This is a genomic window from Alteromonas sp. ABV2_168, from assembly GCF_056161165.1.
The window spans coordinates 519043-576713 of record NZ_JBSWYQ010000002.1; the positions used below are offsets into that span (position 1 = coordinate 519043).

The window sequence follows — 57671 nt, forward strand, 5'->3', positions numbered from 1 at the left end:
GCAGGCAGGGTTTGCGGCTTTTACAAAAAAATAAGACCCGAATAAAACGAACAAGAGAGGAATCTGGGATGACAATCAACCGGCAAATACGCCTGAAAAAACACATAAAGCAAGGTGAAGCCGTCAGTATGGATTTATTTGAGGTGACGGAGTCTGAAGTGCCCGCACTGAAAGACGGTGAGTTTCTGGTAAAAACCGATGCTCTTGGCTTTTCACCTGCCCAGCGAGCTTATCTTATGGGTGAAGCCAGCCGTTTCCACGAGCCAATTGAAATTGGTGATGTAATGCGTGGCCGTGGTGTAGGTACGGTTATCGCTTCCAGACATGAAGATTTTAAAGAAGGGGAAGTCGTTGCCTGCTCAACCGGCTGGCAGGACTACTCTGTTCAGAGTGGCGACACTGAAGGCCTGCTGGTGAAAACACTGCAAAAGGTCACGAATCCGCAAACGCCTTTATATCTGCACCTTGGCATTCTGGGCTCTTCCGGCTTTTCAGCTTACTTCGGCTTCCTCGATATCGGTAAGCCGGTTGCCGGTGATACCGTAGTCGTCTCTGCTGCTGCCGGCGGTGTAGGCTCGATTGTGGCGCAAATCGCCAAAATTAAAGGCTGTAACGTCATTGGCATTGCCGGAGGCCCGGAAAAATGTCAGTGGCTAAAAGACGTAGTGGGTGTCGACCAGACCATTGATTATAAATCTGAAGATTTATACGAGCGTTTTGAAACCTTGTGCCCCGACGGTATCGACGTGTATTTCGATAATGTGGGCGGTGACACGCTGGATGCGGCAATGAAGAATATTGCTCTGCGCGGCCGCGCGGTTATCTGCGGACAGATTGCCACTGAATATACCGATCCACCGTTACCCGGTCCGCGCTACTACTACAACGTGATTTACAAACGCGCACGCATGGAAGGCTTTTTCGTGTGGGATTACCACGAGTCATTCGCGGGTGCAGAACAGGAACTGATCGACTGGTATCACAGCGGACAGATGAAATCCACGGAAGTAGTTTACGACGGCTTACTGTCTGCCCCCGCCGCCCTTGAGAGTCTGTTTAACGGCGCCGATTGCGGCATCCGCGTTGTACAATTATAGGAGCTGACATGGAAAGAGATATATTAGGTTACCGCGCCCGCTTTGGCGTACTGGGTCCTTCAACCAACACAATTGTAGAACCTGAATTTTCAGAAATGCGTCCGGCAGGCGTAACGAATCACTACAGCCGCATTGTGATTAAAAATGCCAGTGCCATTTCTAATGAAACCTTTATGCAGGGAACACTGGAAATCGACCGTAAAACCTACGAAGCAGTAGAAGGTGTGCTCACCATGGGCCCTGACTACCTGGTGATGGGTATGTCTGCGGTTACCTTTTACGGTGGTGCTGAAGGCGCACAGAAGTGGAAAGACAATATCCAGTCTAAATCCGGTCTGAAAATTTCTCTGGGTTCTGAAGCTGTTGCCGCAGCTTTGAAAGCTCACGGCAACATTAAAAAAATCGCCTTCCTGTCACCATACTATCCGGTGGCGAATGCCGAAGTGGCAAACTACCTCAGCGACCACGGCTATGAAACAGTGCGGGATAAACCTCTTCAATGCCCTAGCTGGCACGATATTGCCCGGGTAACGCCCTCAACGGTTCGCGAAACCGTTAACGCGCTGAACGGAGATGACGTTGACGCCATCGTGCAGGTAGGTACGAACCTGTGTATGGCCAGACAGGCTGAACGTCTGGAGATGGAGCTGAACAAGCCAGTTATCGCTATTAACACTGCCACATACTGGCATGCTCTGCGTGCCAACGGTATTGAAGATAAAATTTCCGGCTTTGGCCGTTTGCTGTCTGAGTTTTAAATAAAAACGCAGGTGGGTTGTAAGCTCACCTGCCTTATCTAAACACGTTGCCCGCCAAAAATATCGGCTACTCCGGTGTAAATGCCTGTCTGAAGTCACTGATAAAATCTCTTGCGCCTCTTGCAGGACGACCAAGCAAATCTGAAACAACAGACGTGGTATATCCGTGTTGCGCGTTAGCCAGAAAATTAATTTCCTCACAAACCGCATTCACCCGCCATTTGTCTTCAACAACCTTATCCAGCCTGGCCCTGAAGTCTTCCAATGGTGTGCTTGTATAGGTTATCTCTCTACCGAGCTCTTTACTGAGAATTGCGGCGACAGTTTCAAAAGAAACCAGCTCCGGCCCTGTAATATCGTAACTTTTCCCGCTGTGTCCCGATGTGGTCAGCACATGAGCAGCTACCTCCGCAACATCTCTTGCATCTGTCATTGCGACAACGCCGTTTGACATGGGGAATGCGAGCTTATCAGCTTTTACGATGCCCTCTGCACAGAGAAATAGCATCTGAGAGAAAAAGGTTGGCCTGAGCATCACCCAGTTAAGCCTCGAACGCTTTAAATACTGCTCACTTTCAACATGCAGTTTCGGGATAGGTTTATCTGAATCCGGCAGTGCTTCCAGCGAGGATTGCTTCACCACCAGACTGACGCCTTTCTCCAGCGCCATATTGATAATTAATTTTTCCAGAAAAAGCTGATGTTCGCTGTTGCCCAGCAACATATACACTTTATCCACCCGCTCAAACGCCTGACTGAGAATATGGTAATTATCGATTTCTCCCTCAACAACATCCACACCCTGCAACCGCAGCTCTCTGACCTTTTTGGCGTTACGCACCATGATCCTCAATTTTTCGCCTTTTTTAAGGAGCTGCGAAATCAATGCTCTTCCTGTTCTGCCTGTCGATCCAAATACCAGTATCATTTTTCCCGTGCCTCTGATTATTGTTATTTTATTAGCTGGCTGCTGCCAGTTGGTTTCGTGCAGTGAAATCAGCAACCTGACTGCCCACCAGCGCCAGTTGAGCGGCAATATCAGCATCGGTGACCTGCGTGCCGTCGAACAGCCCGCTGCTGACTTTAATACCGGCACCGAAAGGCGTCGGCCAGCCGCGCAAGGCATGCACTATCGAACGCATGGTGGTTAATGTCGGCCCGATGGCTTGCCAGCCGTAGGCATTGACGATCAGCCCGACCGGTACACCGTCCAGATACACTCTGCTGTCTTTTGCCGTCTCCTCGACATAGTCGAGGGCATTTTTCATTAACCCTGACACGGAGCCGTGATAGCAGGGTGTCGCCAGGATCAAGCCATCTGCCTGCCTGATTTTCGCGACAAATTCTGCGGCCTCTGTTGATTGCTCTACAACGCCATAAGCATAGTGAGGCAGTGCCGCCAGCGTATTGCTGCCGATAAGCTCTACATCAGCGCCTCTTTCTTTCGCTGAAGCCAGGGCAACAGCGAGTGCTTTTTCAGTTGATGAGTTTTCAGAGGTCGTGCCTCCGATCCCCACAATTTTCATTGGTCTGGTCATGTTGTTCTCTGTTTGCAGTGTGAATATGAAGGCAAGTTCAGCGCGCATCTTCGGCGCTGACTTTTTGTTTAATCATGGGTATCAAATCCCGTCCGAACAGTCTGACGTCCTGAATGGTGTCAAAGCCGTTGATCAGAAACCGGTCTACGCCGGCGCGGTAATATTCAAGCAGAGCATCAGAGACTTCTTCAGCCGTCCCCACCAGCGCCATTGCCTGTAAGCGCCCTTCAGTGGCCTTTGCAACGCCGGTCCACAAACAGGTGTCCAAACATTCCCCCTGCGAGGCCAGTGCCATTAAATGGCTGGCTGCGAGATCATCCTTTCCCTTATCCCGCCCAATCTTTGTGCCGTCCTGCTGAATTTGCGTCACCCGCTCCAGAACATTTTCTGCCTTCTTCCAGGCTTCTTCTGTGGTGTCGCCGACAATGATCCGCACTGACATTGAGCTCCCCGGGTTACGGCCAAACTCAGCCGCTCTGGCTTTAAACTTTGCGATTAAGGCGCGGGTTTGTTCAAGTGTACCTGGGCCAATGGCATACACATCTGCGCATTCCGCACCCAGCTTTACAGCAAGGTCTGAGGCACCGCCCCAGAAGACAGGCAGAACGGCTTGTACCGGTTTGATTTTGGAAAACGCCTGATTGAAGCGGTACCAGTCACCTTTGAAATCTGCCGGCGAGTGACTTCCCCATATCATTCGTAATACATCGATGTATTCCCGGCTGCGATAGTAGCGCTCTTCTTTACTGGTAAAATCGCCGTCGCATTCCAGTTCTTTGTCGCTGGCGCCGGTAATGATGTGTACCCCCGCTCTGCCACCGGAAAGCTGGTCCAGCGTGGCGAACATGCGGGCAGCCATAGTAGGTGCGATGAATCCCGGACGGTGTGCTACCATGAACTTCAGTTTGCTGGTGACCGCAGCGATATGACTGGCGATGGCAAAGCCGTCCGGCCAGGTAGCTGTCTGACCGATTAACACGCGGTCAAATCCGGCCTCTTCGTGGGCAATGGCGTAATCAACAGCAAATTGTGTATCAAAAACTGTGTCCACCGGACGCAGCTCCGAAGAATCGGCGTAAAAGTGCAATCCTACGATTTCACAAGGCATGATCAGTTCTCCCTCACTAATGGGTGTTTATCTTCTGCTGACAGAAACCGCTGCCAGGCATCCTGTTCAACCTTCAGCAGTGCACAAGCGTCTGCAGCAGGCGCCTGTGCGAACACATCCGAAGGCCACAGTGGATACTGCTGAACCGGGCTGTGTATAGCGGGTTGAAGTTGCGCAAGAAAATTGGTGGCTGGTTTTTTTCGCGCCTCTCGCAACGCGGTAATGTCTATTTCAGCGATGACCAGGTCTTCATCGCCGGCGGCTTTAACAGCGATACTCTTACCGTTGTAATCAAAACAGGCAGATGCTGCCGCTAACTCCCCCTGCACATTCGCCATGGCGAAATACAGTTGATTCTCGAATGCTCTTACGCCTCTTACACTGGCAGCGCCCTCCCGCTGCATATAATCCACACCGGTCAGGGAAGCCACAGAATTAACAATGAGTTCAGCGCCGTTTAAGGCAAGACTGCGGACAGCTTCCGGCCAGTGAGGCTCAGCGCCTATCAGCATGCCGATGTTTCCGAGTTCACAGGCGTATACAGGAAAGAAACCGCTTTCCCCGAATACCCGCGTGTATTGAGTGAATACATCATTCGGACTGGTGCGCAGGGAAATGGCGTAATTTTTCCGGTACACCATGCCAACTTCACCGGAAGGTGTAAGTAATGCGGACGATAAAAAGTATCTGTCGGGAATATCTGGGTGGGTTTCAGCAGCCTGGATAACAACATAAGTGCCGGTGGCAGCAGCCACCTCAGCAAATGCCTCTGTTTCGGGACCGGGCATAGTGACTGATGCCTTCAGCCAGCCCTCATAGTCCATTTGCTGATAGCCGGTAAAGGTGAATTCAGGAAACACGACCACCTTAGCGTTGTAGCACTCTGCCGCATGCTTTATCCGTGCGCAGCACAGCGCGATATTAGCTTGCAGTGTCTTGTTGCATAGCGTGCCATCTGCATTGAAAGCAGGCCTGACAGGCGCATTACACATTGCGATGTTGTACCGCTCAATAGCTGGCATAACGGGTTCCCTGATCTGTTCCGGATTAAGCTACCTTAGAGACAGGGGTATAATATTTCTATATGAAAATACGCATTGATTATAGAGTTATTCTATAGCAGGATAAGTCATACACTTATATCAAATGCAGCGAGCAAGAATATGGATATCCGCCAGTTACGCAGATTTGTCACCGTGGCCGACTTAGGGAGTTTTAATAAGGCATCTGAAGCGCTGGCTATATCGCAACCGTCTTTGTCACGCAGTATCCAGATGCTCGAAGATGCGCTGGATATAAAGCTGTTTGAAAGAAGTTCCAGAGGAATATATCTGACTGCCCAGGGAGAAGAACTGCTGCCCCATGCAAGGATCATCATGACTGAGCGGGACCGGGCACTGGCAACCATCAATTCTTTGCGTAACAGGCGCGAAGAAAAACTCACCCTCGGGACAGAAAGCATGTTCACGGTAAACCGCCTGCCCGTGGCTATTTCAATGCTGGCAATCAGCGATCCGAATGTTCAGGTGATTGTCAAAGAAGGTAGTTTTCATGAACTGCTGGAACGGGTACGGGAAGGACGATTGCAAATGGCGCTGGGTTCTAAAGCACCGGACCTGGATATGAACGGACTCACCTTTGAAGAGTTGTCTGTAGAAGGCGCCAGCATTCTGCTCAGGGCTAATCATCCGCTGTTGAAAAACGGCAAGCCTTCCCTGAAAAATTTAACCAGAGCACGGTGGATAGTGCCGGATAACCCTGTGATGTATAAACGCTGGGAACAACTTTTTAATATGCACAACCTTCCCCGCCCGCAAATCGGCCTGCGCACCTCGTCCTTTCTGCTGATGAAAGGCTGCCTGCTGAACTGCGACCTGGTTTCAATGGGCAATCACAGAGAATATGCCGATGAAATCAATGCGGGAGAGCTCATCAAAATTGATTTCGGCGAGACCGCTTACATGCGTCCCGTCGGCCTGTTCTGGCGCGCTGAGGCACTGCTCTCCCGTAGTGAAAAAACCTTTATTGCGGCACTGAAGAAAATCAGTCAGTCCTGACCTTTTCTCTGATATACCCCGTCGAGCCATTTTTTCAGATCTTCACCGGTTTTACCGGGCAGTTCCAACATGGGGTAATGACCCACATCGTCGTAGTGGATCACATCGACTTGTGTACTCTGAAAGTCAGCCACGGCTTTTTCCACCAGATATTCCGGCAGTACGGCGTCCCTGTCGCCCCATTGCAATAAGATCGGCGCGGTAACCTGTGAAGCTTCCTCTTTCGCACCTTTCGACCACACCGCAGCCAGATTCGCTTCATAATAGGCCTTCACCAGCGCGAACTTACCCGGGATATTATTGGTTTCGTAATACCAGCGTACGGTTTCCGGTGTCAGCCTGGAAGGCTCACCATACAACCAGCCGAGGAATGCCGAAAAATAGGCTTCCGGTAAGTAACCCGGCGTCCAGTTCTGATGAATATACTGAAAGATATCCACCAGAAAAGGAGGCTCAGAGGTGGGCGGTGCAGACAATGGCAATGTAGAGAGTGCCAGTGCTTTTACCTGTTCAGGATGTTTCGCAGCATATAACACTGAAATCGTTGAACCGCTGGAACTGCCCACCAGAGTAAACTCAGAAATGTTTTGCTGCTGAACAAACTGTTCCAGCAGCGTAACCACACCGGGCATGCCCTTTGAAGGTTCAGGATCATCAGATAATCCGTAAGGTGGCCAGTCTATCCGGATGACACGGTAACCGGTTTTCAGCGCCTCCGCCCAGCCATCGTAAATACGCAGGTTAGTCATTGAACTGTGAAGCATAATGACAGCCGGCCCTTCCCCTTCATCACGAACATGCAGGGTAACATCACCTGTTTTAATAAATTCTGACGGTGCAGCGGCATGCTTTGCCTTTACCTCTTCAAGGGAGGGATTCCACCATCCGGCACGCATAGAGCCAATGATGGCCGCTGCAGAAATAAACAACACTGCCAGAACGGCTAAAAACCATTTCAGTAAATAATGCATTTTTTATCCTTTTCCCGGCTTCGCCATATCAGCCACAGACGCTTCCATGCCGTCATACTTTTTCACGATTTCTTTTTTGATGGTGAATGCAAAGAAAGCCGCGAGCGCCATAGCAGGACCCACTACAAGCCCAAGAGAAACACCGACCATATCGTCAGTTTTAAACACATGCTGGGTCAGCATGGCCACCAGTACCGGACCAATGGATGCGCCAATCAGGCTGGCAAAAAGATGGTTCACTGATGTCGCTACCCCGCGCATATTAGAAGGAACAATATCCTGCAGAATAACCAGAGACATTACCCCCGCCATGGCAAGCAGCACCGATGGAATAGCAATGAGAAACACAGTGGTATAAAGCGCAGGGTTAAACGCAATCAATCCGTAACTGATGCAAATACAATACGTGAAGATAATCACGTTGCACCGGTTCACCGGGCTTTTGCCGGTTTTCTTTGCCGCAAATCCGCCGGCAAGCGAGCCCGCCGCACCGGCTGCAAAAGACATGATGCCCATGATCAGACCCACTTGCTGTGGCCCGATATCGAACCGGCGAAGCATAAGCGGCACATTCCAGGCGAATCCGGAATACTGCACAACAGCAACCACCATTGTCAGTAAGTAAAGAGAACCCACCGATTTCCAGTTGGCCCTGAAGAAATCATAAAAAACACGAAGACCACTGAAAGGGTTCTTTGACGCTGCTTCAGACACTATTTCCCTTGGTGGTTCCTTACCGGTAAGCAGCAGTAAAATAGCCAGGGTACCGAAGCTGCCATACAAGATAAACAGAAAGCGCCAGCCCTCAAAGGAACCAATTACAGGTAAATGTGTGAGACTGCCGGCGGTAACCGACTCCAGCACCTGCCCGCCAACAATGAGTGAAAAGCTGCCTCCGAACAATTGCCCGACAATCAACCCGCCTATGAGCATGCCGCGATAGGCTTTCGGGGCCAAATCACCAATCAAAGATATGGCCACAGGCCAGAGTGCTGCTTCGCCCGCTCCCACCAGCATTCTGAACACAAATAGAGACTCGAAACTGTTTGCCAGGCCACAGGCCAGTGTGCCAACACTCCAGGTTAACACTGCAAAGGCCAGTAGTTTGTTCCTTGCAAGGCGATCTGCCATTAATCCCAGAGGGATGCCGCAAACAGCGAAAAGCAAAGAAAAAGAAAAGCCCTGTAATACGCCGATTTGGGTTTCTGTGAGGCCTAAGTCAGCCCGTAACGGATCAACCACCATTGATAACACCATTCTGTCCATGGTACAGAGTGCAGCGGTAATGATCAGGGCGGCGATAGTTAACCGTCCACCGGTTGAATAGAACGTTTTATATTGGATGCGATCGGGTTTTACAGCTGAACCGTCAGCTCCCGGACTTTCTGCTTGCGCATTTGCCATGTTGTTCCCCTTTATTATTCTGTTCTTGCCTATATTTGAGGAGGGCCGGCAACAACATTTATACAAGCCCTCCTGTGATTTCTCAGAACTTGTAGCCTACCTCGACACCGAATTCTGCAGGACGTGGCGCAGCAATACTCAGGCACAACTGGTTATTGCCGTACAAAGCAGTGTTGTTTTCATTGAACACGCAAGGCGCAGAACCGCCCGCCAGTCCTGTTCCGATAGCACGGTCCTGGTTGAAAATATTCCGGCCATAAAGTGAGATATCGAGAATATCGTCCGCCAGAGTGATGCGGCTGTTGAAGGTCCATGCACTTTCAACCGTGACAAGGTTTGATAAATCCGCGTAAAACTCACCGCGATAATTACCGTCAACACGGACTGACAAACTCATGTTGTTGTAAACATCCGGTACAAAGTATTCACCTGCCAGTCTGCCGTTCCAGCGCGGCACGTTAGTCTGAGTTTTACCGTTCAGAGAAACCGGGTCGCCGCTCTCTCCTTCAAAGCCCCATGCAGATGTAGCAGACATAACGAAGGGATCGCTGTCTACAAATTCATGGTGCGCATAGCCCACTGAGGCAGATAAAGACAAGTTGTCTGTGACAGCAATCTTGCTCTCTGCTTCAAAACCGTAAACTTCAGAGTTACCCACGTTATCAACGTAAGTCAGCGGCACTATCTGATCGCCCACTTCCAGGTTATTAGAACTGGTAAGTTGCTGATCAGACACATCCTGATAGAAGGCCGCCAGATTCAGCATCATTTTGCCGTCCAGAAACTGGTTTTTAGAACCAAGCTCGAAGTTATCCAGCTCTTCCGGTTTTGCCGCAATGGCCTGCGGTACGCCATCAATCACAACTCGGCTCAACCTCGCACTTTTTATGCCTGATGAATACAAACCGTAAATCATGTTGTCTTCTGACAGCTTGTAAGTCAGTGTCAGCCGCGGAGAAAAGTTAGTGGAACTGTTGCTGCCCTCTTCAGGCATCGGCGTGGTGCATTGCGGGCAGGCGTTGTAGATGACTTTTTCTGTGGCAATCCTGCCTTCAGCACTGAACATCAGTTGCTCAGTGATATCGTAATCGAGACCACCAAACGCAGCATAGTTCTGCATTTCATCCACCCGCGCAGTACCAGAAGGGTTCACGTCACTCGCCAGAGACGTAAACTGGGTTTCGTCTTCTTCCCAAAAGTAATAAAGACCGGCGCGCCAGCGTAAATCCTGTGCATCGGGTGAAAGTAACAGTAACTGATGGCTGGTATTCTTAAATATTTCCCGTGACGGGTAAGTAAAACCTGCATAGAACGTCAGGCTGACTTCGTCGGTGCCCACCACATCGCCGAATACCGGATCCTGCCCCGGCAGATACGCACGGGTTGAGAATGCGGCATCCCTGTCGTCTTCGCTTTTGTAATAACCCCCGCTGTAAACCAGACGGTAATCAGCAATATCTTTGGTGACAATCAGAGAAGAAAAATAACGGTCTCTGGCCGTTCCCGCCGCGCCGAAGCTGGCGATTGTGCCGGTATCAGGGTCTGGCACCACTGACGGATAAAAGGAACCGCTTGCCCGGGGCAGAGTGATAAGGTCAGCACCATTTTCAACCCAGTCTCTGGGGTGCTGAATAACCGCCAGCTGACCGGTATCTTCGTCATGGGAATACATGGTTCTGAACTTCACAGATAATGTATCTGACGGTGCATAATATAACTGCGCGGTGACAATTTCCGATCGCTCACGACCAATAGATGTACCGTCGTCGGTAGCCTCTGCCACACCACCGTTCTGGAATTTGGTCGCCCCCACATTCAGCCACAGCTTGTCTTCAATTAAAGGGGTTTCAATTGAGCCTGCCACAGAATAACTGTTGTCAGCACCGCCGGAAACAGTTCCGGCAGACGCACGGAACTCACCTTCGGTTTCATTAGCATCAGGCGTTGCGGTAACAAAATTTATGGCGCCGCTGTATGTTGCGCGGCCAAAGCTGGCTGCTTGCGGCCCCTTTATGACTTCGATACGGTCAATGCCGATAAAGCCGAAAGATGCCAGCTGACCACTTAACGGAATGCCGTCAAGAAAGAACGATACGCCCTGATAACGCTCATCAGAGGTGTTTGGCGTCAGACCCCGCATACCCACTGCGGTGGGATCATTCCGGTTGCCGCCGGCCAGATAGAGATTCGGGGTAATGTCCTGCAGATCGCGGACTTCATTAATCTGGTTATTGCGTAATTCTTCTTCTGAGAATGCATTGATCGCCAGCGGCACTTCCTGTAGCGGCTCGGCACGGTTTTTAGCGGTAACGACGATACGTTCCACGCCTGAAGACTGAGAAGCAGCCTCTTCCGACCAGACCTGACCGCTAACGGCTAATGTGGCCAGACTGAGGATCCCTTTTGTGATGCTATTGAGTTTCGCGTTTGCCTTGTTTTCCATGATTTAACCTTGTTGTTGTAGTTTTATAATCCACCGGTTAAAACACATCTTTGTGTGCTGGTAATGGAGCGGACCGGCGGTGGTCAAGATACTGCTTTGACTGTGTGGTTAAGAGCTGTCTGAACCACCATAGGCAAACCTCATTTGTTATCTTATTAGGTATGGCAGTGTCAGAAATTGATAAATGTCGGGTCTCAAACCGAATTAGTTTTCGTTTGCAGCAACGGATTGCATTGTTTCTGCAATGGTTTGTTTGAGAAGCGGAATCACCTTTTCACCAATGAAGCCGGCATCGTTATCCTGATCAGGACCACGCAGCAGAAAGCGGTCTACACCCAGGCGGCGATACTCCATCAGGCTGTCGACAACCTGCTCAGGGGTACCCACCAGCACGCTGTTATTTCCGCGCCCCATGTACGCCTTGTTCAGACCGGTCCAGAGACACCGGTCAAGACGGTCACCACTTTTTGCCTGGTCCAGCATTCTGCGGAATGCCCCGGAAGCTGCTTCATCACCGGCTTTCTCATGATCGCCGACAATACCGATGTCGCCATTTTCACGCTGCGCCACCACTTTTTCATACAATGAAGCAGCCCGTTCCCAGGCAGCATCTTCGCTGTCACTGGCAATCACCACGATGGTCATCAGGACACTGATTTCACGTTTATATCTGGCAGCCGCTGCTCTGGCTTTTCCGGTGAGCATGGCTGCACGGTCAAAGGTGTCACCACCGAAGGCATACACGTCAGCACATTTACCACATAAATCGAGGGCCAGATCGGATGTGCCGGCCCAGTAAACCGGTACTGCGCCATTGCCGGGACGGACGCGGGCAAACGCACCACGAAATGTGTAATATTCGCCGTCAAAGTCAAAAGGCTTTTCTGAAGACCACATTTTGCGCATCACTTCCACGTATTCAGCGGCAATCAGATAGCGTTCATCTTTGGTGTTGAATAAGCCGTCAGCCTGCACTTCCCTGTCATCAGCGCCGGCGATGATGTGTACAGCACAACGTCCTTTGCTCAGACGGTCGATGGTGGCGATATGTCTGGCTGCCACGGTTGGCGGCACGACGCCCGGGCGGTGTGCCATTAAGAAATTCAGCGAGGTTGTTGAAGAAGCCAGGTAAGCACTGATTGCAAAGCTCTCCGGCATGGTGGCCGCGTTTGCGATCAAAACTCTGTCGTAGCCTGCTGCTTCCTGAAGATGTGCTGACGAGCGGATATAATCTGCATCGAAGTCGATGCCTGAGGGGGCCTTACCTACCGCAGCAGGAAAATGATTTACAAGGCCGATGACTTCCAGTTCATCATGATTGTGTACGCTCATGGCGTCTCCCGTAGATGTGTTGTTTTATTGACCAAAATCATCTTATGGGCTTTTAAATAGCTTTTCTAAATCAATTTATTAATCTGTTATAGACATACCGTATAGCCGGATACCCCGAAAATTTACTGATAAATTTCACTGACTTCCGGTAACAGGCGGAGCATTACACCAAACAACAGGCAATAAAAAACCACGCGGTCAAGGCGTGGTTTCTTGCGTGATTAACAACAGCGGAAGCTCAGGTGTAGTACGGGTCTTTCATCGGTCCTACAGAGCGCGAGCGAACAGGTTGCAGCGGAACAGGATCTTGCGTTCCCGGGAAGTCAGGGCCCCAGTTCACAGGGTCGCCATGCATTTCCATCTTCGCATTATCAGTATACCAGTCAACCAGACGGCCATCGCAACGCAGCAACCAGGTAGTGCCGTTCGGACCTGCCGCAAAGTCGCCGTGACGCACCAGCGCAGGACGGAAGAAATAGACACCCGGCCACTGCTCACCGAAGTTAAACTCAAATGTGCCTTCCAGCGTGTAGGCTTCTTCAAAGCATGGGTGATGCGCAAGAGGATGCTCTACCCAACCCGGTTTTGCTTTGATAAGACGGGTATAAAACTGTGTTTTCTTATCGATAAACAGCAGTTTAATGAACAGACCCGGTACCGGAGTGCCACCTGCTTCGAAATCCATAGGGCTGCCAATTTCAACAGGTACCCATTCCATCAGGTTACTGTGCTTAATAACCAGTTCCTGATCTTCACGGACAAAATCTTTCTGCTCAGTAGTCGCTTCAAATTCCCATGTACCGTATTCACGGAAATACAGAATTTCTGTGCCAGGTTTAACGTGAAGTTCAGGACAAACTACGCCCGGGGGGGTACACCAGTAACCACCTTCAATAAGCACTTCGTCACCAATTTTCACTTCACCGCTTAACACGTACCACTCGGTCTGGGCTACGTGAACACCAGCCGGACGTGACCAGTCTGTATCAAACAGAATTTTGGCAGATACTGAACCGTCTTCTTCATCGTAAGACAGGTTACGCTGACGTGCAGTACCGGTTGCACCAACCAGCTCGGCCGGGTGCCAGATGAGATCTTTCTCATCAATCATCTCTACGTGTGGACGCATAGCTCTCCTCCAAATCTTATTGTATTAGCTTTATGCCTTTTTAAAATTTAACAGCTCCCTGAATCAGGAAAAAATCTATTATTTTTATATTTTGCATAATCTTTCATTTAACTATCAGGCGACACAGATGCCGCCGGATGTTGTGCGCTATAGCGTTTTCAGAAATGCGATTAACGCTGCGCGCTGCTCAGGGTTTTGTAACCCTGCAAAGGCCATTTGTGTACCCGGCACAACAGATACCGGGCTTTGCAGCCACGCATCCAGCTTGTCGTCTGTCCATTTGAAATCTGCGCCGCTCAATGCAGCAGAATAGGCATATGTTTTATCATGCCCCACCTGACTGCCGGCAATGCCGGCCAGATTAGGACCAATTCGCATACCCGCATTTTCTGTGTAGGCATGACATGCCTGACAAAGCATAAACAGTTGCTTACCCTTCTTTACCTGCGCTTCATCAGCGAATGCCACATTGGCTTGCAGCAAGCCGGACAACAGCAAAAAAAAAGTGCTAATCAATACCTTCTTCATTGCAACCTCTCTTTATACGCGGGACAGAATTTCAAACGCTACGCGTTCACCGGATTCAAGGGCTGACTCCATACCAAAATCCACACGACGGGTATGTTCGCCGGCGAAGTGCATGCGGTGATGCGGCTCAATCATTTCCTTCGCAAAGCGGTTCACCTGCCCTGGAGTGTACATGTGACGGCAACCCTGAATAAGCGGGTCGTTCTTCCAGCCATAAATATCGAGGAACTTGAGTTTTCCTTTGGTAGAAGGGCGCATGCGGTTTATTTCTGATTCGATAAGAGCCAGCGCATCCGCTTTCGACATCTGATCCATCCGCGATGCTGCGTTGTCGGTAAACACCACCATGAAGCGTGATTTATCTTCGTCAGGGCGTTTTTCCAGTGCCCAGAACATCTGCACGGTTTCGTCACTGAAGAAAGAAGGTTCAATGCCATCTTCTTCCCAGTAAGGCTCTTCAATGATGCCGAATGCACGGCAGGTGTCGACGTAATTCAGTGTATAAATCCCCTCTTCCTGGCGGCCTGCCACTTCAGGGTAAATATTGACGTACTGGAGTGTTGAGAACGGAATAGCAGAAACCACGTAGTCACACTGAAAACGGCTGCCGTCCATACAACTTACTTCCGCGCCTTTTTCATTCATGTCGACCTGACGCACAATTTTATTCATGCGTACATTGTCGCCCAGTGCTTTTGCCATCGCTTCAGGCAAACGTGATGCGCCGCCTTCAATGTTGTTAATTTGAGCCAGACCGTCGTGCTCGCCTTTCTTGTTCTCAAAACCATAAGGCCGGTCGATAACTTCAAGTTTCTGGCCGCCAAAGGATGCATCAAACAATGTGCGGTTTTTCTCCTGAAGCATGCCCAGCGCGGATGCGTTCTGCATGTCTGTGGTTGCAGAAGCCAGCTTAATGGCTTCTTCCGATACGCCGCGTTGTCTGAGTAATTCACCAATTGAAATGTCGTAGCCGGCATTTTTCGGATCAAGCCAGTCGTTCAGATTTTCCAGCGGATTGGCTTCAATCAGCAATTTAGAGCCTAAAAGGGGCGGAATGATCTTGCGCTCTTTACCCACGGTTTTATTCAGTGGCGAGTTTTCCCACTCTGTTGATTTGATCCACGTTTTTTCAATGTAATTCGACATCGGCATCAGATGGCGATGTTCAGGCACCAGCTTGAGGTTAAAACGCGAACACAACGCAATTAGCCTGGCATAAGAGCGGCCAATCTGGCTGGCACCATACTCTGGTCGTGTTTCCACATCATCAGCGGTATATACCCGGCCACCCACTCTGTCCGAACCTTCAAGGACAATGGCATCAATACCGGCATCCTTAAGCAGGAGTGCGGTATTCAGACCCGACAACCCGCCGCCGATAACGACGACTTGTGTTTTCTCAGCCTCTTTTGCCTGTATTTTTCCTGCGACTGAAAGGGCTGACGCTGCCAGCGCACCTTTCATCAAATCCCGTCTGTTTATTTTCATTTGTTTTGTTGCCTCAAAAGTTAAAAGAAAAATGGATCAGCCATTATTGTTTTTGTTTGCTGTCATCAGAATGTTGGGTAACGCGCTGTCATCCCAGGTTTTTGACGGACGACCAATACGCACGATAACCATGGATTGTGAAGGACTGACGTAAACTCTCTGTCCCCCTGAACCGTCAAAAAAAATAGTGTCGTCTGCGGCAAATGGCGCTGCGGCCGGTATTACCGCAGGTATGTCTTTGCCATAAATACGGGCAGGATTGTGCGGACTACCACGCCACACCTGCCAGCCATAATTAGGAAATATAGTGCCCGGCGCCATCATTTGCGTGGTCCACTTTGCAGAAACCAGTTGCTTGCCATTGATGCGGCCACCCTGCGCCAGAATGATGCCGGTGCGTAACCAGTCTTCAGCGGTTGCCTGTAAACAACATGCCATACGTGCGCTGCCATCAGGTTTGTCCAACCAGACTTTTGCTGTGGACGCACCTGCCGGTTGCCATATTTTCTCAGACAGATACTGTGCATAGCGCTTACCAGTGACAGCCTCAATAATCCACCCCAGATACTGAGTGTTAGCATTGGCGTATTGAAATTCCTCATACGGCGCTGACGGCACCGGCCAACGGGCGAAGGCAGTATGCAAGTCGTTGCCGAAATAAGCATAGGTGTATGGATTATCCACCGGATTATCAAACAAAGGCGTTTTGATGCCGCTGGTCATTTCAAGCATGGAGCGTATTGGTGCGCGTCCAACTTTTGTGCCCTGCAATTCAGGGAGATACTTTTCTGCCGGATCATCAAGTGAGTCCAGCAGGCCGTCATCCAGTAAGGTACCAAATAACAAAGCCACCACAGATTTGTGCATAGACGCCGTATCAAACAGCGTATTTCGCGAAAAACCGCTGCCGTAATACTCCAGCGTAACAACACCATGCTGCCAGACAAGCAATGCATAACTGTCGTGTTGTTTGGCTAGCGCGATAGCTTCGTGGTGCTGCGCGTTGTCTTTTAATGCACGAGGAAGCGGCCAGCTATTATTTCCGACAACAATTTCCAAAGGCGAAAACCATTTTGTATCATAAACATAGCTGTTCACAGGAAAGGATTTTTGACGAGACTTTACCAGTTCTCGCTGGGCATCGCCGGGCCACTCTTCTGCCGCAACAACCCCATACCAGACCGACGTGATCATCAGAATGACAAATAAGAATGTAACCCCAATTTTTAATGTCATTGTCGCCCCGGCGATGTGTGGTGTTTGCCCATAATTTCATTCTATTGGCCGGTTTTTTATCCCGATATGACAAATGTCAGATTGAGAAGAAGTTGGTAAACGGCGCAATTTAGTATAATGTTATCTCTTTATGATATTTAAGAATCCAACCGGCTGCATCTGCATCGGCGATTACGATTGATAGGAGTGACATTATGATTCTGGTCTTTGGCGCAACTGGCCGTACCGGCAAGGCCGTGGTACAGGCATTGCTGGAAAAGCAGGCCACGGTAAAAGTAATGGTTCGACAGGCTGATAAAGCCCGGGACCTCTTTGGAGAGCAGGTAGAAATCGTCGAAGGTGAGATCGTGGATCAGGCTGCACTAGCCAAAGCCTTTAAAGGGGTTTCAAAAGTCTATTTACTCTTAGGTAACAGCGAAACACAATTGTCATTGGAAAAGCGAATCACCGACATGGCTGTCGAGTGCGGCGTCAAGTTGCTGGTGAAACAATCTTCGATGGAATCACTGGAAGCATCTGACAAGCCAATTCCTGCACTGCATGTTGAGTCTGAAAAATACATCAAGTCATCAGGTTTGAACTGGGTGATGATAAGACCAACTTTCTTTGCTCAGATGCTGTTGACCTGTGCCAGAGGCGTCACCACGGCAGATACACTATCGTTTCCTCTTCGTAATGGCGTTGTGGCTGTCACTGATGCCAGAGATGTGGCTGAAGTCGCCGCCAAGGTACTGACTGAAAGCGGTCACGAAAATAAAAGTTATGATCTTACAGGGCCGGAGCTGCTGTCGTTTAATACTATCGCGGCCTTATTGTCCTGCACAACGGAAAGGCAGATAACATACAAAGATATGCCACTTGAGACTTACAGAGCAATATTAAGTAACGTTATTGATGATGAATGGCGGGTTAACGCAGTATGTGAAGAACTGGATGCACTGGCACATAACTGTGTCACTCATATTACCGGTACAATTGAACAGTTGCTCGGCCGGCCACCCCGCTCTGCCGCAGACTTTCTAACGGACTACAAAGCCGCATTTATGCCACAGTAACCCTGTTATCGGGTGGGCAGTTTCGGCTGATTATTGGCTTCCCAATAGCGGGTTGCCTCCCGGTACATGCCCAGTCCTTCATTCAGAATGTATTGCTTGCAGAGCTCTGCCACCTGCGATAACACCTTTCCGGTCCGGTGCACGACGTGCCAGTGATCCACCAATGGGAATCCCTGAACAGGCAGCCTTACCAGCTGCTTACTTTGCCCCTCGTCAAGGCTTAACGCGGGCACAATCGCCAGCCCCATTCGGGCCAATACAGCGTGTTTGATACCTTCGTTGCTGGCGATTGTCATACGACGGTTTATAGTCAGCCCACGCTCATTTAGCTGTGTATCAATAATTTGTCGGATGCCCGCTTCTTCTTCACGCAAAATAAATTGCTCTGCTGCAATGTCATCCCAGATCAAGCTAGGACGGGACGCCAGGGGATGGGAAGATGGCGCAATAACAACCAGATGATTGACCCCGAGTTGAACACTGTCAATGTTCTCCAGTGCCGGCGGCTGTCCAAAAATATAGAGATCATCAAGATTGCGATTAAGGCGGTCGAGAATGCGCCCCCGATTACCGATTTCAATGGCAACAGTGATGTTCGGATACCGGCGACAAAACGGGCCCAGCAAATGCGGGATAAAGTACTCCGCTGAAGTAACCACGCCGATGCTCAATTCTCCGCTTTTGATATTCTCAAGTTCGTTTAAAGCCACTTCCAGTCTGTCTGTACAGGCAAAAATCTCTTTGGCGTACTCAAGTACCATCTTTCCAGCAAAGGTAAATTTCAGGCGTTTTCCCACAGTTTCGTACATAGGTATGCCGATGCCTTCAGACAGTTTTTTCATCTGCATAGAAATATTCGGTTGCGTTAAATGCAGGTTTTTCGCTGCCGCAGCGATACCTCCAAAACGTTCCACCGCAATTAGAATTTCAAGTTGCCGGAACGTACCTATTCGTGAATGGAGTCGCTTATTAGGAAATGCCGCCATGCTCGGATTCTCTGTTAAATTTAATTCATGCCAATAGGCAAATGATATTTTTATAACCTCATACCAGAATGTAAATGAAGCCAGTCTGATAGAAGCAGGCCATACCTGCAGCTATCCGGGGCCTGACGGTATGAAGACCTCTTTATACAAAGGGATTCCTGTTAAGGGCTCCCGCTTAAGCAGCGGCTTTAATTGCTTTAAAAAGCCTGCGCTGCCACATACATACACAGCATCAACGACAGAATCGCCAGCCTCTTTTAACAGCGACTTTTCGAGTCCTTGCAAAGCTACTTCGCTACAATCCGAAATACATTCCACGTTAGTTTTAGCTAATACACCAAGTTCCCCTGCGATACTGCGACCGTCGGCTTTATCGACACCAAACCAGAACAGCGGTAAATGATTAGTACGGACTGACGCTATAAGCGCAATAAGCGGGCCCCCCCCTTCTTTTTCTGCAATGAATAGCGGCCTGTTATAGCGGGCGATGTTTTCGCCGAATGTACCGGATGGACCTTCAAGGGTTAGCAGATCACCTTGCGCGGCGTATTCAAACCAGTAGCGGCTCATGAGTCCGGTTTCATGCTTACGGATCAGAATACGGATATGCCCGTTTCGCGGAGACGCATCACACATAGAGTAATTCCGCCGTATGCCGTCACTATTTGTAACAGCAACATGTTGTCCTGCCAGATAATGAAAACGGGCCGACATGGGCAGCTGTAAAGTGACGAGAATAAGCTCAGAAGAAAGCCGTTTGATTACAGACACCATAGCAGGAATATTCACGACCGGCGGGATGTTCTTATGGACAAGCTCTCCGGCCTCTATCAGTAAATCAGACGTAGCCGTGCGGGCGCAGGCAAGTATACAACCACTTGCCAGCTCGCCGGGTGTAAGATTCTCATCCCTGAATTTGTGTGTAGTGCCCTCAGCCACTGTCACAATGCATTGCCTGCACTTCGCTGAGTGACAACTGTGAGGAACCGGAAACTGCGAGGCGATGCTGGCATCCAGCAGGGTTTGTCCGGCCTGCTGACTAAACGTCACACCGCGGGTTGTGGAGATAACCAGTGGCTTTTTTGCCATTGCTTAATCTGCTTAGCTTGCCGTATACAGCCATGCTCTGCGCTGTTTATCTTTTGACTCATAGGCGGCGATGTCTGAAACGTGCTGCAAGGTAACACCAATGCTGTCCAGGCCTTTAAGTAACATTTCTTTGTGACCGGGTTCAATGTCAAAATGATAAAGTCTTCCCGCACTGCTGATCACAGCCTGCTTCTCAAGATCCACCGAAACCTTCGAATCCTGAGGGTGAGTACTCACTTCATCAGCCAGTGCCTGAACACATTCCTGTTTCAGTACAACCGGAAGAATGCCATTGCGGATACAATTCTGATAAAAGATAGCGCCGAACCCGGGGGCAATAATTGCCCTGATGCCATATTCAGCAAGCGCCCACACGGCATGCTCTCTGGACGAGCCGCAACCGAAGTTATTACCGGCCAGTATTACTGATGTATTACCGTACTCCGGCTTATTCAATACAAAGTCCGGATTCGGCTCTCGGGAGTCCGGCATCTGATATCGCCAGGCCGCAAACAAGCCTTCACCTAAACCCTTTTTAGATACCCTGCGCATTTCGCGGCTGGGAATAATGGCATCGGTATCAATATTGATTTGAAGTAGCGGAGCGGCAACGCCCGTGTGGGTAACAAATGGTTCCATTAGCTAAAATCTCTTAACTGGCGCGGATCGCAAATAGCACCTGTAATGGCGCTGGCAGCAACCGTTGCAGGACTGGCAAGATGGGTACGGGTTTTCGGACCCTGACGGGATTCAAAGTTCCGGTTACTGGTTGAGATCACCCGTTCTCCGGCGCCAAAGTGCTCTCCGCCGGCAAAGAAACACATGGAGCAGCCACTTTCACGCCACTGAAACCCGGCCTCGGTAAAGATTTTGTCCAGCCCTTCCGATTCAGCCGCCGCTTTCACTTTTTGCGAACCCGGAACGCAAATCGCCTTCACGCCCTGCGCGACTTTTCTTCCTTTCAGGATACTTGCCGCACTGCGTAAATCTTCTATGCGCGCATTCGTGCAGGAGCCGATAAAGGCATTATCAATTTTCAGGCCCTTAACGGCCATTCCGCTGGATAAGCCCTGATAGTCCAGTGCCCGCGCAGCGGCGGTTTTAGCATCGTCACTGCTAAAGCAGTCCATTTCGGGTATCAATTCAGAGATACCGCAGGCATGCTGGGGACTGGTACCCCAGGTCACCGTAGGCTCAATCTCCGGTGCCTGAATAGTGATTTCTTTGTCGAATACCGCATTGTCATCAGTCACCAGCGTTTGCCAGTAAGCCAGCGCCGCATCCCACATTTCTCCTTCCGGGGCGTAAGGTCTGCCTTTCAGATAAGTAAATGTTTTATCGTCGGCTGCCACCAGCCCGGTAAAGGCGGCAAACTCTACCGCCATGTTACACAAGGTTAAACGACCTTCTACAGACAGCGCTTCAACGGCACTGCCGGCAAATTCGATGGCATAACCGGCGCCGCCATTGGCACCATACTGACCAATCAGATGCAGGATCATGTCTTTGGCAGTCACGCCTTCCCCGGTTGCCCCGTCAAAGTTCACCCGCATCAGTTTGGGTTTGCTGATACGCAAAGTCTGGGTGGCCATGGCATGCTCAGCTTCCGAAGACCCAATCCCCCACGCTGCTGCCCCCATCGCACCTTGCGTACAGGTATGGCTGTCCGGACATACCAGCGTCATGCCCGGCTGAACAATACCCATTTCGGGGCTGATCACGTGAGCAATCCCTTGCCGGTCATCGCCGATATCAAACAAGGTAATGCCCGCATCTGCGGCTTCTTTTCTGGTGGCCTGTATAAAATCCTTACCCGATGGCATCAGCGTGTCATCACCACGGCCGGGGAAAGTATCGACAATGTGATCCATGGTGCAGAACACTTGCTGAGGATGGCGCACCGGTCTGCCGGTTTCGGCCAGACTTTGCAATGCAATGGAGCCGGTTCTTTCATGCAGAAACACCCGGTCGATATAAATCAGAAATGTACCATCCGGGAGAGAGGCGACCAGATGATCGTCCCAGATTTTTTCGAAAAGCGTTTTCGCCATATTTTTCCCGCGTTAAATTTACCGGTTGTGCCCAATTACGGTTGTTGAGACTGCCATGCCTGTTGGATCTCTGATGCCGTTGCGAACCATACGCCCTGCTTATCTGCAATGTATTGCAGCGCATTCTCAAGACAACCAATACGGTGTGGTTGTCCGGTCATCCACGGATGCAGATTAATAGCCAGTAAACGGCCGCCCTGCTCTTCAGCTTCATTCAGCAGTAAGTCGCAGGCATCTTTTAACTGTGTTTCGTAACTGTCTTCGCTGTGCAGATTGCTGCCCATAATGAAAAAGTCATCCAGTTCGCTGGACAAAGGCATGGCCGTTATCCCGCCGGCATTGGTGCGAAATGCATAAGGCATATCATCGTTCACCCAGTCGCACATGTAGCTGATACCATTTTTCGCCAGCAAAGACGGTGTACTTGCAGACTGCAAACGGCCGGGGCTTAGCCAGCCGGTAACCGGCTGTTCAAAGCGGTTGCGCAGTACGCTGAGTGTTTCTGATATCAATGCATTTTCGGCGCTCTCTGATAGCCCGCCATGATGCAAATCATCCATTTTCCAGCCATGAGCAATCACTTCATCACCACGCCCGGCAATGAAATCCATCAGGTATGGTGCACGCTCAACCATGGCACCATTAATTGCCACCGTCGGTTTAACACCTGCCGAATCCAACGCTTTGAATAAACGGAAAATGCCGACACGGTTTCCGTAATCCCGCAAACTGTAGTGACGCAGATCCGGATAAGGCATTTTCATACCGCCGGGTACCGGCACCGGGTTTTTCTGTTCATTAAGCGGGAAGAACTGCACGTTAACATTCACCCATACCGCCAGTTTTTTACCGTCCGGCCAGAAGATACGGGGACGGTTCTCCAGCATCGACCAGTCATAAAAATCGTGGTCCATGCCGTGGCGACGCAGAGGGTAATTGAGGTGTTCAGCATCAAGACTCATCGCAAGCCTCCCCGCTTCGCAGCGATATCGTTTGAAACGGTGTCATAGTGGTTATTCAAAAAGTGCGACGCAATTTCGCGCCCGGTCGTCACCCATACATCGCTGTGCCCGGTGATGTATTCCAGTGCTTCTTCAAACGCTTTCAGGCGGTGGGGACAACTGACCTGATAATTGTGAGTGGGTATACACATGATGGTGCCGCTTTCCGCGCCTTCCTGATACAAACGGTCAAAATTGGCTTTCAGCATCTTGCCGTACTGGCGGGGCTCCACTTTGTTCACCACATAAGCGATGGTGTCGTTCATCTCCAATGAATAAGGAATGGACGCAAAACGTTTACCTGAGCGGGTTTTAATGGGCGTTGGCTGATCGTCATGGAACAGATCGCAGGTGTAGAAACCGGCGTCGTCACCAAACAGCGCCGAACCGGCCTCTGCAAATAAATCAATCGTCTGCTCACTGTGGGAAAGCGCCGGTGCCAGATACCCTGCACACTTTTGCTGAGTGTGCCGGAAAATGGTTTCGATAGAGTCCGTGATCATCTCACGCTCCTGCTCTTCACTCATGCCATAGGTATAGCGGGTGTTGTAGATACCGTGACTGAAAAACTCCCACTCACGCTCTGCACATAATTCAATAATTTCCGGATGGTGTTCACACAGCGCAGTCGACAGAGAAATTGAGCCGCGGATCCCGTATTTGTCCAGCAGCTTCATTTGCCGCATGTGACCTACCCGGTTGCCATAGTCACGGATCCCATACCCGCCGATAGACGGATACGGACCGGGCCAGGCTTTGCGATACGGGTTCGCGGGCGGATCTAATTCATAGAACTCGATATTCGGCGCAACCCAGAACGCCACTTTAGCGCCGTCGGGCCAGGTAATTTTCGGCCGGTCATGATAAGGCCAGTAGTCGTAATATCCGGGATCGTTCTTCATCAGCTTAGCCTTCCGCCTGATTATCCAGCCAGTCAAAGACTTCCTGAACCGCCAGCACATCGGCGTACTTCAGTGACAAATCGGTAAGGTTGGCAAAATGGAAACTCTCGTGCTTATCTGCCACACACTCTTCCGGCACGATGGTACGGTATCCGCGTGAAAGACTGTCTACCGCACCGGCACGGATACAACCTGACGTAGAACCGCCGGTAAGGATTACGGTATCGACCTGATGCCACACACATAGACTCTGCAACTGTGTTTCAAAAAACGGAGATGGCATTTTCTTGCAGTAAAACACATCTTTTTCAGGGTCGGTGATCAAACGGTCGTCCAACTCCGAGCGCTCACTGCCGAACTTGATATTTTGTAAGCTGTCCGGCGTATCTGTGCGGGTGCCCCAGATACCGGCATCTTCACCGGATTCCATGTAAGCAACGTTAGTCCAGACAACCGGCCAGCCCAGTTTGCGGAACTTTTGCGCCAGAGTATTCACATATTCCAGCTGGTTAGGATCGGTTTCGTAAGCAGTTTTGAATAAGTCTGTGCGTGTATACGCTTTCTGCAAATCAATGTTCACCAGAATGGCTTTCTTGCCGAATCCGAAACGTTTACGTGCAGGATTAGCCCTGACTTCTTCGTAGATTTCCCGGGCTGTTTTATTGGAAAGCTCCATATTATCTCCTCAGACAGAATGAACACCGAATAAAATATAGATATAACTATATTACAAATGTTACGAATTGAAAAACAGAGAATTTGGTTACTTAAACTGGCATAGCAACCGGAAGCAGCGTCGCGGGATAATTTGCAGTAAATACAGATAACCAAAACACTAATGCTATAGCGTTCCGGTTAATGAAGAATTGATAATAGTTAAAGAACAGCTATTCTTCCGAAGTTTTTTTACTCACTCGATATTCACAAGGCTGGTGAGGCTTTCAGGATCCATGATGCGGATAGATGTTGGTGAAGGCGTGGTGATCAACCCGTCTTTTTTAAGCCGGCTCAGCGTTCTGCTGACCGTCTCGACCGTCAGGCCAAGATAGTCGCCGATATCAGCCCGCGTCATAGGCAGCTCAATGTGCTCAGGCGTAGCACCCGGAATACGCTTCAGGAAATGGGAAATCGCATAGCCCACCCGTTCGTAAGCATTGAGCTGACCGAGCAAATACACCTGATCAAACGTCAGTTGCAGAATCATTGAACGCAGGCTTTTCAGGTTTTGCTTTAGCGTGGGAATTTCTTCTGAAAGCTCATACAGCTTCTTACGCTTAAATTCGTAAGCAGTACTGGGAGTAAGACACTTGATCCCATATTCGTAATGTTCTGAATTCGATAATCCGATGAAATCACCGGCAAACACGAAAGCGAGGACTTGGCGGCGGCCATCATTGGAAATCCGCTCAACCATGGCGCAACCTGAAGCCATATTGAATACGCGGTCTGAAGGGGAATGCTGCAAACAGAGGTATTGTTGCCTGTCCATTAATCTGAGCCTGGCATTTTGCGACAGTACCAGCATCTCATCTGCCGACAACGATTTGAATAACGGGCAGTCATTCTGACGCACGGGCGATTCAGTTGGATGACATAATTGCAACATAATACATGGCTCCCCATCTTCCGCACAGTTCAGGAAAGATAATTGGCAAACGACTATTCACGATACAATGCAAGTAGCAATAAACGTGCTCTTTTACAAAATATTAACAATATATTTTTGCGAAAAGTCAAATTATCAGATAACGCTCTGATTTAAATAGATGAATGGCAGATCGTAATATCATTAATATTTATGAGTGAAGCGCGGCCGGAGACAAGAAAGGCCGGTTTGCCCTTCAACAGTGCAACCGGCCGCGCCAGAGTAGTTCACCTGCAGATGTGCCGGATTACATCTCGTAAGACAGAGACAAACGCCACATCATGGGGTCAGCCATGAACCGGGGCTGAACGACATCGAATCCAAAGCCTGTGTACCAGTATTTTTCATCGGTGAGGTTTTTGCCGGCCAGCGTTAATTTCCAGCGATCCACTGCATAAGATGCATAAGCATCGACTAGTGTCAGCGCAGGAATATGGCCGATTTCAGCATTGTCAGAGGTTGAGAAGAAATCTGCTTTACGGTTTACGTTCGCGCCAATTGCAAACGTGCCCGGACCAATATCAGCCGTGTAATCCAGACCCGTGGCATACTGGAATTTAAAGACGTTCGTCATCTGATTGCCAAGCAGAGCACCGGTAGATTCTCCGCCCGTAGCGGCAGTATCAGTGTATTCGCTGTCCTGATAAACGCCATTTGCCCACAGGCTCAGGTTTGAAGTCAGCCGGACCCGCATATCAGCTTCAATACCTGTATGTTCAGCATCGTAGTTTTCGGTAATGAAAGCGCCGTCTGCCGTTACTGACTGTTGCTGAAGGTTGGTATAATCATTGAAGAAAGCAGATACGTTAAGACGAAGTCTGTTGTCCATCAAGTCTGACTTCACGCCGACTTCGTATGCACTTACTTCCTGCATCTGAAACGCTGTTCCAAGAGCCTCAGCGGTTGATGCCAGACTGTTGTAGCCACCGGCTTTAAACCCTACTGTGTAACTGGCAAACAGGAAAAGATCTTTATTCACCTGATATTCCACGCCCAGCTTTGGCGTAAACTTGCTGAAGTCATCATCGGAGACAACCGCCTCACCGGAAAGTGACGCGTCGAGGGTTTTGTTTTCCTTTGTATAACGACCGCCAACAATAACACTTACATCATCACTGACGTTGAGATTCACCTGACCAAATGCAGCGTAGCTGTCGGTACTGACATCAAAATCGGTATACGACTCTGCCAGATAAATCACAGACTCGACATGCTGTGTTCCGCTTTCGTTGAAATAGTACAATCCGCTCACGAAGCTGATAAAGCCATCCATAGCGTCACCCTGGAATTGTATTTCCTGAGAAAACGCATCCTGATCACTGGTCGATTCCCGACCAAACAGTTCGATGTAGCCTTCACCGAACCAGGGGTATTCAACACCACCGGAAAAGCCGACGCCCCAGTCATCCTTCAGGTTGTTCCAGGAAGTAACGGAACTGACAGTCAGGTGACTGCTAAGCTCTTTTTCTAAATGTAAACTCGTACCAACTTGCTTATCTCTGGTGAATGAAGCATTTGGCGACAACACGGTATCAATACTGCCCGACGAGTATTCCCACTCATCGTATGGCTTGTCCATGCTTTCCATATCCACGGCGGAGGCATACATGCCATCTGCGTCGAAATCGGTATAAAACCCCTTCAAACGTGCAGAAAAATCGTCGCCGACATAATATAAGTCGCCCTGAAAACCTTTGAATTCTTCAGCGCCCACATCCTTCTGAAGTGTTTCTGCGTATTGCCGGCCGCCATCACGGTCACGGTACATGCCGCTGAATCCGCCACGTAACGTACCACTGTCGTTCAGCGAGCCACTCACCATCAGTTTGTCGTATTTTTCATTCCAGCGGCCAATTCCGGCTTCATTTTTAAAGCGGAATAATTCGTCCGGCGCTCTTGAAATAAACTTTAGTGCACCCGCCGAACTGTTCCGGCCGTAAAGCGTTCCCTGCGGCCCGCGAAGCACTTCCACCCTTTCCAGGTCCAGCATTTCAATAAACGAAGCGGCAGAGCGGGGTTGATACACATCGTCAATATAAATACCGACTTCCGCTTCCGCTGTAATATTCGCACCATCGGTAACACCACCACCGCGAATATAGGGAGCAATACCTGCACTGCCGCCTGTTACTCCGCGAATGTTTACGTTTGGCGCTACCTGAGTAAGGTCTTTCGCGTTATCTATCTGCATGCGCTCAACATCGCTGGCGGTAAGTGCCGTCATTGAAACCGGCGTACTCTGAATACTTTGCGCTTTGCGTTGCGCAGTAACAGTAATATTTTCGATTGCCAGATCGTCAGCTTCTGCGGTTTCCTGCGCCAGCGCAGAGTACGTCAGTGGCATTAAAGCAAACAACGTTGCCAGCGGACGAAGCTTAAATTGAGGATGTTTCATGTTGTTCAGTTCCTTCACTCGTGGCGTTTGCCTTTTCACTCTTATAATTAAAAAGATTCGAATGTTCCGGCCGGCTTGCAGCCACTACATTTCTTATTCAGGTTCAGATAACCGTGGTGCAATCACCTTATAACCACTCAGAAAGGTGCACTATGACAAATGTCAATCGCTCCCGGATGGTTATGAGGTAGTGTCAAAGCATGCAAAAGAATGGTTTTTCTGAAAGGTATCATTATGAGTATTAAGACTTCAGTCGCATTAATCACCGGTGCCGCCTGATATATTGCTCTGTGAGTTCACGGCATATCCTTGTCCGGCCTCACCCGCATAAAACTGGCAAATCTGGGCAGACCTTTTTGTGTTCTGCCGTAGAATTTGTACGTGATCCAACTGCCCACCGGTGGCGGACTGGCGCGGTCTGCATCGCTCAGGCCACTGCCTACTTTGAAAATCAGGCCATCCCGGCTTTGCACGATGAGGGAGCCGGTCAGTCCTGCATATTTTCCTTTCCCCGGCACATAGCCAATCACTTCAGCTTCATCATCTTCGTGACGTTTCAGTTTCAGCAGCAACTCACTGCGACCGTCCTTATACAGGGCCTGCCTGTGATGCAGCATAAGCCCTTCACCGCCAGCATTAACGACCTCATCCAGCCTTTGCTCCAAAGTTGCAGCAGTAGCCATCTGCTCCTGAGGCACAGCTTTAAGCGTAATATTGTTTGTACTGGCCACCAGCTTATTGATTAGTTTTACCCGCTCAGCAAAGGGTTTTGCGGAACCCGGCAGGTCGAACACCATCATGCTGACTTCCTGCCACCGTTCATCTGGCGTATCACGCAATACCACCGATGCAATACGCTGAAAATCATTACGCTTCGTCCATAACTCTCCGTCCAGCGCCTGTGCCGGCCAGTTCGCAATAAACCACTCAGGCGCATGTATTTTATTGCCGTTTCGCGTTTTCAGTTCTGTACCCGTCCACCGGGCCCGGACGCCATCCAGCTTTTCACTTACCAGGTAATTTTGAATATCAATCGAATCTGAGTACTGTGAAGCAAGTTGAAGAGGCATGTTTTCTTCATCAACAGGCTTATTTGCCAGCGCAGCAGCAGAGAAGACAGTGACAATCATGAGCAAAAAAGCACGGGCGGGATGTGTCATTCAGGTAGTCCGGTAAGGTAGAAGACTCAGACTACAGCGCGGCCCCGATAAGAAAACCGGGCTTACGGGCAGATTAGGGGCGGTTTCAGAGTGCCTTAAATAAAAAGGGGCGAAGTGGAAGGCGCATTTGATGAAATGCGCAGGGCATTCAGCTTACCTGATAATGCGCTTTAACGGTGTCGATGAAAGCCTGCCAGGTTTCGTTAGGTTGCCAGATGGCATCCAGGTCTGCCTTCGCCTCAGCTTCAGGCTCGCCCAGTTGGGTGACACGGTACAAATAGGTAAACACAGCACCACGCCAGTTCAGTTTACAATGGGTCAGCGTTGTTCCTTCCCGGTTCTGTGCCTGCTGCATATAACCCACGTACTCCTGAAAATTTTCCAGCGTCGGGTTATCCCACACCACCTGCACATTCTCGTACGCCAGGCCAGTATCCAGAACAATTTCCCGTTCCTCACTTCTGTCACCGGGGATCAGGTCAATCACGGTGGTAACGCCCTGTGCTTTGAACACATCAAAATGAGGCTTTGATGGCAGTCCGGAACTCACCATATTCTCAGTATTTACCTGAAAATTCTTCAGCGGAGGCAGCTTTTCAAAGTTACCGTTCTCAGCAGCCTGAGTAAGTGTAGTAAGCATCAGAGTTGTCAGTAGTAACAGGTGTTTAAATGCGATCATTGTTCCCTCGTTGGCGAATGGTTCGGGCGGCTTCAGTAAGCTCACTATAGGGGTTAAAGCCGCGCCGTACTACCATTCTTTTAGTTGCTGGAAATCTTTAATTCTGTCCCGCTGCATCACCATGGCTTCGAATACGTCTGAAAAACTACGGTTTGCGGCACTTAAATTAGGAAGAGACAGGTTAGCCTGAATAAAAAACTCATCAGCCTGATCCTGCCAAGCCTGCTCCCACCATCCGGTAATGACATGCCGGCTATTCATCATCCGCAAACTCGTCGGTAACTTATCGGATTTTTCAGCATTTATCTTTGATTTTGCCGGTAAAAGATTCCAAAGATCGTTATTAGGCCAACGTGAAAATGGCATGGCGTGATCAACGGCGTAGCTGTTTATCCTGATAGCCTTGCTGGACCAGCAGCATTTCACTTCTTCCTGCGTCAGCAACTCGTCCACGCGGCCCCTGACTCTGGCTGTTGTTCTGACAGGGTCTTCCCAGCTCAGTGCACGGAGTAAATCCCCTTTAGAGACCGTGCGGTTTTGTCTGGTCATGTAGCTTTCCATCAGCGCTACCCATTCATTCACCAGCGACGGCCCTATCCAAACGCTGAACCGTGAAAGGGAATCCCAGATGCGTTCAGGCACATAGAATTTACCCACAGATGCAAAATAAGCCCCGTCGAGTGACAGGTTGTCCTTAACACGGGGATGGCTAAGAGTGACATGAAACACACCGTCTTTTGTACCGGGAAGCGTGATGTATCTGACCGGCATATCTCTGATAACGGTGGCCACATCCTTTATGGTGCGATGAACAGCGCGGGCACTCAGAGGGTCTGAGAAGTTCGCCCCGACATACAAATCATTGCCGGAAAAGGAAGTCAGTTTTTCCCAGCCATCTTCTTTCAGGAATCCGGGCTTTTTAGCCGGGTCGCTGTTCTGCGGGAGATTAAAATGATCGAGGAGAGGCTTAAATAAACGGATCCAGTACAACGCCACCAGTCCCGCCGGTAATACAACATACCCGTCGGTACGGTCGATAACTGCTCCTGGATGACCCTCCGCTATTCTGAGCAGGGTTCTGAGTAAGGCGACTTTGTATGTCGACGACTTGCTGTCGTTTACGATGATATTTCGAAGTAACGGAAAGGCACCGGAGCCGTCGTCCGGTAGCGTGAGTACCACGGTTTCCCATGTTACGTCGCTACGTCCAAGTTCATCAGGTTTTGCTTTTTTGTTCAGCAGCCTGAAGCTTAATCCAAACCGCTTTGCCAGCGCTGACAGTTCATCTGCGGAAACCGGATACATCGTGCGCCCGTCATCAACTGCGCCACCATGGCGAAGAGAGATAACAATTTTGCCATTGGCTTTTAGCAGACCACTGACTTTGCGCAGGCAGCGCTCCCGCTCAGAAGGCACAATGTGCATCCAGACCGCGCTGAGTAAGATAAGATCGAACCGGGCAGACAGGTTAAACACTTTTTTGAGTTCCGGCAGACTGTCATCAAGCCAGTGAACAGGTTGATTTACGGCATAGTGTTGTGCCCGCTCGCGTATGCCGCCGGCTGGCTCAACTGCAACAACACTTAACCCTCTGGACGCCAGATAGCGTGCATCACGACCGGAACCGGCACCAATATCCAGCGCAAAACCCTGTTGCGGTATTTCTTCCAGCCAGTCCTCATGCACCTGTTCGAAAGACACACTGTTGTACTGCGCAGTCAAACGCTCAGCATGCTTCGAATAATAGGTGATGTTGTCAGACAAGCAGCGTTTCCTTCGCCAGCTATTTGCAAGATGCAATTGAATGAAACAGGTATATCAGCAAGGCGGGTTTGGGACAAGGGTGAGATACTCAGCAAACTGGCCTTGCGGGAAAATTACAGGTGTTGACTCATGTAGGCCAGAGCAGTTTCAAATGCTGACTTCTGGAAACCTTTTAAACCAGTCTCGCTGAACTCTACATACATCTGGCTATCTTTTAACGCCGCTTTAATTTCGGTCGGCGGCATTATGATAACCTGCACGCCGCTCAGTAATTCCAGCGCCGCCTCCAATTTGAAGCCAATGGCACCACCGGCAAACTTCCCCTTCATCGGGCGCTGGCGGATAACGATTATTTCGATTTTGTAATCCTGTACCAACTGAGCGAAGGATTTCTGAAAGTACTTAAGCTCATGGGCAGTCGCAGCTTTTTGCAGGCTCAATTTACGAGTGCGGCAATCAGGAAGCCGGAACATATCGTTCTCAAGATTCAACAGGGCAATGTTTGCATCATTTCCCGCCAGTTCTACACCACATACACGCATTACAAAACTCCACCTTTAAGTACCGAACCGGAGTATACCGGATTTACTGACTCCGGGGGCTGATTTTCTGGTTTTGAATACTCTTTTCCGCATGGTTTAGCTGACAGAGAAGCTTCAGGGGAATGAATGGTGACTCACAGAGCGATACGATTAGAAATTGGCGACAGAGCCTGATTCAAATGGCGCACCCGAGAGGATTCGAACCTCTGACCTTTGCCTCCGGAGGGCAACGCTCTATCCAGCTGAGCTACGGGTGCGTAGAAGGGGGATTGAATGACAGTGGTTGTCTGCTCAATCGGGCGCTAATGATACTGATGCATTGCACCGGCTTCAACTGATTTATCCGTTATCGGGCATATTCGTTGTTTAAGAAGCCGGCTGTTGTATTTATTGCTGTTATCTTAACCAGCGCACGCACTTACACAGCAACCAGCTGAAGCTGCGTTTGGCGATGAATGCTGCGTACTGGCCGCGGCTCATCCTGTATTGTTTTACCTTCTCCAGAATGGCTGCCCATTCCTGCACAATGGCTTCGGGGTAATACTGCTTAGCTTTAACCGCCCCTTGCTGCTGCATATTGCGGATGCGGTCGGGGTCGTTTTTAAGTGCAACGAGCTTGGCTTTCAAATCGTCGTAATTGTTTATTACAACGGCCTGGGTATCATTTTCAATTTCATCGACGTAAGCAGATTCCGGTGTACAAATTGGAATCGCACCGGTGATCCAGGCATTAAACAACTTGCTGGCGGGTTTGTTGATGTGTTTCTTACCGGTGAAGTCTCTGGCGAATAACACACCGTCTACCTGACTGTAGTCCCGCCAGTTTGCCGGTGACGATTCCAGGTGCCATTTAAGGCCGTTTTCTTCCATGAACTGAAGCCAGTCGTCTGATTTCAGCTCCGGCGCCAGGTTCTCGGCCAGGCCAAAGTAGTAAATGTTCTCAAAGGTATTGCCACGGGCAGGATCTCTGGGCGTCATACTCGGTTGTGGCCAGTGGTGCACGAAATAGGTTTCACCGGTGGCGAACCGTTCCGGCCGCGGTATACCGGACATTTTGGTTTGCGCCATATTCTGACAAATATGCAACTGGGCGAAGGGATGACGGCTCCAGTCGGCCTGTATACACACCAGCACCTGCTTACGGGTTGGAATTATGGAGTCCGGCAGGAATGCCCGGTGCGCAATAATCACGCCTTCTTCCGGCAGTGTGTGGGTAAGTTCACAGGGTACGCCGGCCAGTTGCAAACGGTTATAGGTTTGCAGACCCCAGCAATATTTGCCCAGCGAATAATCTTTCCATGTGAAGTCGGTCTGCGCGGGTAACTGAGCAGGTTTCTGATCTTCCGGTAAATAGAAATACACGTTCATTGTTTAGCTGATACCACATCGGTAAGTGTTAGCGCTGATGACTGCTTAGAGCTGTTCACCTGTTTCAGGCATCGGCATTCCCTGAACAGGCAACATAGCAACGAAGCCTTTGTATTTCAAGCATTCACGGCGCTATGCAGTATGCCGTAAAAGGCGGTAAATACGGCCTTTGTCATCTGCCGGTAACTTGTGAGATTAAGCTAATTTGGGTAATGTCCCGTATAGCTTTACTTGCAACACCATTTTACAGGGATTTCTATGCGCCGATGGCAACACGCAGTACCAGCACTTCTTTTTTCCATATTGTTTTCAGGCATCACACAGGCAAACGCGGCTGACGGTGAATGTCTGGTAAAAGATGTGTCTGATTATCAGTGGCGTGTACGTCATCCTGCTGATTTGCCGGCCCGTCTGGAACTGGCACCCGGCGCAATGGTGGAAGAATGCTTTACCATGAAAGGTGTAGGCAAATACCCGCTTACACTGACAGCCAGAGGCATTGCGATTTCAGTTAACGGTGCACCGGCTGTGAAAGATCAACCCGTTGAAGTAAAAGACGGCGACACGCTGCGGGTCAGTCTGCAGGCACCGGACAGATACAATACGATGTGGACAAACCGTCTGGAATTCAAAGAATCAGACACTGAGCGCCGCCGTGGGATTTACCGCATTGTATGGGTAACACAAACCGCCAATACGCCCAGAAAACCTGAAACCTGGTACGTGGGCCCTTCCCGTCAGTACCGTCAGTTGAAGGACCTTCTCCCGCAACTTGCCGCAGGCGATACAATTTATCTGGATCCGGATGCCGAATATGAGCCGGTTGAGATAAAAAACATCTCCGGCACAGAAGCGCTGCCTATCCGGCTTATCGGTAACACAAAAAATGCCGGAGACAGACCGGTCTTTGCGGGCGGTACAGAGCGTTTCAACTGGACGCTGGCAGTGCGCCATTCTCATAACTGGACTATAGAAAACGTGGTCCTGCAGGACGGCGGGCTGTGTTTCCGGAATGAAGCCACGAATACCGTACTGAAGAATGTACTTATCCGCCGTTGCAGCACCGGCGTGCTGTCCACCGACCGTAATTCCGGCAATTTATCGATGATCAATGTGGAAGTCACGGAAAGCGGCGGTAAGAAGCCGGGCCGCTCCTGGGGACATGCAGTGTACGTAGCCAGCGATCAGCACAGCTTTCCGGGCAGCCAGTTTCTGTTGAAAGACAGCTTTCTGCACGACAACCGTGGCAACAGTGTGAAATCCCGTTTTGAAAACACACTGATTGAGAATAACTGGATTGAATCCGGTGAAGATCCTCAGGCGAAATACCTGGTGGAGCTTATCGGATACGATCAGAAATACGATTTCGCCGGCCAGCAATTTAAGGTAAAGGGCAACACGATGCTTATGCGCCCGCCGGGTCTGGGCAGCCGTACAGGTGGTGACGGTAACAGCGGCTCAAGAGGCGATACACTGTACGAAAACAACCTCTTTTTAATAGATGAAGATTTTGGCCGCACCATTGTCAGAACCTTTCAGGGGCTGCACTCAGTAACGCTGCGTAATAATTCTATTGCCTTCATTGAAGATGAGAATGAGACGGTACTGCTGACAGATGAAATTCCGGATGCAAACTGGGTAGAAGGCCACCCGGTGATCACCCTTGAGAACAATAACGTGACGGAAGATACCCGTCTGCTGAAGCGGGATGAAACCGGTGACGGCGACGACCGTTCTGCAGTGACCATTACCGGCAACCGGGAACTGCCTCCGATTGTCACGACAATGGAAAAAATCGAAGAGTTACGGCCACAGGAAGGTGGCTACATAGAAATTAAATCGTTCTGACGCACACGAATGGTGAAATACAGCAGCGCCTCAGCGGCGCTGTGCAGTATCGATAATACGCTGTGCTATGGCTTGCGGCGTGAGCATATTGCGGTAGTAGTTCAGGTTCGCATCACGCATTTTCTGCATGGCTTCAGGAGATTCCAGCAAGCTGGCTACCTGCTCAGTACATTCTTCTGCAGTGGTGTATTGCAGGTAATTCTGTTTATCCTGAATATCGCCGGGCAGGCTGTAGTTAAACACTTCGCTGACAATGGGTTTGCCCAGTGCCACATATTCCGCAAATTTTGCGCCCAGGGACTCATGTAAGCCGGTAGAGGCAATGCACACGCCGGCCTGTTTTACTCTTTCCAGATAGTTTTGTTTAGAGGTGTCGTTTGCAGCGATAACCAGATCCGGTGCAACCTTGCGGGCATACGCGTCATCCATCACCCCCACCAGCGCTCTGTCGCCAAAGCGTTCTTTCAGCTGACGTACACAGGCAATACGCAGGGAATTAATTAAGCGCCGGTCTTCGGCCTCTGCTTCGCTGATTTGAAATTCTTTATCAAAATCCGGGTCCCACAACCGTACATAAAACATCACGGTATTGCCGGCCGGATACGGATTATCAAACTGAGCAGCACGGGGCATAAAACTCATTTTGTTGGCCGTATCCACAGACTTAATAAACGTTTTCAGTTTATTGGATGCGCCGCTGTCAGAATAGGCCATGTACCGGCGGGTTGTGAGCACGGAGCGGACTGACGGATAGATTTCAAAATAAAGCCCGAATGGCTCCAGCTTGTTCATTGCCGCCGCATCTTCAGGCTTCAGGGTACGCTTGAAGTAGACATCGCACTTATCGTAATCCTGCTGGCTGATAGCCGGCGAGTCGGCTGTATCGACAAACATTGAGCGGTTATCCACAGTAAATGACAGCCCGCTTTTGTGATGACGCTGACAGTCGAACTGATAATCCAGCCTGATGTGTCCTTTTGCAGCCAGCGCTTCCATACCGGTGTAAACCTGCTGCAAATGTCGGGCATTGGATGCTAACGGAATAACAACGTGCGGCTTACTTGTACTCACAGTATTTCCTTATTGATGCAATCAGCGTTCACGGCACAGCGAATTATTTGCCGTGGATCACTTTATATTCTTCATGCTGTATACCGAATAAACCGGCAATAGTGCCTGCGGCAGAGCACAGGCGGAACAGCCCGTCCACCCGGGTTGTTTTATTATTGGTAACAACACCGGTAATGAGTTTCGCCAGTCCGCGAAGCACTCTGACACCACTTAATGCCACACAGCGGAGTAAGGCAGTTTTGTATGATTCTTCAAATACGTGGGAACGGGTATAGCCGATCCCGGAACGGAATCCCCGCCGGCAGAACCATTTAACGGATGCCCGTGAAGCGGGAAATTCTTCCACCACCGGTGCATCGATATAAACGCACTGATATCCCGCCTGCTTCGCCCGCAGGGCAAAGTGATAGTCACTGGCACCGGTCATGGCAAAACGGGCATCGAAACACGGCGTCAGGGCTTCGGTCATGCGCCGGCTCAACAACAGGTTATTGGTGTAAAACACGTCAATGAACTGTCCGTGTGTGTAGGGATTTTTGCCGTAAATTAAATCGACAGCCCACTCCGGTGTGCCCGGCTCACCCACAGAAATAACATGGCTGGTCACCACATCCACATTGAATTCACCCGCCGCGCTGACCAGCCGGTTAAGCCAGTCAGGTTGTTGCGGCCATTCATCGTCATCAATGAACACCAGGTAATCACCGTTCATCTGATGGAACAGTTCCACGCAGCGGTTGCGGGCAAATACAATACCCTGCTGTTTTTCCACGTCGTAAGACACCGGAATAGCTCCGTCCTGCTGACGGGAGATAACAACTTCCTTACTGCTCTCACTGGCATCGTTATCCACCACCAGAATGCGGGGGTTGATGTCTTCATCGCACTTAAGCGCAAGCAAGCCGTCGAGTAACCGCCCCAACCATTCCGGGCGGCGACAGGTAATAACGGCAATGACCACATTTTTCATTTGCTGTTCCTGTTTCTGACCAGGTTAATGAGCTCCATGCTCTCTTTCCGGGCACACAGTAAAGACAGACCGGTATAAATCACACCACCGGTAAAGACCTGAATAATAAATACCAGCCAGGGAGTCATGGATTGCATCAGGTACTGCCCCAGCCACCAGGTAGCGGTAAGCATACACAAGCCGATCAGATGGGGCTTGTACACCGCGCCGATAAAACGCTTAAAGCGGATATTCAGGCAGCGGCATGAACGGTAAGATGCAATCATAAAGCTGATAAAGAATGAGAACAGCCACGACAATGCCATGCCTCCGCTGCCAAACTGTGCACCGATATAGAAGCCGGGGATCAGAATAGCGGCAAAGATGATGGTGTTGACGATGATCACATTCATTTTATTCAGTGATTTCAGCACCGGCCCGAACAGCTGTTCCAGGCTCCGCATTGGCATAGATAAACAATACAGTGTGATGATCATTGCAGCCGGCACCCACTTCTCGCCGAAGAATGCCGGTACCATAGTATTGGCTGTGGCCGCGACGCCCCAAAAGACGGGAACGAATAGCAAGGCACTCATGCGCTGACTTTTCAGGAAATAATATTCAATCTGCGAAGCCTGATCCTGAATCTTAGAATAAACCGGCAGCGCGACCTGCCTGAGCAGCGGTAAAACTTTTACCGCCGGCATCATCGCCAGCACGGCGGCGAACTGATAAAAACCAAGATCGGTAGTGCTTAAATATAAACCGGCAATGGCAATATCGAGATTAAAGATGCTGTAACCCACGGTAGCCTGTAGGGCCGCTTTCCATGAGAAATCGAGGATCCCTTTGATTTTAGAAGTAAGCTTGCCGGGCCGTACCCATTTACCGGCACGGATGAGATAACCGGTTTGCCGCACCGTTTCCATCGCCAGAACACCAAATACGATTGACCAGTAACCCAGCCCGTACCATGCCATAAATACAGTAGAAAGCGCGCCGAGAGACTCTGACGCTGCATCAACCATAGACAACTTTTTGAAGCGCATTTCCTTGTTGAGCATGGTGCCCGACATGAAGCCTATCAGGGAGATCAGGAAAGTGAGGGATGACACGCGGATGACATCTTCCAGCCTGGGATCGTCGTATACACCGGCAAGAACCGGCGCCAGTAGCTGAAGTAACAGAAACAGTGAGGTATGGGCGATGATGGTCAGCGTATAGAACTGTCCGAGAATGTCATCATCGACGTCTTTTTCCCGGATAAGCGCAGCAGCAATACCGTTTTTACTGAACGCCCACAGCAGTGATGTAAAGAACGACGATAAAGCGATAACGGCGTAATCTTCCGGAAACAGGAAACGCAGGGTGAAAATGGTGGTAAGCCAGCGCACACTCTGTCCGAGGATTTTACCGATAGCCACCCACTTCAGTGAATGCAGAACAATGCTTTTCATTATTTAGACGCTTTCCCTTCACCGGCGGATTGAAGAAAAACGCGGTAATATTGTTCAGCAGTCTCTTTCCAACTGAAAGAGCCGGCATGTTTAACAGCAGCTTCAATCCCCTGCTCTGAAACAGGATTGAGCATCAGTGATTCCATTGCTGACGACAGAGCAGAAACAGACGCCGGATCGACCAGCGTTGCGTAACTGGCAGCAACTTCTTCACAGGCGGTACCTGATGAAGTGATCACCGGGCAGCGCATGGCCATCGCTTCAATAATCGGGATCCCGAAGCCTTCGTAAACAGACGGGAATACAAATGCGCCGGCACCGGCATACAGCGCAACCAGCTCTTCTGCCGACAGGCGCTTATTGATAATTTTAACCCCGGGTACATCGCAGGTTCGGTCACCGGCCAGCTTTAAAATTAGCGGCCACTTGTTGTCTGCTTTAATTTTTTCGTACGCTTTAATAATATGGTCGACGTTCTTGCGCGACTCGTCGTTGGACACATGAAGAAAGTAAGGCGCAGTATTTTCAGCGGGGTTCTCAGGCGGCGTAAATACCGATAAATCCACACCGTTGAGAATAACATCGATTTTATCTGACGGAATATTCAGGGTGTCGTTTATTACCTTTTTAGAAAATTCTGACACGGTAACAATGCGGCTGTAGCGACCGGACGCCGCTTTCCACGCTTTTTTCTTACGACGGTTACTTTTATAGATTTCAAAGCGATGACGTAAACCTTCACTGTAATGTTCCGGAAATACCAGCGGGCCCACACCGTGCAGAGTAATGATTAGCGGCTTTTCCAGCAGCGTCAGCCATTTCGGCGGTGCGTGACCACCTCCTGCGCGGGGATCCCAGATAACGTCAGCAGTGGATAACTGCGCAGGATCACCGGAACAAAAGTAAGACGCACCGAGCTCCGGCAAATACTGCACGATGTTGTCGATACAGACATTAAAGCTTTCCGGCAGCGTCTGCGGCCGGTACACGCCCACTGTGAACATTTACTACTTTACCTTTTAAAATCTTACTTTTTGCTTTTAACGAACTGTTCCAGCTTTTTAAGCGGCCAGCTGACTTTCCACCACAGTGATTCGTAGGCTTCAAGAAAATGACGGCGGAAGTACACTTCTTCTTTCTTCAGCGATAACAAATGTTCCACCAGCACGGGGGACAAATTGTCCAGATACGCCTGATACCGCGCACTGAGTGCGACCAGTTTATCATGATCTGTTTCCGGTGCAGTAAGTGCGTTATACACCTGCGCAGCAATATCAGACAGTTCGCCTTCAGGTACGTTAACGCTTTTCTGATTACGCATTTTCTTGTCAACAAAACCCAATTTCAGCGCATCCACATCGATGTTGAGTCCGGCAGCATCAGACACAGCCTTTGCCATCTCCTCTGGATGCTCCAGTAACGTGTGATAGCTTAATATATAACGGGGCTTTCCCTGGCTGCAGAAGTAGCCGGTGAGGGTATAGTTTAGCCATAACATTAATGATTTGTCGGCAGAGAAACCGTCACGCTTTTTCAGCGAGCCGTATACTTCAAAGGGAGAGCGCACCATCAGCAGATAAAACGGCGATAACGCCATTTTATCAAATACCTGTTGCCAGAAAGGCAGCAGTAACGTGGTACGGGGATCTTTCATTCCCCAGCAGGATTGTTTGCCGTAATCGCTTTCAAGCACCTTTACCGCTTCATCAAGCAAATGACTACCGTTTTCCGGTGGCGCGGCGTACATGTTCTGTGCAAGAGGATCGTCCCAGGACCATAAGGCTTCATCAAGAAGCTTTTCGTTCATGTTGACCAGATACGAGTTCTCGTAAAACCCTTTCTCGTTTACCCCTTTTTGCGGCGCAAACAAAGCACTGCCCATGAAAACACCGAGTTCGGCAAGCATACCGGAGACAGCGGAAGTACCGCTGCGGTGCATTCCGATCACAATAACGGCTTTCTGTTCCATTTATACAACTCTCTTACGGAATGATTTCAGGGTGCGCAGCAAGGGCGGCGGCGTAACAGATAACAACAGCCCGGAAATGAGGTATTTCACCTGTCCGGGTTGTACTTTCCAGGCATTCAGGTAGCAGTGACCGGCATCCTGCGGGTGATTCTGATATAACAAATTATTGGCATAGTGCAGATAAATGCCGTACTCGGCTTGTTTACACAGTGCTTTTTCCTGCGCACTAACACCGTCCATGGCTGCAATTTTACGCACACAAACCAGGTCAGCGATCAGCATTTTCTTTTCATTCAGGGAATAATTTTCTCCGTGAATGAAATAAATGGCGAGCGGACGCTTTATCACGGCAAGGTTAGAAATACGGGCCATACGCAGCCACACGTGGCGGTCATCCACACCATGCAATTCCCGGCTTTCATCAAAACCACCAATTTCAAGAAACAGCGATTTACGGGCCATGGCGGTACAGCAGGAAATGAAATTCCGTTTCAGTAACGCTTCAAAACACTGTCCTTCGAATTCCGGCTTACTGACCGACACTTCGCCGTGTTTTCTCACTTCTACCCAGCTGTAAACCAGACCTGTTTCCGGATTATCAAAGGCCGGCAGCTGGTACTCCAGCTTTTCAGGTTTCCATTGGTCATCCTGATCGCAAAAACCAATCACATCCCCTTCGGCCACGCTGATACCGTAATTACGTGCAGAGGCAACACCACCGTTTTGCTTAGCGTGATATTTCACCCGTGGATCATGAAGATAGGTTTCGATCAGTGCTTTTGAGCCGTCAGTAGAGCCGTCATCAATAAGCAGTATTTCCAGGTTGGGATACGTTTGTGCCAGCAGGCTGTCTATGGTTAAGCCCAACGTTTTCTCACCGTTGTATACGGCAACAATGACACTGGCTTTCAAAGTACTCAATTTACCTCTCCCTGAATGCTTTAGTAGAAGTACGACAGCAAGCTTTTCAGCAGCAGGTACAACAGAATCAAACTGACAACACTGTATCCGATACCCCGCGCAATATCTTTACCCTGAAATGCCAGCGGCAACTTCGGATACTTATTACGCAAGCGGTAGAAAGACGCCGACACGATTGCCGCAAAAATGTAGAAGAACATGGCGTAGCTGCGGCTGATGAAGAATGCCGTTACGGCAAAGCCGATAATTGACACCGCCATGTACAAGCTCAGCGTTTTCTCCTGGCGCAGGCTGTCTCCGGCTTCACCCGGAATATCTGGCATTCTGCGGATACGGAACAGCATGTAAAAGATGAAGATGAAAAATGCCATCCACAGCGTATACCCGATGATGCCAAGCTCGGACATAATGGTTACAAATGAGTTATGAGCAACCTTGGGGTGATACTCCAGAAAGCGGTTTTTACCAAACCCAAACAGAGGCCGGTATTTAACCATCTGGATCCCTTCATACCAGGCAGTCAGACGGTCCATGGCACTGGCGTCTTTATCGTCAATTGACCGGAAAGACATCAAAGCAATAAATCCTGCAGGCACGCCCATTGCGGCCACCAGCATAGCTTTTACCTTGCCGAAGCGGATATAGAAGAAAGCGAAGAAAACAGCAAACGCACCAATCATGGAGCCCCGGCTTCCAGTCCAGTAAACCCCGAGCAGTAACAGCGCAAACACACTTAAGGATGCCAGCTTGGCCAGTTTGCCTTTTGCTGTCACCAGAAAGTAAGCAGCAAAAGGAATGTTCATGACCAGGAACATCCCCATGTCGTTGGGATCGTTAAAGATACCGATATAACGAACCTGCTGAATTTCGTTAGCACTGTCGTACCGGTAAATGGCGCTTTCCGCCCAGCCCTGTCCGAGAGGGTCGGCAAGCTGGCTCCATGCCTGATGAACCATGACAAGACACGCCACCAGCGATATCAGCAGGATAATGCGTTGCCGCTTCAATGACACCAGAAAGCCAAGATACAGAATGAATGGAATAACGTTCGAGTTTACCCAGTCAATTACCGGCGTGAGATCACTTAAGAACCGCCCGGCGCGGAACTCAGACAGCACCATGGAAAACAGCAATAACACCAGCAAAGTACACTGGATATCCCATATTTTCGGTCTCAGGAAAAGCAGATAAGCAACGAATGTGGAGATCAGAATGGTACGCAGGATCGGGAATTCAACTTCCCAGAACGGCCATTCGTGAGGACGAATAAAAACCAGTGCCGTGTATAAACACAACAAAAAGAAACCAAACGGTGAGGTTGCCGCATCGTTAAGCGGCTTTAATTTATGCGCGGAGGGCGCTTTGGGTATGGCCTGCTGTTCGTTCATCGGTTCACACCTTGTGACGAACACCTGCCCCGTAAAGTGTGCCCACTTTCAGCATCCGTGCCATTCATCCAATAATTCATAACTTCCGTACCGGGTTATACAACATTTCGCGCTTAAAACACGCAGAATAAACAGTATTCAAGCGGTATTCAACTAACTCGGCGGTAACGCATTCGCACCACCGTATGCATTACGATATCTTCGCTTAAAGGATCGGAATTATTTCATCCGGACACGCACGACATACTCAAAACCCTAAAGCTTCGGCTAACGTCTTCATGAATCTGGCGTTTTCATGACCGAAATCAGGTTAAAGAATATTTCACCCACTTTTTCCAGGTATTTATGACCAAAATGTTGTCGGGGACTTTTTAACCGCTATAATCAGGCAATTACTGCTAATAAGACCGTTGCCGGAGACAGATGTGAAAGTAAAAGCATTGATAGCGATGACTGTTGCTTTGGGGCTCACCACCGCCCATGCACAGGAAATGACAGACGAAGCAATAAAAGAAAGAACAAAGCCTTACGGTGAACTGAACATCGCAGGTGCAGCGGCTGCAGGCGCCGGCGCATCTGCCGCCCGTTCAGGTGAGGATGTTTACAATGGCGCGTGTGTCGCCTGCCATGGTTCAGGTGTTTTAGGCGCGCCGCGTTTGCACAATGCTGCAGACTGGCAACCCCGCCTGGATGAGCGTGGGCTGGACGGCGTATGGCAGAATGCTTTGAATGGTATTAACGCTATGCCACCCAAAGGTACCTGTGCCAATTGTAGTGATGACGAGATTAAAGCAGCCATCGAGTTCATGATCGAAGGCATTTAATTAACAAATACTTTACCCTGCATTCATAATAAGCATTTTGACTGCAGGGTATTAATCTTCATACACTTCCCCGCCAGTTCCTGACAAACTCCCTCAGATTAACGTCAATAAGTAGCATTTTTCATACAAATCGGTTAATTTATTAGCGGGCACTAAACAGAATAATAACCGGCTAATCAGGATGTCTTCAGAGTCAACGCAGTACGAGTTGTCAGAGGAAGAGCTTCGCGAACTCATACCGCAGCTGCAACAACTTACGGACAAGTACAAACGGTCTGAGCGCGTACAGAAAGCGCTTTTCGATATTGCCGAACTGGCAAGTTCCGTCAGCAATCTAAACCGCCTCTATCCGGCTATCCATGAAATCATTGGTGACTTCATGAATGCGGATAATTTCTTCGTTGCCTTCTACGAAAAAGACGCAAACCTCGTTAACTTTGTTTATTTTGTCGATGAATTCGACGAGCAAACTATCAGACAAATCCCGGCAGAATCGTTGATGGACGGGATCACCGGCCACATTCTGCGTACCGGCCGTCATGTATTTCTTGAAAAAGATAATCAGGAAGCCTTCACCCGTGAAACCGGGGTGAGCATTGTTGGCGCTGTTCCCCATCAGTTTCTCGGTGTACCGCTAAAGCGTGGCTCGCAGGTTATCGGCGCAATGGTGGTGCAAACTTACGACGACACAATGTTCTATACAGATGAAGATCTGGAAGTGTTGTTGTTTGTCTCCCAGCACATTGTGAATGCGGTAGACCGGGTGAAAAGCCGCGAGCTTACTGAGCGCACCATCCGGGACAGAACGCGGCAACTTCGTAAAATCAATGACGAGTTACAGGAAGAAATTCTTGAACGCCAGAAAATAGAAACCCTGCAACAGGCGTTGTATGAAATTTCAGAGTTATCGGCGAACCTGGAAGGCGATATGGATGCCTTCTACGCCAGCATACACAAAATACTGGCCCGCCTGATCACTGCACCTAACTGTTACATTGCCACGCTGGATGAAACCGGAGAATACCTCGACTTCCCCTACTTCAGCGATACCACCGAAGATACTATTGAACGCCGGCCGCTGGGACTGGGCTTATCAGAATTCGTTTTACGTACCGGCCAGACGGAGCTTATCAACCCGCCACGGGTACTGGAACTGACTCAGGCAGGCGAACTGGATGTGGCAGCTGCCCAGCGAATGCTAAAAAGTGCGAACTCCTGGCTTGGTTCCCCGTTGGTGGTAGACGGAAAGATTTCCGGCGTTATAGGTATTCAGACCTACGGTAAGCTGGCTAAATACACGGCTAAAGATCTCGAATTGCTGCGCTTTGTCTCCCATCACATTGCAGCAGCAATTGGCAGAAAGCGGAATACCGACGCGATTCAGCAATACAATGCACTGCTTGAGGAAAAGGTCAGAGAACGCACCCGGGAACTTGATAAGATCAATTCCTTCCTGAAACAGCAGATTGAAGAACGAAAAGAAATAGAACTTAAACTGATCCATGACGCGCATCATGACAGTCTCACCGATTTACCTAACCGCACGATGTTCACCAGCCGGCTTGAGCTGGCTGTTGCCAACAAGCAGCGCTACCCGGAAAACCTGTTTGCAGTACTGTTTATCGACTTAGATCGCTTCAAAACCATTAACGATACCCTCGGCCATCATGCCGGCGACGAATTCCTTATCGAAGTCAGCCGCCGTATCGCTTTGTGTATCCGCGGACACGATCTGCTTGCCCGCCTTGGCGGTGATGAATTTGTGGTATTGCTGGATAACTTTGAAGATGCTGCCGCCGCTGAAGACGTAGCAACCCGTATCATTGATGCGATTTCTAAACCTTTCCTTCTTGATGGCAAGGAGATGTATTCCGGCGCGAGCGTGGGAATAGCTCATCTTGAATCATATTACCGCGCCGCTGATGAAGTGCTGCGGGATGCAGATGCAGCTATGTACCAGGCCAAAACGCTGGGTCGTGGCCGTTTTGTGATGTTCGATAAATCCATGCGCGACCGCCTGATTGAGGAGCTTGAGCTGGAAAACGAGTTCCGTCTTGCTCTGCGCCGGGAGGAGTTCGACTGTTATCTGCAACCGGTGATGGATTTGCGGAACGACAGCGCGTTTTATCATGAACTTTACGTGCGCTGGGAGCATTCAAGACACGGTAAAGTTAACCGTAAGCATTTCCGGGAAGTGGCAGAGCAAAGCGGCCTGACACTCGACCTTGATTTATTCCAGCTCCGTAAAGCCTGTGAATTGCTGAACAATGAAACGGAAGAACCTGCCGGCATCGAAAAGATTGCAGTGAATGTGTCGATTAATCATCTGCTGCAGGCATCGCTGGTCACAAAAATTCTGCAGTTAGTAGAAGAATACCAGGTATCCCCTGACAGGCTGGTTTTTGAGTTTGATGAAAACGATTTAAACCGGCGTTCCCAGTTTATCCTGCCTGCAATTAAGAAACTGAAACGGGCCGGCATCACCCTGGTGCTGGATAACTTTGGTAGTGGTCTGGCATCACTGAGCTACCTGTTTGCCTATCCTTTCGACTACATCAAAATTGACCACAGATTTGTGAAATCCCTCCCCCGGTCACAACGGAACCTGAAGCTGATTCAGTCGGTCATGCTGATTTCAGAACATCTGAAATTCGACGTTATCGCCGAAGGCGTCGACGCAAGAGCCCAGCTTAAAGCCTTAAATGAAATTGATTGTCACTATGCCCAGGGCAAGATACTTTCAACCCCGGAACCGGTGGCAAGGCAGAAACGCGCGTAACAACGCGCTTTAATTCTTCCCTAACATGGCTTTTAAGCTGGCGAGTCCGGCTTCGTTGGTCTTTTTGCGCTGTTCTGCTGAGGGTTTCACTTTCTTTTCTTCCCACACAACGTCATCTACAGGCAGTTCGTAGAGGAAGCGACTGGGTTCAGGGTTGATAACTTCACCGAACTGTCTGCGCTCTTTCGCCAGACTGAAGATAAGTTCGCGCTGGGCACGGGTGATCCCTACATAAGCCAGGCGGCGCTCTTCTTCCACGTTATCTTCATCAATACTGCTCTGGTGAGGCAGTAGGCCTTCTTCCATTCCCACCAGGAACACCACCGGAAACTCCAGACCTTTTGAGGCATGCAGTGTCATCAGCTGCACCTGATCGGCTTCGCCATCTTCCTCGCCCCGCTCCATCATGTCGCGCAAAATAAGACGGTTTACCACTTCTTGCATAGTCATCGGTGACTCTAAATCAGACCCTTCCAGCATATCAGTCACCCAGCCAAACAGGGTACTGACGTTCGCCATGGCCATTTCAGCCGCTTTGGGACTGGGACTATGCTCATACAGAAACTCTTCGTACTGCATGGAGCGGATCATATCCCTTAATACCGCTTTGCTGTCGCCGCGCACTACATTATCCGAGGTTTCCACCACCCACCGTCCAAATCCGGCAACACGCTGGTAAGCCGATTCACCTAATACGCCGGAAAGACCGGAGTGAGTGGTAGCAGCAAACAGCGAAATACCGACCTGATTAGCAAAATTCCCCAGTTTCTCAAGTGTTGCACGGCCAATTCCCCGGTTCGGTGTATTAACAACACGCAGGAAGGCGTTATCGTCATCCTGATTCACCAGCAAGCGCAGATAGGCCATGATGTCTTTCACTTCAGTTCTGCCGAAGAACGACATGCCACCGTTAATACGGTACGGAATACGGTTGCTCATCAGCAGCTTTTCGAACAGGCGGCTCTGGTGATTACCTCGGTACAAAATCGCGTAGTCTTTGTACTGGGTGCGGTTCATAAACTTATGCGCAATCAGTTCGGCGACGACTCTTTCCGCTTCATGTTCTTCGTTCTTGGCCGAAAGAACACGCAAGGGTTCGCCGTAGCCCATCTCAGAGAAAAGGGTTTTATCAAACAGGTGCGGGTTATTCTGAATAAGAATGTTGGCGCAATGCAGGATCCGGCCTGAAGACCGGTAATTCTGTTGCAGCTTTATCACATTCAGTTTCGGGAAATCCTCTTGCAGCAAATGCAGATTCTGCGGACGCGCACCACGCCAGGAATAAATTGACTGATCGTCGTCACCCACCACAGTAAACCTTGCCCGCTCTCCCACCAGCAGTTTAACCAGTTCATACTGACTGGTGTTGGTATCCTGATATTCGTCCACCAGCAAGTAGCGGATTTTACTTTGCCACTTTAACCTGACCTGCTCATTGGTTTTAAGCAATAAGGTAGGCAGCAGGATAAGATCATCAAAATCCAGCGCGTTATAGGCCCGCAGGTGATTTTGATAATGGCGGTAAGCTTCTGCAAATTCCCGCTCACCGGCACTGGTGGCTTTTTTCGCCAGCGCATCGGGTAATAACAGGTCATTCTTCCAGTTTGAAATACAGCTTTGCAGCAACTGAAGTTGATCTTTGTCGCCGTCGATAGTGTCTTCGGTTAAGTCATTCAGTAGCGCTGTGGAATCTTTATCGTCAAATAATGAAAAGCCGGGTTTGAGTCCAAGTTCTTTAACATGGGCCTTGATGATGGTCAGGCCCAGGGTGTGGAACGTACACACTTTCAGGCCTCTGGCCTCCTGCTTGCCAAGAGTCTGCCCTACCCGCTCTTTCATTTCCCGCGCAGCCTTATTGGTAAAGGTCACAGCGGCAATTTGCCGCGCCGGCAAATCGCATTCCCTCACCAGGTGAGCTATTTTATTGGTGATTACGCGCGTCTTTCCGCTTCCGGCACCAGCCAGTACCAGACAAGGCCCGGAGACGTACGTCACAGCAGATTGTTGTGCATCATTTAACTTCATAATGAAAAGGAGCGAGCTAACGGTTTGAGAGAATGACGGTTTTTTAATTGCATGTGCGTGGCATCTAATTAGAATACGAAACACATAGTCGCGATGACGCGCATTATAAAGGAAATAGTATGCTTGATCCGAAAAAACTCGAAGAAATCGCCAAACAAATTTCAGACGCTGTACCGCCCGGGGTACGTAACATGGCCGAAGGAGCCGAGGCGCGGGTGAAGCAGGTATTGCAGGCCCAGTTAAGCAAACTGGACCTTGTTACGCGGGAAGAATTTGACATTCAAAGCCAGGTACTGATCCGTACCCGTGAAAAACTGGAAGCCCTGGAAGCCCGTCTGGCTAAGCTTGAAGAAGACAACACGCCGGACGCTTAAGTGCTCCGGCGTTGCAACACATGCCTTAACGCTACAATGCGTTAAGGCCTATTCTGTCCACCATTAACCCCACAGCAAACACTAGTCCGACATAGTGATTGTCCAGAAACGCTTTAAAACAGGCCATCCGCCCGCGGTCCCGTGTTTCGTAAGACTGAATAGCAAATAAAACGGCACAGGCTACCAGCGCCACGTACACTGGCCAGCCGTAATTCAGTGAAACCGCAATACTTCCCAGAACCCCCAACGTGAACAGTTGCAGTAAACCAATGATCAGACGGTCGTTTTTACCAAATAAAATGGCAGACGATTTAATGCCGACAATCAAATCATCGTCACGGTCGACCATGGCATAGTAAGTATCGTAGGCGATGGTCCATGCCAGATTAGCAATAAACAGCAGCCAGCCTTCAATGGGTACATATCCCAGTGTGGCGGCAAAGACCATGGGGATCCCCCAGCCGAATGCCGCGCCCAGCACAGCTTGTGGCATATGGGTGTAACGCTTCATAAACGGATAACTGGCAGCAAGTAACAGGGCCACCACGGACAATGCAATGGTTTGCCAGTTAAGCAGTAAAACCAGTAAAAACGAGATCCCGACCAGCAAAGCAAACAGCTGCAAGGCTTCTTTTTCAGTTACTGTGCCCGCCACCAGCGGACGTTGATTGGTGCGCTTTACACTGCCATCTACTTTCCTATCTGCGTAGTCGTTGATGATACAGCCGGCAGAACGCATCAGTACCACGCCGGCGATGAATATCAGCGAGATCCCTAAATCCGGCAGGCCACCGGCAGCGATAACCAGCGCCCAGATAGTCGGCCATAACAGTAAATAAATACCGATAGGTTTGTCCATGCGGGTCAGTTGCATGTACGCCCGCCAGTTACTAAAAGACAATTCAAGTGACATGTTTAACGTTCCGTTTGATAAACAGGTGATTCAGGTAAGAACAGTTCAGCAACCAGCAGGGCATGCTGCCGGTAATGAAAGCAGGAACGCCGGCCCAGAAGCGTGATTCCGGTATCGCCGGCGAAAGATGAATTATCCACTTTACATAGCTCAAAGGCACCGCGCACGAAGCGGTCATCATTAAATAAACGCTTACCCAAAGGCTGACTGCCAAGCTGATTAAATTCAGTTTCCATCAGCACCACCGGAATTACCGAGCGGGCGAATACCCAGGGCGTGCCGCCGTTCATTAAGAGGACTTCCCGAACAATGTATTTGCCGTCACCATCTGGTGCCGCCACAGCACTGAGGCAAGATAATTCAGCATCATGAAGCGGCGCATTGCCTTCCCCCACCAGTGCCAGAGAAAATTTGTCAGTAAGAGATTCTATCCGGTCGGTCAGTGAACCGGTGTCCAGCAACCAGGAACGGGCACAGACCGGCAAAGCCTGAGCAGCACTGGAAGCTTCCCAGGCAACATCAAGACCGGCGGGAAAGGTTAGATCTAATTCCAAAGACTAATACACCATTGAAGATAACGGCCCTATCTTAGCATTGGTATAGCACTGAGCCCAAAGTCCTGTGCAAAGATACCCTATATTGCGGTGTTTATTTTGCGGCGTTTGCTAAACTACACTCATACTTGTAACGCGTTAACTGACTGAAATTCTGTATAGCCTATGAAAATGTTATCTCTTCGTGCATTCGCTGCGTTGTCATTACTTTGTAGCCTGCTGAGCTTTTCAAGCCATGCCCAGGATGCTCCGAACTACGGGTATTTAAGCCTGGAGCCGGACATTATTACTAATTACATTGGTCCTTCCGCGAAGAAACTTGGCTATGTGCGGGTCACGGTAGAATTAATGATAGACAGTGTGGATGTACTCGATATTGCAGAGCATCACCTGCCATTATTGCGTGCGACAGCCATCGAAATATTTGGTCAGCAACCGGAAGATAAAGTGAAATCGCTCACCGGACGGGAAGACATCCGGCTGGCGATTTTAAAGGCGCTGCAGGATCACATGCGTAAAGAGACCGGCGCCAGCATTGTAAAAGACGTCATCTTTACCAAGTATTTGTATCACAGCTGAGCCGGTTTGCGGCGGCCTGAGCCCAGTGCCAGTAACGCCGCCATCAAACAACCGCTGATAAGGCCGACAGTATGAGCCGTGTTGGCCATGTTCACCCACAGCACATCAGCATAGCCCAGCACCAGCCACACCAGCATGAAACCGACAATGGCTTTGGGAATGGATAATCCCCAGGACGGTCTCAGCCAGCCAATCCACCATACGAATCCGAGTACGGCATAAACCACACCGGACAAACCGCCGAAGGCAGGACCACTGACCACAGCCTGCGCGAGGTTTGATGCTATCGCGGAGACCACAAACACCAGCAGCAACATGGAGAAACCAAAGGTGCGTTCAATCTGCGCACCCAGCATGCTCCACCACAGCAGATTAAAGATAAAATGCAGGGCAGAGAAATGTATGAATGCAGGCGTAATCAGGCGCCAGTACTCATGGGTTTGCAGCAACTGTCCCACAGGCTGCATTTTCAGGTACTGACTGACAGTACCGAAGAAGCCGAGCCAGGATAGGGCATAAACCAGTGTACAGATGAACAGAACGGAGGCTGCGAACGGCGCAGTTTTCGCCCACGACAACAAATTGCCGATGCTGAGATTACCGGATTTCGAAGGATGTAATGCCACATGCTCACCGTTTTCCCAGGCAGCCTGCTGATATTTAGGATGGCCTGGCTGACGGATGAACTCTTCGCAAATTTCAGTCGCACGGCTAATGTCTCCGCCGTCAGCGAGTACAATAATGTACTCACCCTCTTTTTCAGAATCTGCAACCTGAGAAGGTAACTGCTGGCTGGTCAGATAATTCGCCAGCAGATGAGCGTAACTTTCATTGGTAATAGCAATTAACGGTGTACTCACGTTTATGCTGTCACCACATCCTGAGAGAGCTTCCACGCTTCAAAGCCGCCGTCCATGCTGTATACGGAATCGTAGCCCTGCTGCGCGATAACGTTAGCCGCCTGCTGGCTGCTGACGCCGTGATAGCACACCACCAGCACGGGTTTGTCTTTGGCAGTGTTTGTCAGAAATTCAGCGAAATTGTCATTACTGAGATGAAGAGCATCAGGCATGTGCCCTGTTGCAAAAGATTGCGGATCACGAATATCGACAACCGCAAACTCGCCGAGTCTGGCTGCTGCATCCTGTACGCTGATATGCTGAAATTCTGACATTGTTGATAACTACCAGTTAAGAATAACTTTTCCGGACTGCCCTGACCCCATGGTATCGAACCCTTTCTGAAAATCGTCGATACTGTACTGATGGGTAATAACAGGAGAAATATCCAGACCACTTTGTAACAGACTGGCCATTTTGTACCAGGTTTCAAACATTTCACGGCCGTAAATACCTTTAATGATTAAGCCTTTGAAAATCACCTGATTCCAGTCTACCGCCACATCAGTTGGCGGGATCCCCAGCATAGCAACCTTTCCGCCATTATTCATCTTATCTAACATGTCACGGAAAGCAGCAGGGACACCGGACATCTCAAGGCCCACATCGAAGCCTTCAGTCATGCCCAGTTCGTTCATGACATCTTTTAATGAGGTGGTACCCACGTTGACCGCACGGGTTGCCCCCATTTTTTCGGCCAGTTCAAGACGGTACGGATTTAAGTCAGTGATCACCACATGACGTGCACCAACATGCTTCGCGACTGCCGCAGCCATAATACCGATAGGACCGGCACCGGTAATCAGCACATCTTCACCGACCAGATCAAAGGACAATGCGGTATGTACAGCGTTACCGAACGGGTCGAAGATTGACGCCATATCATCGCTGATATTGTCAGGAATGCGGAATGCGTTGAACGCCGGAATCACCAGATATTCTGCAAAAGCACCGGCCCGGTTAACACCAACCCCTTCGGTATTCCGGCACAGATGACGACGCCCGGCACGGCAGTTACGGCAATGCCCGCAGGTGATATGGCCTTCACCGGACACTCTGTCACCAATTTTGAAACCGGCCACTTCCTGACCCATGCCCACAACTTCACCCACATATTCATGACCAACGACCATGGGTACAGGAATCGTTTTCTGAGACCACTCGTCCCAGTTATAAATATGCATGTCGGTGCCGCAGATAGCGGTTTTACGGATTTTAATCAGCAGATCATTGTGACCCACTTCCGGCTCTGCCGTATCCTGCATCCAGATCCCGGGTTCGCGGTGCGCTTTTACCAGTGACTTCATCAGATAACTCCTAACTCTTTACCCACTTCGATAAACGCATCGACAGCTTTATCTACATGCTCAATGGTGTGACCGGCTGACATTTGTGTGCGGATGCGGGCCTGACCTTTCGGTACGACGGGATAAGAGAAGCCCACAACATAAATACCTTTCGTCAGCATTTTTTCAGCCATTTCACTGGCCAGACGGGCATCACCTAACATAACCGGAATGATGGCGTGATCTTTACCCGCCAGAGTAAAGCCCGCTTCTTCCATGCGTGTACGGAAATGCACGGCGTTCTTCCACAGTTGCTCGCGCAATGCATGACCGTCAGCCATCATATCGAACACTTTCAGTGAGGCAGATACGATGGGAGGCGCGACGGAATTAGAAAACAGGTAAGGACGTGAGCGCTGACGTAACCATTCAACAATTTCTTTCTTGCCGGAGGTGTAACCGCCCGATGCTCCGCCAAGGGCTTTACCCAGCGTGCCGGTAATGATGTCAACGCGGCCAATTACGTCACAATATTCGTGGCTGCCACGACCATTTTCGCCAAGAAAACCGGTAGCGTGACAGTCATCAACCATCACCATCGCATCGTATTTGTCTGCAAGATCGCACACGCCTTTCAGGTTCGCGATAACACCGTCCATGGAAAACACACCGTCGGTGGCGATAATTTTAAACCGTGCGCCATCAGCAACGGCCTGCTTCAATTGCGCTTCGAGTGCGTCCATATCGTTATTCGCATAGCGATAACGTTTAGCTTTGGATAAGCGGACACCGTCGATGATGCTGGCGTGATTCAGTGCATCAGAAATGATCGCATCTTCCGGCCCGAGTAAGGTTTCGAATAAGCCGCCATTGGCATCAAAACAGGACGGGTACAAAATGGTGTCTTCGGTACCCAGAAAATCGCTGATTTTCCCTTCCAGTTGTTTGTGAATATCCTGCGTACCGCAGATAAAGCGCACCGACGCCATGCCAAAGCCATGACTGTCCAGGCCTTCTTTGGCTGCCGATACCAGATCCGGATGATTAGCCAGACCTAAATAATTGTTCGCGCAAAAGTTAATGACTTCACTGCCATCGTCGACGGCAATGTCAGCTTGCTGCTGTGAAGTAATAACCCGCTCATTTTTGTACAGACCTTCTTGTTTTACTTCTTCTATCTGCTCACGTAAATGCGTGATAAATGACTGTGACATGTTTCTCTCCGTCGTCGAAAACGCGTATTCTAATGGTTGGGTATTGATGGGTACAGCCTTGCTGTATCAAGGGTTCAAACCTGTAGACGGGGAGTGTAAATTTTTTCGCACACCTTTGCCCGGCATATGCGGATTATTTCTGAGCTCAAAACTCAAACTGATGCTGAGAACTGCCGGCGTTGCGTTTATCCACATTTTGCCAGCAGCCGTCTTTGACATTTTTCTCCAGCCGCTCCCAGAGTTGCGCTTCAGGAATGGGCGGGCTGATTAAATAACCCTGGGCCTGATGACAGTAAAACTCTCCCAGTTTGCCCAGTTGTTCCGGCGTTTCCACCCCTTCAGCTATCACGGTTCTTCCCAGACTTCTGACGAGGGCTATGGTAGATTCCACGATATTGGCATCTTCCGGATTATCCAGCATGCCGCTGATAAACGACTGATCGATCTTTACGTAATCTACAGGCAGGGATTTCAGGTAACTCAAGGACGAATAACCGGTCCCGAAGTCATCGATGGCCACCAGACACCCCATATCCTGCAAGGCTTTGCACACATCAATGGCGGAATCCATATCAGACACCAGCGCGGTTTCTGTCAGCTCCAGCTCCACTTTATCCGGAGCCAGTTCATAGAGCGCCAGTTGCTGGGCCAGAAAATTGGGCAGTGTGATGTCCGAAAACTGTGCAGCAGAGATATTAATTGCCATTTTCAGTTCACTGTAACCGCTTATATTCAGCTCATTGAGAATACGCAAAGAACGGGTGAGTACCCAGTAATCCAGTTCCAGCATAAACGGAGTATTTTCCAGCATGGGAATGAATTCTCCCGGGGAAATATATCCTTTTACCGGATGATACCAGCGGATAAGTGCTTCAAAACCCTCCAGACGAAAAGTATCAATACTGATTTGAGGCTGCAATGCCAGACTGAACTGGTTCTCTCGCAGCGCTACACGGGCTTCCCGTTCAAGTTCTACTTTACGCATGACCTTAATATTCATCGATGCATCGTAAAGTTTGAAAGAAGCACCTTTCAGTGCTTTGGCTTCATACATGGCAATGTCAGCATGCCGCAACAGCTCCATTGCCGTTGTTTCGGGCTGATTAGTGATGGCAACACCAATACTGGTAGACACGTAAAACGGCAGGGAATCTACCTGAATAGGCCGCGAAAACACGTTAATCACTGATTTCGCCACCGCTTCCACTTCGCTTTTATCACGGACTTTACTGAGTAAAATAACAAACTCATCTCCGCCAAAGCGCCCGACCAGGTCGTGTTCTCCCACAGCATTGGCTATACGCTCAGCGGCGGCATGAATTAATTTGTCGCCGACATCATGGCCGTGACTGTCATTGACCTTTTTAAAATCATCCAGGTCGAGAAATAACACCGCAGCCAGCCCCTGATCACGGGTGGCATTCACAATGTGTTTTTCAATCTGAAAGGTCATCATTGTGCGGTTTGGCAGGCCTGTCAGGCCATCGAACATGGCCATATTTTCAAGCTGGGCGTTCGAAGCTGCAATCTTTGAATCCTGTTCTTCCAGCCGTTCAGCAAGGTTGTGCGCCGTTTCTTCCAGCAAATCAAGTTCATCCGGGAACAGCTTGTCTTTCCATTGACGGCGAAAACTACTGCCGTGGGAAAACTCCTGATACCTGTGTTCTGCCAGTAACGGTAGCCGCTCCACCAGCTGAAGCAACTTGGTTTTATATTGGTGGATCAGTAACAGCAGCAAAATAGTAAAGAGAAAGAAAAGTGTGATGGCGGTACCAATGACCATGTTCTGGTAGGCGTTCACCGACTCAACAACCGCTGTTATATCGCGGATAAACAGAATGTAGTAATCCTGTTCAGACATAGGCAGCAAGCTTACCAGTAAGCGTTTCTTATCCTGTTTGACCAGCACGCCCCGTTCAACCATCCCTTCAGTGGTGGCATCAGAAGGTGTCGCTGCCAGTACAGTATTGACGATTTGTTGATTCTGATACGACAACTGACTGACAATTTTTAAATCAATATTGTCAGCGCTGTATCCTTCGTAGCGCACAATGGCAATTTTATAAGCGCTGGAGAACTGGGAAAGTGCTGCCAGAAGTTCACCGAAGCTGGAACTGAGCACCAGCACCGCGATTTGTTGATCTTCTGTCATGATGGGTGCGGTCACGTATCGGTAACACATCTCACGACAATCAAACCGGTTCTGCGGGCGAATTTGTTCCCGGGTATGTTGCTCCATTTCCGGAATGAACGCGGGCATTTTGTCACGGTTGCCGGTTATCAGCTTACCGTCTGCATTGAACAACCACATTTCACTGATTTGCAGGCTGACATTCAGCGCATCCTCGGACTCTTTCAAAGCATTTAGCAGTTCCTGCTCTGACAAGGTTTCGGTATGGCCCCAGCGGGAGAAAGTTTCCACCCAGACCAACAGCCGTACGGTAAACAACTCGTCCATCCATGCCATCTGACGCTGATTTTTGAGCTGGAAGTCTTTGTGCTGCTGCTCGATATTGCTTTGCGACTGCGCAATCAGCATTACCGCGATAGCGACTGTTACAGTAAGCATCATTGCAACAACAATGCTCAGTAATTTGGTGGTAACCGATACTTTAACTTTCATATCAGAACCAGTACATAACCTGTACTGCCCACATTCGCCAGTACTCGGCTGTGTCTGGTGTATTCTGAGGGCTGGGAATGCTTGTCAGCCGGCCAGCTCCGTTTACCCAGTGGTGTTCGGCCTGGATACGCCAGTTGGGCCTTGGATCCCACTGAACACCTACCGTAGCGGTTTTCTCATAGCCAAAATAAGCAGGAATGACACCGCCGGTTGCCGCTTCAAGCTTTTCACCATCACGGTCATTGCGGTCGGAGACATACATGTCGTATCCC

52 protein-coding genes and 1 tRNA gene (2 of these 53 only partly in view) are annotated in these 57671 nt (G+C 49.7%); 10 read left to right on the plus strand and 43 right to left on the minus strand.

The genetic code is table 11. The annotated features are described in order from the left end of the window. The 3 genes in view from ACXAH4_RS05155 to ACXAH4_RS05165 are tightly spaced (at most 34 nt apart) and all read left to right on the plus strand, a layout consistent with a single transcriptional unit that may run on beyond the window. Positions 1 to 34: the final stretch of a glutathione S-transferase family protein gene (locus tag ACXAH4_RS05155; protein WP_474844080.1), read on the plus strand. The gene continues 605 nt to the left of window position 1, outside the view; only the last 34 of its 639 coding nucleotides appear in the window; its start codon lies off the left edge, out of view; it ends in the stop codon at positions 32 to 34. 34 nt (positions 35 to 68) lie between these two features. Then, complete coding sequence (locus tag ACXAH4_RS05160) at positions 69 to 1097, plus strand: NADP-dependent oxidoreductase (protein ID WP_474881035.1); 1029 nt, start codon at positions 69 to 71, stop codon at positions 1095 to 1097. A gap of 8 nt (positions 1098 to 1105) precedes the next feature. Further along, positions 1106 to 1855, plus strand: a complete 750-nt coding sequence (locus ACXAH4_RS05165) for a maleate cis-trans isomerase family protein (protein WP_474844081.1) — start codon at positions 1106 to 1108, stop codon at positions 1853 to 1855. Between the two features lie 67 nt (positions 1856 to 1922). Here the strand turns inward: ACXAH4_RS05165 and ACXAH4_RS05170 are convergent, their stop codons facing one another. Genes ACXAH4_RS05170 through ACXAH4_RS05185 form a run of 4 tightly spaced genes read right to left on the minus strand, consistent with a single transcriptional unit; the run spans position 1923 to position 5523 of the window. Beyond that, positions 1923 to 2900 carry an NmrA family NAD(P)-binding protein gene (locus ACXAH4_RS05170; RefSeq protein ID WP_474881036.1) on the minus strand — a complete coding sequence of 326 codons (978 nt, stop codon included), beginning with the start codon at positions 2898 to 2900 and terminating at the stop codon, positions 1923 to 1925. Continuing rightward, positions 2815 to 3393, minus strand: coding sequence for an NADPH-dependent FMN reductase (locus ACXAH4_RS05175; protein ID WP_474881038.1), 579 nt, complete (start codon positions 3391 to 3393; stop codon positions 2815 to 2817). Before ACXAH4_RS05175 ends, ACXAH4_RS05170 begins: the two co-directional genes overlap by 86 nt. Positions 3394 to 3430: 37 nt before the next feature. Next, positions 3431 to 4501 carry an LLM class flavin-dependent oxidoreductase gene (locus tag ACXAH4_RS05180; protein WP_474844084.1) on the minus strand — a complete coding sequence of 357 codons (1071 nt, stop codon included), beginning with the start codon at positions 4499 to 4501 and terminating at the stop codon, positions 3431 to 3433. Between the two features lie 2 nt (positions 4502 to 4503). Further along, the gene (locus ACXAH4_RS05185) at positions 4504 to 5523 is read right to left on the minus strand and encodes a carbon-nitrogen hydrolase family protein (protein WP_474849395.1); all 1020 of its coding nucleotides are present in this window, start codon (positions 5521 to 5523) and stop codon (positions 4504 to 4506) included. Positions 5524 to 5664: 141 nt separating this feature from the next. Here ACXAH4_RS05185 and ACXAH4_RS05190 point away from each other — a divergent pair, with 141 nt between their 5' ends. Beyond that, positions 5665 to 6558 carry a LysR family transcriptional regulator gene (locus ACXAH4_RS05190; protein WP_474844086.1) on the plus strand — a complete coding sequence of 298 codons (894 nt, stop codon included), beginning with the start codon at positions 5665 to 5667 and terminating at the stop codon, positions 6556 to 6558. Here ACXAH4_RS05190 and ACXAH4_RS05195 read toward each other — a convergent pair. The 8 genes from ACXAH4_RS05195 to ACXAH4_RS05230 form a co-directional block, all read right to left on the minus strand. Beyond that, positions 6549 to 7529, minus strand: coding sequence for an alpha/beta fold hydrolase (locus ACXAH4_RS05195; RefSeq protein ID WP_474881039.1), 981 nt, complete (start codon positions 7527 to 7529; stop codon positions 6549 to 6551). The two genes, ACXAH4_RS05190 and ACXAH4_RS05195, sit on opposite strands and share 10 nt — an antisense overlap. A 3-nt stretch (positions 7530 to 7532) precedes the next feature. Next, positions 7533 to 8933 carry an MFS transporter gene (locus ACXAH4_RS05200; protein ID WP_474844088.1) on the minus strand — a complete coding sequence of 467 codons (1401 nt, stop codon included), beginning with the start codon at positions 8931 to 8933 and terminating at the stop codon, positions 7533 to 7535. A gap of 82 nt (positions 8934 to 9015) precedes the next feature. Beyond that, positions 9016 to 11376, minus strand: coding sequence for a TonB-dependent receptor (locus ACXAH4_RS05205; RefSeq protein ID WP_474844089.1), 2361 nt, complete (start codon positions 11374 to 11376; stop codon positions 9016 to 9018). A 204-nt stretch (positions 11377 to 11580) separates the two neighbouring features. Then, on the minus strand, positions 11581 to 12708 hold the full coding sequence (locus tag ACXAH4_RS05210; protein WP_474844090.1) for an LLM class flavin-dependent oxidoreductase: 1128 nt from the start codon (positions 12706 to 12708) through the stop codon (positions 11581 to 11583). Positions 12709 to 12946: 238 nt separating this feature from the next. Then, positions 12947 to 13837: a DUF4437 domain-containing protein gene (locus tag ACXAH4_RS05215; RefSeq protein WP_474844091.1), complete on the minus strand. Its 891-nt coding sequence runs from the start codon at positions 13835 to 13837 to the stop codon at positions 12947 to 12949. A gap of 147 nt (positions 13838 to 13984) precedes the next feature. Further along, positions 13985 to 14353 (minus strand): c-type cytochrome, encoded by a 369-nt coding sequence (locus ACXAH4_RS05220; protein ID WP_474881041.1) that lies wholly within the window; start codon positions 14351 to 14353, stop codon positions 13985 to 13987. A gap of 24 nt (positions 14354 to 14377) precedes the next feature. Continuing rightward, positions 14378 to 15853, minus strand: coding sequence for a flavin monoamine oxidase family protein (locus ACXAH4_RS05225; protein ID WP_474844093.1), 1476 nt, complete (start codon positions 15851 to 15853; stop codon positions 14378 to 14380). A gap of 36 nt (positions 15854 to 15889) precedes the next feature. After that, positions 15890 to 17089, minus strand: coding sequence for a serine hydrolase domain-containing protein (locus ACXAH4_RS05230; RefSeq protein WP_474844094.1), 1200 nt, complete (start codon positions 17087 to 17089; stop codon positions 15890 to 15892). A 194-nt stretch (positions 17090 to 17283) separates the two neighbouring features. On the opposite strand from ACXAH4_RS05230, the gene ACXAH4_RS05235 reads away from it, so the two are divergent. Beyond that, positions 17284 to 18144: an NmrA family NAD(P)-binding protein gene (locus ACXAH4_RS05235; RefSeq protein ID WP_474844095.1), complete on the plus strand. Its 861-nt coding sequence runs from the start codon at positions 17284 to 17286 to the stop codon at positions 18142 to 18144. A gap of 5 nt (positions 18145 to 18149) precedes the next feature. Here ACXAH4_RS05235 and ACXAH4_RS05240 read toward each other — a convergent pair whose 3' ends face one another. The 15 genes from ACXAH4_RS05240 to ACXAH4_RS05310 all read right to left on the minus strand — a co-directional run bounded on the left by ACXAH4_RS05240 (position 18150) and on the right by ACXAH4_RS05310 (position 33726). Further along, a complete protein-coding gene (locus ACXAH4_RS05240; RefSeq protein WP_474844096.1) occupies positions 18150 to 19130 on the minus strand; it encodes a LysR family transcriptional regulator in 981 nt (326 codons plus the stop codon). A 111-nt stretch (positions 19131 to 19241) separates the two neighbouring features. Continuing rightward, positions 19242 to 20219, minus strand: coding sequence for an FAD-binding oxidoreductase (locus ACXAH4_RS05245; protein ID WP_474849404.1), 978 nt, complete (start codon positions 20217 to 20219; stop codon positions 19242 to 19244). A gap of 12 nt (positions 20220 to 20231) precedes the next feature. Further along, positions 20232 to 20858: a 3-isopropylmalate dehydratase small subunit gene (gene leuD, locus ACXAH4_RS05250; protein ID WP_474824053.1), complete on the minus strand. Its 627-nt coding sequence runs from the start codon at positions 20856 to 20858 to the stop codon at positions 20232 to 20234. Beyond that, on the minus strand, positions 20858 to 22270 hold the full coding sequence (gene leuC / locus ACXAH4_RS05255) for a 3-isopropylmalate dehydratase large subunit (RefSeq protein ID WP_474844099.1): 1413 nt from the start codon (positions 22268 to 22270) through the stop codon (positions 20858 to 20860). The genes leuD and leuC overlap by 1 nt, the downstream gene beginning before the upstream one ends. 35 nt (positions 22271 to 22305) lie before the next feature. Then, positions 22306 to 23232, minus strand: coding sequence for a polysaccharide deacetylase family protein (locus tag ACXAH4_RS05260; RefSeq protein WP_474844100.1), 927 nt, complete (start codon positions 23230 to 23232; stop codon positions 22306 to 22308). Beyond that, positions 23229 to 24173: a polysaccharide deacetylase family protein gene (locus tag ACXAH4_RS05265; protein ID WP_474844101.1), complete on the minus strand. Its 945-nt coding sequence runs from the start codon at positions 24171 to 24173 to the stop codon at positions 23229 to 23231. Before ACXAH4_RS05265 ends, ACXAH4_RS05260 begins: the two co-directional genes overlap by 4 nt. A gap of 4 nt (positions 24174 to 24177) precedes the next feature. Then, a complete protein-coding gene (locus ACXAH4_RS05270) occupies positions 24178 to 24849 on the minus strand; it encodes an isochorismatase family protein (protein WP_349582390.1) in 672 nt (223 codons plus the stop codon). A gap of 234 nt (positions 24850 to 25083) precedes the next feature. Continuing rightward, entirely contained in the window at positions 25084 to 25779 is a 696-nt protein-coding gene (locus ACXAH4_RS05275; protein WP_474844103.1) for a Crp/Fnr family transcriptional regulator, read from the minus strand. A gap of 286 nt (positions 25780 to 26065) precedes the next feature. After that, entirely contained in the window at positions 26066 to 28213 is a 2148-nt protein-coding gene (locus ACXAH4_RS05280; protein WP_474881043.1) for a TonB-dependent receptor, read from the minus strand. 296 nt (positions 28214 to 28509) lie between these two features. Then, positions 28510 to 29373, minus strand: coding sequence for a DNA ligase (locus tag ACXAH4_RS05285; protein ID WP_474881045.1), 864 nt, complete (start codon positions 29371 to 29373; stop codon positions 28510 to 28512). Positions 29374 to 29521: 148 nt separating this feature from the next. After that, on the minus strand, positions 29522 to 30052 hold the full coding sequence (locus ACXAH4_RS05290; RefSeq protein WP_474881047.1) for a protein tyrosine phosphatase family protein: 531 nt from the start codon (positions 30050 to 30052) through the stop codon (positions 29522 to 29524). A gap of 69 nt (positions 30053 to 30121) precedes the next feature. Beyond that, complete coding sequence (locus tag ACXAH4_RS05295) at positions 30122 to 31816, minus strand: class I SAM-dependent methyltransferase (RefSeq protein ID WP_474881048.1); 1695 nt, start codon at positions 31814 to 31816, stop codon at positions 30122 to 30124. 113 nt (positions 31817 to 31929) lie between these two features. Further along, the gene (locus ACXAH4_RS05300) at positions 31930 to 32358 is read right to left on the minus strand and encodes a DUF3010 family protein (protein ID WP_119503238.1); all 429 of its coding nucleotides are present in this window, start codon (positions 32356 to 32358) and stop codon (positions 31930 to 31932) included. Between the two features lie 180 nt (positions 32359 to 32538). Then, positions 32539 to 32615 (minus strand) — tRNA-Arg (locus ACXAH4_RS05305). A gap of 139 nt (positions 32616 to 32754) precedes the next feature. Beyond that, positions 32755 to 33726: a glycosyltransferase gene (locus ACXAH4_RS05310; RefSeq protein WP_474881049.1), complete on the minus strand. Its 972-nt coding sequence runs from the start codon at positions 33724 to 33726 to the stop codon at positions 32755 to 32757. A gap of 258 nt (positions 33727 to 33984) precedes the next feature. On the opposite strand from ACXAH4_RS05310, the gene ACXAH4_RS05315 reads away from it, so the two are divergent. Next, positions 33985 to 35574, plus strand: a complete 1590-nt coding sequence (locus tag ACXAH4_RS05315; protein ID WP_474881051.1) for a hypothetical protein — start codon at positions 33985 to 33987, stop codon at positions 35572 to 35574. Between the two features lie 30 nt (positions 35575 to 35604). On the opposite strand, the gene ACXAH4_RS05320 is transcribed toward ACXAH4_RS05315, so the two are convergent. The 7 genes from ACXAH4_RS05320 to ACXAH4_RS05350 are packed head-to-tail and all read right to left on the minus strand — an operon-like array spanning position 35605 to position 43329. Further along, positions 35605 to 36645, minus strand: coding sequence for a glycosyltransferase (locus ACXAH4_RS05320; protein WP_474881053.1), 1041 nt, complete (start codon positions 36643 to 36645; stop codon positions 35605 to 35607). Positions 36646 to 36688: 43 nt separating this feature from the next. Further along, on the minus strand, positions 36689 to 37615 hold the full coding sequence (locus tag ACXAH4_RS05325; protein WP_474881055.1) for a glycosyltransferase family 2 protein: 927 nt from the start codon (positions 37613 to 37615) through the stop codon (positions 36689 to 36691). Beyond that, the gene (locus ACXAH4_RS05330; protein ID WP_474849451.1) at positions 37612 to 39051 is read right to left on the minus strand and encodes a lipopolysaccharide biosynthesis protein; all 1440 of its coding nucleotides are present in this window, start codon (positions 39049 to 39051) and stop codon (positions 37612 to 37614) included. The genes ACXAH4_RS05325 and ACXAH4_RS05330 overlap by 4 nt, the downstream gene beginning before the upstream one ends. Further along, a complete protein-coding gene (locus ACXAH4_RS05335; protein WP_474881057.1) occupies positions 39051 to 40055 on the minus strand; it encodes a glycosyltransferase family 4 protein in 1005 nt (334 codons plus the stop codon). Before ACXAH4_RS05335 ends, ACXAH4_RS05330 begins: the two co-directional genes overlap by 1 nt. A gap of 23 nt (positions 40056 to 40078) precedes the next feature. Beyond that, a complete protein-coding gene (locus ACXAH4_RS05340; RefSeq protein WP_474881059.1) occupies positions 40079 to 41020 on the minus strand; it encodes a sulfotransferase family protein in 942 nt (313 codons plus the stop codon). Beyond that, a complete protein-coding gene (locus ACXAH4_RS05345; protein ID WP_474881061.1) occupies positions 41021 to 41941 on the minus strand; it encodes a glycosyltransferase family 2 protein in 921 nt (306 codons plus the stop codon). A 20-nt stretch (positions 41942 to 41961) separates the two neighbouring features. Beyond that, entirely contained in the window at positions 41962 to 43329 is a 1368-nt protein-coding gene (locus ACXAH4_RS05350; RefSeq protein ID WP_474844118.1) for an O-antigen ligase family protein, read from the minus strand. A 425-nt stretch (positions 43330 to 43754) separates the two neighbouring features. Between ACXAH4_RS05350 and ACXAH4_RS05355 the strand changes: the two genes are divergently transcribed. After that, positions 43755 to 44153, plus strand: a complete 399-nt coding sequence (locus ACXAH4_RS05355; RefSeq protein WP_474844119.1) for a c-type cytochrome — start codon at positions 43755 to 43757, stop codon at positions 44151 to 44153. 181 nt (positions 44154 to 44334) lie between these two features. After that, complete coding sequence (locus tag ACXAH4_RS05360; RefSeq protein ID WP_474881063.1) at positions 44335 to 46932, plus strand: sensor domain-containing phosphodiesterase; 2598 nt, start codon at positions 44335 to 44337, stop codon at positions 46930 to 46932. A gap of 9 nt (positions 46933 to 46941) precedes the next feature. On the opposite strand, the gene rep is transcribed toward ACXAH4_RS05360, so the two are convergent. Next, on the minus strand, positions 46942 to 48957 hold the full coding sequence (gene rep, locus ACXAH4_RS05365; protein WP_119499478.1) for a DNA helicase Rep: 2016 nt from the start codon (positions 48955 to 48957) through the stop codon (positions 46942 to 46944). Positions 48958 to 49076: 119 nt separating this feature from the next. On the opposite strand from rep, the gene ubiK reads away from it, so the two are divergent. Continuing rightward, positions 49077 to 49331 carry a ubiquinone biosynthesis accessory factor UbiK gene (ubiK, locus tag ACXAH4_RS05370; protein ID WP_119499477.1) on the plus strand — a complete coding sequence of 85 codons (255 nt, stop codon included), beginning with the start codon at positions 49077 to 49079 and terminating at the stop codon, positions 49329 to 49331. A 31-nt stretch (positions 49332 to 49362) separates the two neighbouring features. Here ubiK and ubiA read toward each other — a convergent pair whose 3' ends face one another. Both ubiA and ACXAH4_RS05380 read right to left on the minus strand, forming a co-directional pair. Beyond that, a complete protein-coding gene (gene ubiA / locus ACXAH4_RS05375) occupies positions 49363 to 50244 on the minus strand; it encodes a 4-hydroxybenzoate octaprenyltransferase (RefSeq protein WP_474844121.1) in 882 nt (293 codons plus the stop codon). 2 nt (positions 50245 to 50246) lie between these two features. Further along, positions 50247 to 50798, minus strand: a complete 552-nt coding sequence (locus ACXAH4_RS05380; RefSeq protein WP_474870013.1) for a chorismate--pyruvate lyase family protein — start codon at positions 50796 to 50798, stop codon at positions 50247 to 50249. 165 nt (positions 50799 to 50963) lie between these two features. Here ACXAH4_RS05380 and ACXAH4_RS05385 point away from each other — a divergent pair, with 165 nt between their 5' ends. After that, a complete protein-coding gene (locus ACXAH4_RS05385; RefSeq protein WP_442858435.1) occupies positions 50964 to 51377 on the plus strand; it encodes a flagellar basal body-associated protein FliL in 414 nt (137 codons plus the stop codon). On the opposite strand, the gene glpG is transcribed toward ACXAH4_RS05385, so the two are convergent. The 6 genes from glpG to ACXAH4_RS05415 all read right to left on the minus strand — a co-directional run. After that, entirely contained in the window at positions 51368 to 52237 is an 870-nt protein-coding gene (gene glpG, locus ACXAH4_RS05390; protein ID WP_474849461.1) for a rhomboid family intramembrane serine protease GlpG, read from the minus strand. The genes ACXAH4_RS05385 and glpG overlap by 10 nt on opposite strands. Positions 52238 to 52239: 2 nt before the next feature. Further along, entirely contained in the window at positions 52240 to 52551 is a 312-nt protein-coding gene (gene glpE / locus ACXAH4_RS05395) for a thiosulfate sulfurtransferase GlpE (RefSeq protein ID WP_119499473.1), read from the minus strand. Positions 52552 to 52560: 9 nt separating this feature from the next. After that, positions 52561 to 53583 (minus strand): L-threonine 3-dehydrogenase, encoded by a 1023-nt coding sequence (gene tdh, locus ACXAH4_RS05400; protein ID WP_474844124.1) that lies wholly within the window; start codon positions 53581 to 53583, stop codon positions 52561 to 52563. Further along, the gene (locus tag ACXAH4_RS05405; RefSeq protein WP_474844125.1) at positions 53583 to 54776 is read right to left on the minus strand and encodes a glycine C-acetyltransferase; all 1194 of its coding nucleotides are present in this window, start codon (positions 54774 to 54776) and stop codon (positions 53583 to 53585) included. The genes tdh and ACXAH4_RS05405 overlap by 1 nt, the downstream gene beginning before the upstream one ends. 145 nt (positions 54777 to 54921) lie before the next feature. Next, positions 54922 to 57399, minus strand: a complete 2478-nt coding sequence (locus tag ACXAH4_RS05410; protein WP_474881065.1) for a putative bifunctional diguanylate cyclase/phosphodiesterase — start codon at positions 57397 to 57399, stop codon at positions 54922 to 54924. A 1-nt stretch (position 57400) separates the two neighbouring features. Beyond that, a protein-coding gene (locus tag ACXAH4_RS05415) for a hypothetical protein (protein WP_474844127.1) crosses the window boundary here: on the minus strand, positions 57401 to 57671 show its 3' portion. 911 nt of this gene lie beyond the right edge of the window; the window shows 271 of its 1182 coding nt (coding positions 912–1182); its start codon lies off the right edge, out of view — the gene reads right to left on this strand; the stop codon is at positions 57401 to 57403.

Bases quoted from the DNA above. Each gene is read 5' to 3' on its own strand.
- ACXAH4_RS05225 (WP_474844093.1), bottom strand. From the start codon at position 15,853: ATGAAAATAAACAGACGGGATTTGATGAAAGGTGCGCTGGCAGCGTCA.
- ACXAH4_RS05340 (WP_474881059.1), bottom strand. From the start codon at position 41,020: ATGGAACAGAAAGCCGTTATTGTGATCGGAATGCACCGCAGCGGTACT.
- leuD (WP_474824053.1), bottom strand. From the start codon at position 20,858: ATGGAACCATTTGTTACCCACACGGGCGTTGCCGCTCCGCTACTTCAA.
- ACXAH4_RS05285 (WP_474881045.1), bottom strand. From the start codon at position 29,373: ATGACACATCCCGCCCGTGCTTTTTTGCTCATGATTGTCACTGTCTTC.
- ACXAH4_RS05235 (WP_474844095.1), top strand. From the start codon at position 17,284: ATGATTCTGGTCTTTGGCGCAACTGGCCGTACCGGCAAGGCCGTGGTA.
- ACXAH4_RS05325 (WP_474881055.1), bottom strand. From the start codon at position 37,615: ATGAAAAATGTGGTCATTGCCGTTATTACCTGTCGCCGCCCGGAATGG.
- ACXAH4_RS05180 (WP_474844084.1), bottom strand. From the start codon at position 4,501: ATGCCTTGTGAAATCGTAGGATTGCACTTTTACGCCGATTCTTCGGAG.
- ACXAH4_RS05175 (WP_474881038.1), bottom strand. From the start codon at position 3,393: ATGACCAGACCAATGAAAATTGTGGGGATCGGAGGCACGACCTCTGAA.
- glpE (WP_119499473.1), bottom strand. From the start codon at position 52,551: ATGTCAGAATTTCAGCATATCAGCGTACAGGATGCAGCAGCCAGACTC.
- ACXAH4_RS05240 (WP_474844096.1), bottom strand. From the start codon at position 19,130: ATGGCGGCATTTCCTAATAAGCGACTCCATTCACGAATAGGTACGTTC.
- ACXAH4_RS05315 (WP_474881051.1), top strand. From the start codon at position 33,985: ATGCGCCGATGGCAACACGCAGTACCAGCACTTCTTTTTTCCATATTG.
- ACXAH4_RS05185 (WP_474849395.1), bottom strand. From the start codon at position 5,523: ATGCCAGCTATTGAGCGGTACAACATCGCAATGTGTAATGCGCCTGTC.
- ACXAH4_RS05280 (WP_474881043.1), bottom strand. From the start codon at position 28,213: ATGAAACATCCTCAATTTAAGCTTCGTCCGCTGGCAACGTTGTTTGCT.
- ACXAH4_RS05410 (WP_474881065.1), bottom strand. From the start codon at position 57,399: ATGAAAGTTAAAGTATCGGTTACCACCAAATTACTGAGCATTGTTGTT.
- ACXAH4_RS05310 (WP_474881049.1), bottom strand. From the start codon at position 33,726: ATGAACGTGTATTTCTATTTACCGGAAGATCAGAAACCTGCTCAGTTA.
- ACXAH4_RS05165 (WP_474844081.1), top strand. From the start codon at position 1,106: ATGGAAAGAGATATATTAGGTTACCGCGCCCGCTTTGGCGTACTGGGT.
- ubiK (WP_119499477.1), top strand. From the start codon at position 49,077: ATGCTTGATCCGAAAAAACTCGAAGAAATCGCCAAACAAATTTCAGAC.
- ACXAH4_RS05270 (WP_349582390.1), bottom strand. From the start codon at position 24,849: ATGGAGCTTTCCAATAAAACAGCCCGGGAAATCTACGAAGAAGTCAGG.
- ACXAH4_RS05350 (WP_474844118.1), bottom strand. From the start codon at position 43,329: ATGAACGAACAGCAGGCCATACCCAAAGCGCCCTCCGCGCATAAATTA.
- ACXAH4_RS05195 (WP_474881039.1), bottom strand. From the start codon at position 7,529: ATGCATTATTTACTGAAATGGTTTTTAGCCGTTCTGGCAGTGTTGTTT.
- ACXAH4_RS05210 (WP_474844090.1), bottom strand. From the start codon at position 12,708: ATGAGCGTACACAATCATGATGAACTGGAAGTCATCGGCCTTGTAAAT.
- ACXAH4_RS05245 (WP_474849404.1), bottom strand. From the start codon at position 20,219: ATGGCAAAAAAGCCACTGGTTATCTCCACAACCCGCGGTGTGACGTTT.
- ACXAH4_RS05205 (WP_474844089.1), bottom strand. From the start codon at position 11,376: ATGGAAAACAAGGCAAACGCGAAACTCAATAGCATCACAAAAGGGATC.
- ACXAH4_RS05290 (WP_474881047.1), bottom strand. From the start codon at position 30,052: ATGATCGCATTTAAACACCTGTTACTACTGACAACTCTGATGCTTACT.
- ACXAH4_RS05275 (WP_474844103.1), bottom strand. From the start codon at position 25,779: ATGTTGCAATTATGTCATCCAACTGAATCGCCCGTGCGTCAGAATGAC.
- ACXAH4_RS05215 (WP_474844091.1), bottom strand. From the start codon at position 13,837: ATGCGTCCACACGTAGAGATGATTGATGAGAAAGATCTCATCTGGCAC.
- ACXAH4_RS05230 (WP_474844094.1), bottom strand. From the start codon at position 17,089: ATGACATTAAAAATTGGGGTTACATTCTTATTTGTCATTCTGATGATC.
- ACXAH4_RS05260 (WP_474844100.1), bottom strand. From the start codon at position 23,232: ATGAGTCTTGATGCTGAACACCTCAATTACCCTCTGCGTCGCCACGGC.
- ACXAH4_RS05300 (WP_119503238.1), bottom strand. From the start codon at position 32,358: ATGCGTGTATGTGGTGTAGAACTGGCGGGAAATGATGCAAACATTGCC.
- ACXAH4_RS05405 (WP_474844125.1), bottom strand. From the start codon at position 54,776: ATGTCACAGTCATTTATCACGCATTTACGTGAGCAGATAGAAGAAGTA.
- ACXAH4_RS05265 (WP_474844101.1), bottom strand. From the start codon at position 24,173: ATGAAGAACGATCCCGGATATTACGACTACTGGCCTTATCATGACCGG.
- ACXAH4_RS05200 (WP_474844088.1), bottom strand. From the start codon at position 8,933: ATGGCAAATGCGCAAGCAGAAAGTCCGGGAGCTGACGGTTCAGCTGTA.
- ACXAH4_RS05360 (WP_474881063.1), top strand. From the start codon at position 44,335: ATGTCTTCAGAGTCAACGCAGTACGAGTTGTCAGAGGAAGAGCTTCGC.
- ACXAH4_RS05160 (WP_474881035.1), top strand. From the start codon at position 69: ATGACAATCAACCGGCAAATACGCCTGAAAAAACACATAAAGCAAGGT.
- ubiA (WP_474844121.1), bottom strand. From the start codon at position 50,244: ATGTCACTTGAATTGTCTTTTAGTAACTGGCGGGCGTACATGCAACTG.
- ACXAH4_RS05335 (WP_474881057.1), bottom strand. From the start codon at position 40,055: ATGTTCACAGTGGGCGTGTACCGGCCGCAGACGCTGCCGGAAAGCTTT.
- ACXAH4_RS05170 (WP_474881036.1), bottom strand. From the start codon at position 2,900: ATGCTGATATTGCCGCTCAACTGGCGCTGGTGGGCAGTCAGGTTGCTG.
- leuC (WP_474844099.1), bottom strand. From the start codon at position 22,270: ATGGCGAAAACGCTTTTCGAAAAAATCTGGGACGATCATCTGGTCGCC.
- rep (WP_119499478.1), bottom strand. From the start codon at position 48,957: ATGAAGTTAAATGATGCACAACAATCTGCTGTGACGTACGTCTCCGGG.
- ACXAH4_RS05385 (WP_442858435.1), top strand. From the start codon at position 50,964: ATGAAAATGTTATCTCTTCGTGCATTCGCTGCGTTGTCATTACTTTGT.
- tdh (WP_474844124.1), bottom strand. From the start codon at position 53,583: ATGAAGTCACTGGTAAAAGCGCACCGCGAACCCGGGATCTGGATGCAG.
- ACXAH4_RS05330 (WP_474849451.1), bottom strand. From the start codon at position 39,051: ATGAAAAGCATTGTTCTGCATTCACTGAAGTGGGTGGCTATCGGTAAA.
- ACXAH4_RS05190 (WP_474844086.1), top strand. From the start codon at position 5,665: ATGGATATCCGCCAGTTACGCAGATTTGTCACCGTGGCCGACTTAGGG.